This is a genomic window from Aeromonas sp. QDB14 (assembly GCF_027707845.1).
Taxonomy (GTDB): Bacteria; Pseudomonadota; Gammaproteobacteria; order Enterobacterales; family Aeromonadaceae; genus Aeromonas; species Aeromonas caviae.
In genome coordinates this window covers 1-57,671 of sequence record NZ_JAPCJD010000026.1, presented here as the reverse complement: position 1 = coordinate 57,671, position 57,671 = coordinate 1, and the positions used below count along the sequence as shown (strand labels likewise).

The window sequence follows — 57,671 nt, the reverse complement described above, 5'->3', positions numbered from 1 at the left end:
GATCCGCGCCTGCCAGTGCTGCTGGTTCACCCCCGCAAAAGCAATGGCGAAGTGGCGCTCCTGCACCATGGCCTGGATCACCGGCATCCCCTGCAACGACTCGTTGAGACGGCTGTTGATGTCGGAGAGCAAGGATCGGGTCGCCCGCACCACGGGCACGCTCAGTTTCTGGTAGAGCCACATCACGGCCCCCACCGCCGGCAGCAGGGTGGCGCACACCAGCATCAGGTGAAAGTCCAGCAGCGCCATGGAGAGCAGGATGCCGCACAGGAGCACCACTTTTTGCACCAGGAGCCCTATCACCTGGACATAGAGGTTCATGATCGCCTCGGTGTCGTTGGTGATGCGGGAGATGAGGGAGCCCGAGCGGTGCTTGTCGAAATAGCGGGCAGGCAGGCGGATGGCGGTGGCGAACACCTGCTCGCGCAGACGCTGCACCACCGCCTGGGCGATGCGGTTGAAGCGCAGGGATTGCAGGTAGAAGCCGGCCGCCGACAACACCTGCAACCCCAGATAACCGGCGGCAAGGGCGGCGATGATGCCCCACTCCAGCCGGCGCGGCGCCAGGTAGTCATCGATGAAGAGCTTGATGAGCAAGGGACCCGCCACCTCGGCGCCGGTGGCGAGCAGCAGGCAGATGCCCGCCTGCACCAGCCAGCGGGGGTAGCTGGCGCAGTAGGCGAGCAGCCGTTTGATGGTTGGATTCACAGACTTGCCTCCAGCGCAACGTTCCACGGGAATTGACTCTCTTTGCTCCCCTCTCCGCTCGCGGGAGCCGGGCGGGGGGTGAAGGAAACCAGGGGCCTTGTCATCCTGTTCACAGGCTCTCCTCCACGTCCTGCTCCAGGCGCTGGTAGCGGACCATGTCCGCGTACCAGCCGTTCCTGGCCATCAGGGTCTCGTGACGGCCCCGCTCGCTGATCGCGCCCTGTTCCAGCACCAGGATCTCGTCCGCCTGCTCCACCGCCGTCATGCGGTGGCTCACCAGCACCAGGGTGCGCTTGTAGACCTTGAGGGCCAGCAGGATCTGCTGCTCGGTGTGGGCATCCACCGCCGAGAGGGCGTCATCCAGCACCAGGATAGGGGCATCCAGCAGCAGGGCGCGGGCGATGGCCAGACGCTGCTTCTGACCGCCGGAGAGGGTCACCCCCTTCTCTCCCACCTCGGTTTCATACCCTTTGGGGAAGCGACTGATGTCGTCGTGAACGCAGGCGATGCGCGCCACCCGCTCAATCTCCTCCCGGCTCGCCTCGGGGCGGCCCAGGGCGATGTTGGCCGCGATGGTGGTGGAGAACAGAAACGGCTCCTGGGGCACATAGGCAAACTGGCTGCGCAGCTCACCCAGCGACAGTTGCGAGATGGGCACCTCCCCCATGCGGATCTCCCCGGCCGTGGGGTTGGCCAGGCGCATCAGCAGCTTGAGCAGGGAGCTCTTGCCTGCCCCGGTGCGTCCCACTATCCCCAGCATGGCGCCAGCCTGCAGGGTGACATCCACCCCCTGCAACAGGGTGCGCTGCTCCAGCCGGTAGCCCAGCCCCAGCACCCGCAGGGGAAAGGCCGAGGCCAGCGCCATGGGATGGGCCGGCTCCTCGATGTCGCTGTGCTCCCCCAGCAGGCTTTCGATGCGCGAGTAGGCGGCGCTGCCCCGCTCGATGATGTTGAACAGCCAGGCGATGGCGAACATGGGCCAGATGAGCTGGCCGAGGTACATGGTGAAGCTGGTGAGCTCCCCCAGAGTCAGCTTGTCTTGCAGCACCAGGGCGCTGCCCCCTGCGACAGCCAGAAAATAGGAGCAGCCGATGCACAGGTAAATCACGGGGTCGAACTTGGCGTCGATGCGGGCCACCGCCATGTTGCGCTCCCCCGCCTGACGGGTCAGCTCGGCAAAGCCCTCGTCCTCTAGGGATTCGACCGCGTAGGATTTGAGCACCCGCACCCCGGAGAGGGCCTCCTGGGTCTTGTTGTTGAGGCGGGAGAAGGCCCCCTGAGCCGCCTTGAACTCCTTGTAGATCTGGGTCCCGAAGCGGTTCATGAAGAAGGCCATCACCGGCAGGGGCAGCAGGGAGAGCAGGGTCAGCTGCCAGGAGTACTGGCTGCACATGATGGAGAGCACCAGGATGCCGACGATGAAGGAGTCCACCAGGGTCAGTACCCCTTCCCCTGCGGTCATCTCCACCGCCTGGATGTCGTTGGTGGCGTGGGCCATCAGATCACCGGTGCGGTGGCGCTGGTAGAAATCCGGGCTCATGCGGGTGAAGTGGCTGAACAGCCGGTTGCGCAGCACGTAGGCGAGCCGGTAGGAGGCACCGAACAGCATGACCCGCCACACGTAGCGCAGCAGGTAGATAAGCAGTCCCAGGCCAAAAAGCCCCGCCAGATAGCCGGTCAGGGTGCCGCTGTCCAGGTCACCCTTGGCGATGCCATCCACCACCCAGCCCACCACCTTGGGGGGGATCACGGTAAACAGGGCCACCAGCATCAGCAGGGAGATGGCCACCAGATAACGCCGCCACTGATCCTTGAAAAACCAGCAAAGCCGCAAAAATACGCTCACAGAGAAGTCCTTGGTCGCGGCGCGCTGCCGCGTGATCATGAAGAGAAGCTCAATACAATCGCCCCCTGGCGGGGGCGAACGAGTGGGTCATCATAGCCTGAAGCGGGTGACTTGAGAACGATTACTATCTTGCCCTCCCTCAGAGCCGCTTGTCGGGGGGCGAAAACGGGAAAGCGACCGACTCCTGCTGCTCCCCGGTGAGCAGGAAGTGGGAGACCTCCTCCCGGGTCTGGGTAAAGACCTGCTGCAACTGGTTGAGCTCCCCCTCGCTCAGCTCCTCCTGCAGCCGCAGCCGCCACTCCAGTTCCCCGGCCAGCAGTTGCAGGCGGGAAGCGGAGATGTTGGCCGAGACCCCCTTCAGGGTATGCAGCAAGCGGCACGCCACTTCGGGCTGCTGGCGACGCAGGGCGGTGCGGATGTCCCACAGATCGTCCTTGTGCTCGGAGAGGAACAGCTTGAAGAGGATCTGCAGCGCCTCCCTGTCATGCTCCAGCCGGCGCAGGGCATCCTCCAGATCCAGCACGCCCATGAGGGCCGGCGGCTTGACCTCGATGGGCACCTTGGGCTCCCCGCCGCTGCTCTTCACCCATTGCAGCAGGTTGTTGTAGAGATCGAGCTTGCTCACCGGCTTGGTGACATAGCCGTTCATGCCGACGCCAAGGCAGCGCTCCCTGTCCCCCGGCATGGCGCTGGCGGTGAGGGCGATGATGGGCACATCATGCTTGTCCACCATCTTGCGGATCTGGCGGGTGGCATCCAGCCCGTCCAGCACCGGCATCTGCAGATCCATCAGGATGACGTCGAACGGCTGCTCCGCCACCTGCTCCACCGCCTCGCGGCCGTTGTCCACCACGGTGACCTTGGCCTCCACCCGGCGCAGGTACTCCAGAATGAGCTGCTGGTTGACCCGGTTGTCCTCGGCCAGCAGCACCCGGGTACCACGCAGCAGCTCCCGGAACTGCTGCTGATCCCCCTGTGCCTCCGCCTGGCGGACCTTGCTGTCATGGGAGCTGCCGTTGAGCAGTTCGTCCACCTTGGCCAGCAAGGCGTTTTCGGTCATGGGCTTGGCCAGGAAGTGGGTCAGTCCCATGCTTTCCATCCGCCCGTGCAGCCCCTCCCTGGACCAGGCGCTGGTCATCAGGACAGGCAGGCGCCGCCACTGGCTGTGCTGATACATCTCGAGGGCCAAGTCCAGGCCATCCTCCTGACCCATGCGCCAGTCGAGGATGGCGAGGCGGATGTGATGCCCCTCTTCACGCAGCACCTGACGGGCGCGGGAGAGGCTGTTGACCGTGATGACGGACGCCCCCGCCCGCCCCAGGATGTCCTTGGCCAGTTCCAGCACCAGCTCATTGTCATCCATCATCAGGATCAGGGGCTGGTGATCGAAGAAGACCCGCCGCCCCGAGACCCCGTACACCGCTTGGGAGATGGGGATCTCGAACAGGAAGGTGGAGCCCACCCCGGGTTTGCTCTGCACGGTGATCTCCCCGCCCATCAGCCCCACCAGGCGCTGGGAGATGTTGAGGCCAAGCCCGGAGCCGCCATATTTGCGGGTATTGCCCGCCTCCAGCTGGGTAAAGGGCTGGAACAGCTGGGCCTGCTTCTCCGGGGCGATGCCGATGCCGGTATCCCGCACGCTGAAACAGACCCGCATGGGATGCTGGCTGGTGAGGGTGATGGCCACCTCCACCTCGCCCCGCTCGGTGAACTTGATGGCATTGTTCACCAGGTTGACCAGTACCTGACCGAGGCGCAGCGGATCCCCGCGCAGAAAGTCGGGCACGGCGGGAGACTTGTTGATGATGACCTCGATGTGCTTGCGCTCCGCCAGATCCGCGAACATGGCGGCGAGGGAGTCGAGCTGCTCGCTGAGATCGAAGTCGATCTCCTCCAAGGTCAACTTGCCGGACTCCACCTTGGTGAGATCCAGAATGTCGTTGATGAGCAGCAGCAAGGTGTCCGACGAGGATCTGATCTTGTTGAGATAGTCCCGCTGCTGGGGATCCAGACTGGTTTGCAGTGCCAGGGCGCTGAAGCCGATGATGGCATTCATGGGGGTGCGGATCTCGTGGCTCATGTTGGCCAGGAAGTCGCTCTTGGCCTGGGCCAGCAGCGCGGCATGGCGAGAGAGCTCGCTCAGCTTCTGGTTGCGACGCCACAGGGTCGCGGCCACCAGCGAGAAGCAGAGCAGCGCCCCCCCCAGCACCATCAGGTAGAAGCGGCTCTTGAGGGAGGAGGCCCGCTCCAGCTTGCTCTGCTTCCAGGCGGGCAGTGAGCTCAGCCCCTTCATCTCCACCACCTGATTGCGCAGGCGATGGTACTCCATCACCTGCTGATTGAACTCCTGGCCCAGCCGGACGAGGGCCGTGACCCTCGGCTGCTCGCCATAGCGGTCAAGCAGGTGCTGCTGGAGTTGCAACAGTTGCCGCTGCTCGTTCTGATCCCAGCTGCGTCGGAGGTAGTGGTGCAGGCGCATGAGTTCGGTAAGGTCGCGGTACTGCGCCTCACCGACCGGCAGGGTGCCTTGCAACGCCTTGAGCTGGCCCTGGAAGCGGGGAGCCAGATACTCGATGGTCATCTCCATGGTGTAAAGCCTGGCGAGATCCAGCAGATAACCGTCGATGTCCCGCTGCAACGCCTGGGAGCCGGGGTCGTCCACCGACTCCGGATCCTCGTGCACCAGCCTGACGAACCTGTCCAGGTGACTGGAAAGCAGGCTCAGACGTTGCTGTACGCTGCCATCGCTGGCCTTCTCGCGCCCCAGCAGATAGACGGTATCGGTATTGACCCGATTGAGCACCATCTCAGCCGCCACGCTCAAATCGAAGGCACGCTGCTGCTGGCTGAGCAACTGCCAGCAATAGGCAGAAAAGCCCACCAGCGATACGATGATAAGGCCAAAGACAACACGATTGCCCCGTGCAACACTCTTCATCCCGTCTCGATTCTCATGTCATGGTCGGCCATCCGGTGACATCAGGTCACGGCCGGAGGCCAACTGTGAAAAACCACTGAGTGCTATGTTACCGTTAGTCGGCGCTCTGATTGCAATAAAGATGTTGCCGGGCCATGAAATAAGGAAGCAATTATGTCACTTGTCACCACCTATTGTAGCCAATGCTTTACCCGCAACCGCCTGCCTGTCGAAAAAGCAGACTCAAACGCGAAGTGTGGCCGCTGCCGTCACGCCCTCTTCGAACAAACCCCGGTGGCGGGGCGTCAGGCCAGCTTCGATGCCCTGATCCAGTCCGACATCCCGGTGGTGGTGGACTTTTGGGCAAGCTGGTGTGGCCCCTGCCTGCAGTTTGCCCCCGTCTTTCAGGAGGTCGCCCGGGAGCTTGAGCCCCGCCTTCGCTTCGTGAAACTCGATACCGAGCAGGAGGCCGCCATCGCAGGTCGCTATGGCATTCGCAGCATTCCTACCCTGATGGTCTTCCAGCGGGGGGAGATCCTGGCACAGCGCAGCGGCTCCCTGCCCAAGAGCCTGTTCAAGGAGTGGCTGCTCTCCTTCACCTCCCCTGTCAAATGAAAATAAAATGTTTCATTTCTGTTTGATTAAAGATCCATCTTCACTTGACTCTGTGAGTCGCCACATGATTTGACCATATCCCCCTGTTTCAAACAGGGGGATATATGTAACCTCGGCATCACAACAACAACCATAAATTAACCGAGAGAACGTTATGCACACATCGGCTGTACCTCCGACTCCCCCCTCACGCTGGCTGGACATCAAGTCCGGGATCGTCATCCTGGATCTGCTCCTGCTCTGCGCCATGCTGGCATGGCTCCCGTTTGACCCCATGGTCAACAAGGGGCTGGCCATCCTAATCTTCATCGCCATCCTCTGGCTGACCGAGGCGGTGAACATCACCATCACTGCCATCTCCATCCCGGTGCTCGCCACCCTGCTCGGGGTGTTCGACATGAGCAAGTCGCTGACCGACTTTGCCAACCCCGTCCTGTTCCTCTTCTTTGGCGGCTTTGCCCTCGCTGCAGCCCTCTCCAAGCAGGGACTCGACACCCAGATCGCCGGCAAGGTGATGCAGCTCGCCAAGGGACACCTGGGCTGGGCTTCCATCGTGCTCTTCACCATCACGGCCGCCCTCTCCATGTGGATCAGCAACACCGCAACCGCGGCCATGATGATGCCGCTGGCCCTCGGCATGCTGAAAGGGCTGGACGTTCACAAGGAGCGCCGCACCCTTGTCTTCGTGCTGCTTGGCGTCGCCTATAGCGCCAGCATCGGTGGCATCGGCACACTGGTGGGCAGCCCCCCCAATGCCATCGCCGCCGCCCAGATGGGCTTGGGCTTCACCGACTGGCTGGAGTTCGGCATCCCCGTGGTGATCATCTTCATGCCGGTAGGCATCGGCCTGCTCTACTGGGTGACCCGTCCCAATCTCTCCCACCAGGTCAGCACCGAGCAGGTCACCATCGAGTGGACAGGTCAGCGCAAAGTGACCCTGGCCATCTTCCTGACCACGGTGCTGCTGTGGATTGGATCCCAGCCTCTTGCCAAGGCGCTGGGCGGCATTCCCCAGTTCGATACCCTGATCGCCATGGGCGCCATCCTGGCCATCGCCGTCAGCCGCGTCGCCAGCTGGGATGACATCAACCAGAACACCGACTGGGGCGTGCTGCTGCTGTTCGGGGGTGGTCTCACCTTGAGCGCCATCCTCAAGCAGACCGGGGCCAACGCCTTCCTGGCGGAGCACCTCTCCAGCGGCCTCTCCTCCATGCCCATCTTCGTGATCCTGCTCTGCCTGGCCGCCTTCGTGGTGTTCCTGACCGAGCTGGTCTCCAACACCGCCACTGCCGCGCTGCTGGTGCCGCTGTTCGCCGGGGTGGCCGAGGCACTGGGGGTCTCCCCCATCGTGGTCTCCGTGCTGATCGCCGTCGGCGCCTCCTGTGCCTTCATGCTGCCGGTGGCAACGCCTCCCAACGCCATCGTCTTCGCCAGCGGCCATATCCAGCAGCGGGAGATGATGCGGGCCGGCCTGGTACTGAACCTGGTGTTCACCGTCATCCTGACCATGCTGGCCTATTTCATGGGGGATATCCTCCACTGAGGTTCGCCCCCTAATGCCCCTCCAAGCCCCGCATCGCCGGGGCTTTTTCTCGCCCCGAAACCACCGCACTCCCTACCCGCGACATCACGGCGACATTAACTTGCACTTAAGAAATCGCCTCCATGATGCTGACAACGGCCATCACGCAGCCATGGCTGACGATGGCGATGATCATGGACATCACGACAAGGGGATCACCTCATGGGTAAGACGATGCAGAACAACCGTGAAATCAAGGTATGGGATCCGGTGGTCAGGGTATTTCACTGGGCCACTGTGCTGTTGTGCGTGCTGAATCTCTTCATCCTTGAAGAGGGGGCGCGCAACCACCGCTATGCGGGATATGCGCTGGCCGGACTGCTGGCACTGCGCATCGTATGGGGATTCATCGGCTCCTATCATGCCCGCTTCGCCCAGTGGCTGCCGACACCGACCGGCGTCATCACCTATCTCAAGGAAACGATCAAGGGGCGCCACCCCTACTACGCCGGTCAAAATCCTTTGGGGTCCTTGATGATACTGCTGCTGTTGACCTGCCTTGTCGGCACCGCCGCCAGCGGGATCATGACCGAATACGGGCCGCTCTCCGGCACCCATCGCATGGAAGAGATCCACGAGTTCTTTGCCAAGGGGCTGCAGGTGGCCATCTTCGTCCATGTACTGGCCGTCATCGCCCTGGATCGTCTGGTACGGGGTGATCTCGTCAGGGCGATGATCACCGGCAAGAAACGGGTGCCGGCGGACACCCGGGTGGTCGACAGGCCCTGAGCCTCCCTCAGCCCGACAGATGAAAAAAAACCCCGCATCGCGGGGTTTTTCACAGGAGCAGACATCAGCCGACGCTGCAGCTCGTCAGTTTCCAGATACGGTCTACGTAATCCTGGATGGAGCGGTCGGAGTTGAACTTGCCCATGGTGGCAGAGTTGATGATGGCTTTCTTCGCCCACAGGGCCGGATCCCGGTACCAGGCATCGATCAGCTTGTGCGCCTCGGAGTAGGACTCGAAATCCGCCAGTGTCAGGTAAGGGTCTCCCCCTTCCAGCAAGGAGCGCTTGATGGAGGCCAGCTCACCCGGACGACCCGGCGTGAAGTAGTCGGTATCAAACCAGTCCAGCACGGCTTTCAGCTCGGAGTTGGCGTAGTAGAAGTCATACGGGTTGTAGCCGCGCACCTTCAGGGACTTCACCTCGTCCACATTCAGACCGAAGATGGCGCAGTTCTCGGCACCCGCCTCTTCGGCGATCTCGATGTTGGCTCCATCCAGCGTCCCGATGGTGATGGCACCGTTCAGCGCCATCTTCATGTTGCCGGTACCGGATGCTTCGTAACCTGCGGTGGAGATCTGCTCGGAGACATCCGCCGCCGGGATCAGCTTCTCGGCAAGGCTCACGCGGTAGTTCGGCATGAACACCACTTTCAGCTTGCCCTGAATACGGGCGTCGTTGTTGACCCGCTCCGCCAGCTTGTTGATGGCGTAGATGATGTCCTTGGCCAGCTTGTAGCCGGGCGCCGCCTTGGAGCCGAAGATGAACACCCGCGGATGCATGTCATAGTCCGGGTTCGCCAGCAGGCGACGGTAGAGCGCCATGATGTGGATTAGGTTCAGTTGCTGGCGCTTGTACTCGTGCAGACGCTTGATCTGGACGTCGAAGATCGCCTCCGCGCTCACGTCGATGCCGGTTTCCGCCTTGATGACCTTGACCAGCTTCTCCTTGTTGTGGCGCTTGATGGTCATGAACTGCTGCTGGAACGCCTTGTCGTCGGCAAACTTCACCACGCTGCGCAGCTTGTCCAGTTGCAGCGGCCACTCCTTGCCCACCACCTCGTTGTAGAGTTCGGCCAGTTCCGGGTTGCAGGCCAGCAGCCAGCGACGGGGAGTCACACCATTGGTGACGTTGCACATCTTCTCGGGCCACAGCTCGGCATACTCGGGGAAGAGATCTTCCTTCACCAGCTTGGAGTGGATCTCGGCCACGCCGTTCACCTTGGAGGAGCCGATGACGCACAGGTTGCCCATACGCACCTTGCGCACGTCACCCTCTTCGATGATGGAGAGCTTGGCCTTGATGGCATCGTTGCCCGGCCACTTGGGCTCCACCAGCTCGTTCAGGAAGCGGGCGTTGATTTCATAAATGATCTCGAGGTGACGGGGCAGTACCTTCTCGAACAGGCTGACGGACCACTTCTCCAGCGCTTCCGGCAGCAGGGTGTGGTTGGTGTAGGAGAAGACCTGATAGCAGATGCCCCAGGCGGTATCCCAGTTCAGCCCCTCTTCGTCCACCAGCACGCGCATCAGCTCGGGGATGGCCACGGTGGGGTGGGTATCGTTGAGCTGGATGGCGATTTGCGCGGCAAAGTTGCTGAAGTCACTGCCATGCACCCGCTTGTAGCGACGCATGATGTCCTTGATGGAGCAGGCGCAGAAGAAGTACTGCTGGATCAGGCGCAGCTCCTTGCCGGCGTCGGTCTCATCGTTCGGGTAGAGCACCTTGGAGATGGTCTCGGCCTGGGCCTTCTCGGCCTGGGAGTCGATATAACCACCGGCGTTGAACACGTCCCAGTCGAAGAACTCGGAGGCGCGGGATTCCCACAGACGCAGGATGTTGACGGTGTGACCACCGAAGCCGACCACCGGAATGTCCCAGGGCACCCCTTTGATCTTGCGACCGGCGTGCCACACCTTCTTCAGGCCACCCTTGTCACCAAAGACGGTCTCCACGTAGCCGTAGAGCGGGATCTCCTGCACCGATTCCGGGCGGCAGATCTCCCAGGGGTTGCCATATTCGCGCCAGGAGTCCGGACGCTCGATCTGACGGCCATCCTGAATTTCCTGACGGAACAGGCCGTGCTCGTAGTGGATGCCATAGCCCACCGCCGGGTAGTTCAGAGTGGCCAGGGAATCGATGAAGCAGGCAGCCAGACGACCCAGGCCGCCGTTGCCAAGGGCCATGTCAGGCTCTTGTTCACACAGATCGGTCAGTTCCAGACCAAGTTCACCCAGCGCCTCTTCACAGACTTTGTAGAGGGAGAGGTTGTGCAGGTTGTTGGAGGTCAAACGCCCCATCAAAAATTCAGCAGAGAGATAGTGAATCGCACGAGTATCTTTCTTGAAGTGAGCCTGCTGAGTACGGGTCAGGCGCTCGTACACCTGTTCATTGACGGCGGCAGCGGTCGCTTTCCACCAGGCATCCGGAGAGGCTTTCTGTTCGCTTGTACCCAAGGTAGAACGCAGGTGACGCACGATACTCGCCTTGAGCTGATCTTTATCCAGTTGGAGATCCTGGTCTGTCTTCTTCTTGGTAGCCATAAACCATTTTCCTTCGTTACAAATAAAAAATGTCATCCCATCGGGTGGACCGGCGCTGTTGTTATCTCAGAATATGCTCCGGCGGGGGCATACTAGCTAAAGCCAAGGGTTTAAAAGTTAACGTGAGTCACACTTTAACGCATAAAAATGACAGTTTCACCATGAAAACCCTTTCCTTTAGCCAGCCTGAATGAAATATAAATTTCGTTTTAAATCATAGTGATATAAGAAAACAAAAAAGATAGTTTCATGAATAGGTTTTCAATGATTGCCTGTGACTGAAAATACGTGAAAATAACCGCCGACTAGGGAGAAATTGAAAGCGCTTTCAATTCACACCCCCTCGTCAGGTAATAAAAAGGATGCCCCAATCGGAGCACCCTTTGATTTCAATTAACCATGTGCCTTGAACTGATTGCTCATAGGGTCGTAGTGATACCCGATCTGTTGCAGACGGGTAGCCAGCTGATCTTCTGTCATGTCGTAGTAAGCCAGCAGCTCTTCCAGACCATCACACTCCAGCCGCAGCTTCTCGTTGATGATCCCGAGCAGAATGTTCGCATCCAGTCGTTGCAAGGTACTAACGTCCATCTCGCTCCCTCCTCTCCCTATACAGGACTGTATAACCATGAGCGCCGACCCGAAGTTTGTCTACAGGTTAAAAAACACCCTGTATAAGGAAGATATAAATATCCTTTTTAATCATGTAGTTAAAGTCATCTCCTGTTAATCGGCTCACACTTTTAGCCACAAATGACTTGTCACTCCTTGCGAACAGAAATACTGTATGTGCATACAGCATGGTTATTCATACAGGAACGACATATGAGCCAGCCCCTGAATCTTTGCCCCCCCTCCTCCTCTGCCGGTCTGATCACCACCTGGCCCACTCGCCATCAGAGCAAGATGGGACAAGAGCAGCGGCGCGGCCCTCTCCATCAGGAAGCGCCGCTGCTGGATGCCCTGGGGCAACTGAGTCAGTCTGACAGTGGCTGGATCCTGCTCGTCGCCCCGCCCGGTCTGCCCGCCGCCGCGCAATTGCAGGCCAGAGGGATCAATCCTGCCAGGGTGCTTGTCGTGCACGCCCCCAAGATCAAGAATTGGCAGCGCCTGCTGGAGCAGAGCCTGATCAATGGTCACTGCGCCGCCGTGCTGACCTGGCTGCCCGAACAGGTCGCCCTGGACCGGAGCACATTGAGCACCCTGGGCCAGCGTGCCGGTGTCCTGACCCGCTTCTTCGAGCCCGCAACCCCTCTGGGTGGGGCACTGAACTACGGCGGCCAGGATATCTACCTGAACCACTGATCGCCCCTTCGGCGTGACAGCCAATGCGCCGGCATTGCCCACCGGGTTATCCAGGCTTCCGACCCGGGATGCCATGGCGACAAAGACAAAGCAGCACAGCAGCACAGCAGCACAGCAGCACAGCAGCACAGCAGCACAGCAGCACAGCAGCACAGCAGCACAGCAGCACAGCAGCACAGCAGCACAGCAGCACAGCAGCACAGCAGCACAGCAGCACAGCAGCACAGCAGCACAGCAGCACAGCAGCACAGCAGCAGTAAATTTGCTCAGGCCCAGACCGTCAAATGGGGCCCGCAAAAAAAGGCGACCCGAGGGTCGCCTTTCAACATGCTGCTGTACGGGGGCTAATCGCCCTCCGTTTGCATCGAAGTCCGATTGATCAAGCCAGCTTGGTCTCCAGCTCGGCAATTTTGGCGGACCAGTAGGCCGGGCCGGTCTCGTGGATGTTGTTGCCCTGGGAGTCGACCGCCACGGTGACCGGCATGTCTTCCACCTCGAACTCGTAGATGGCCTCCATCCCCAGATCGGCAAAGGCCACCACGCGCGCCTTCTTGATGGCTTTCGCTACCAGATAGGCGGCGCCGCCCACCGCCATCAGGTAGACAGCCTGGTGCTGCTTGATGCTCTCGACCGTCTTGGGGCCGCGCTCGGACTTGCCGATCATGCCGATAAGGCCGGTTTCTCCCAGCATCATGTCGGTGAATTTGTCCATCCGGGTGGACGTGGTGGGGCCAGCCGGGCCGACCACCTCGTCACGCACCGCATCGACCGGGCCCACGTAATAGATGAAGCGGTTGGTGAAATCGACCCCTTCCGGCAGTCCTTCACCTTTTTTCAGCATGTCGGCGATGCGCTTGTGGGCGGCGTCGCGGCCGGTCAGGATCTTGCCGGAGAGCAGCACGGTATCACCGCTCTTCCAGCTGGCAAGCTCTGCCTTGGTGATGCCATCCACGTTGACCCGGCGCACATTGCCACCGGACTCACGGGTGATCTCCGGCCAGTCTTCCAGCCTGGGGGGTGTCAGCTCCGCCGGGCCGGAGCCATCGAGTTCGAAATGCACGTGACGGGTGGCGGCGCAGTTGGGGATCATCACCACGGGCTTGGAGGCGGCGTGGGTCGGTGCGGATTTCACCTTCACATCCAGCACCGTGGTCAGGCCGCCCAGCCCCTGGGCACCGATCCCGAGCTTGTTGACCTTGTCATAGAGCTCGACCCTCAGCTTCTCTTCGGTGGTCTCGGGACCACGGGCAATCAGCTCCTGGATGTCTATGTGCTCCATCAGAGCTTCCTTGGCGAGCACCGCCGCCTTCTCGGCGGTGCCGCCGATGCCGATGCCGAGCATGCCGGGCGGGCACCAGCCAGCCCCCATGGTCGGCACCGTCTTGAGCACCCACTCCACGATGTCGTCGGAGGGATTGAGCATCACCATCTTCGATTTGTTTTCGGAGCCGCCGCCCTTGGCCGCGATACTCACTTCCACCTTGTTGCCCGGGATCATGTCGATGTGCACGACAGCGGGGGCATTGTCTTTGGTGTTCTTGCGGCTGCCGGCCGGATCCGCCAGCACGGAGGCGCGCAGCGGGTTGTCCGGATTGGTATAGGCGCGGCGGGTGCCCTCATCCACCATCTCCTGGACCGTCATGTCGCTGTCCCACTGTACCTGCATGCCGATCTTGACGAAGCAGGTGACGATACCGGTGTCCTGACAGAGCGGGCGATGACCTTCGGCAGACATGCGGGAGTTGATCAGAATCTGGGCCAGGGCATCTTTGGCGGCCGGGTTGATCTCGCGGTCATAGGCGGCCTTGGCGGCCTGCACGAAATCGAGGGGGTGGTAGAAGGAGATGTACTGCAGGGCGTCAGCAATGGAATCGATAAAGTCCTGTTTTCTAATGATGCTCATATCATCCTCACTGGTCCTTGTTATCGCTTGCGCGAGCAAGGGCTTCCATATGAGCCGGGCCTTCGGCAGGTGGCAAATGCACCTGGAGCCGGCAGACTGCGGCGTGTTTTTATAACGGTGTTTTTCTTAAAAATGCCGGCGGCCATGATACGCTTGACCACCCGAACCGGCTAGGGAGCCGGGCGCAAACTGTTGCCTATGTAACAAAAAATGAAACCAAGACTGCATATCCACCATTTCGACCCGCAGGCCTCGCTCCACACCTGGTTTGCCTGCCTGCAACACCAACCCTGGGCCATCCTGCTGGAGTCCGCCGGCCCCCTGGGGGCTGACAACGGTTTTGACATCATCAGCGCCGATCCGCTTGCCACCCTGGAAACCCGGGGTACCAGCACCTGCCTCACCCAGGATAACCACCAGCACCATCATGACGGCGATCCCCTCGCCCTGCTCGCCAAGACCCAGCAAGCCCTGCTTGGGGAGCGCGTTGAGGATGACTCGGGATTGCCGTTTATCGGGGGAGCCCTGGGACTCTTTGGCTACGATCTGGGCCGACGATTCGAGCGTCTGCCCGCAGTGGCGCAACAGGACATCCAAGTGCCCGACATGGCGGTCGGGATCTACGACTGGGCGCTGCTGCGAAATGTCGCGACGGGACACTGGCAACTGGCCCACTGGGGTGATGAAGCCGGCCTCGCCCGCAGGCTCGACTGGCTGATGGCGCAGCGCGAACGAACCACCCTCCCCCTTCGCCTGACCGGCCCCTGGCAGAGCAACATGACGCGGGCCGAATACGGGGACAAGTTTGCCCGTATCCAGGCCTATCTGGCGGCGGGGGATTGTTACCAGATCAACCTGACCCAGCGCTTCAGCGCCCCTTATCAGGGAGATGAATGGTCCGCCTATCTCGCCCTGAGCGCCGCCAACAAGGCGCCGTTCTCCGCCTTTGTCCGCCTGCCGCACAGCGCCATTCTGAGCCTCTCCCCGGAGCGTTTCCTGCTGCTCGACAAGCGCCATATCGAGACCAAGCCCATCAAGGGCACCCGGCCTCGCCACCCTGATCCCGCCCAGGATGCCAGGGTGGCCGAGTCGCTCGCCAGCGCCGACAAGGACAGATCGGAGAACCTGATGATCGTCGATCTGCTGCGCAACGACATCGGCCGGGTGAGCCGGCCGGGGTCGGTCACGGTCCCGCACCTCTTTGCCGTGGAATCCTTCCCGGCGGTGCATCATCTGGTTTCCACCATTCACGGAGAACTGGATGCGCGCTGGCAAGAAGTGGATCTGCTGCGGGCCTGCTTCCCCGGCGGCTCCATCACAGGGGCTCCCAAGATCCGGGCGATGGAGATCATCGAGGAGCTGGAACCGGTGCGGCGCAATGCCTACTGCGGCAGCATCGGTTATCTGAGTCAGCACGGAAGGATGGATACCAGCATCTGCATCCGTACCCTGATCGCCGAAGCCGGTCAGCTGCACTGCTGGGCGGGGGGCGGCATCATCGCCGACTCCGATCCCGACGCCGAATATCAGGAGACCTACGACAAGGTGGCCCGCATCCTGCCACTGCTCGATGCCCTTTGACCCCATCCGGCCCTGCGGGGCCGACACAAGGAGACCCATGGAGATGACGAGTGCCGAGCTGCTGACCCGCTTTTTGCTGCAGCGCCCCGCCCCCGCCCATCGCCTGGCACTGGCCGGGCTCAAACCTGCCGCCGTGTTGATCCCCCTGGTGGAGCGCCCCGAGGGCCTGCACCTGCTGCTGACGCGCCGCAGCGCCGCCCTGCGCCACCACCCGGGGCAGATCAGCTTTCCCGGCGGGCGCCAGGACCCGGAAGACCGGGACCTCATTCACACCGCGCTCAGGGAAACCGAGGAGGAGCTTGGCATTCCCCCCTCCCAGATCCGGATCATCGGCAGCCTCACCCCTCTCAATACCGTCTCACGCTACGATGTGCTGCCGGTCCTCGCCATGCTCGACCCAGGCTACGGGCTGACCCTGAGCCAGGACGAGGTGGCCCAGGCCTTCGAAGTCCCCCTCGCCCACGTGCTGGATCCGGGGCAGCACATAGCCCTGAGCCTGCCAAGGGCGGACGGACGTCACACCATCTATTGGATCCCTTGGGAGCAATCTTTCATCTGGGGGGCCACTGCCAGCATGATCCGCCAGCTTGCCCAACACATCTCGACATAACATTTCGACAACATGATGAGGTGGGAAATTATCCAGTTAACATTCAAATAACACTGCATTTGATAAATAAATTTTGATTTTTTATTCTTTTGATCACATTTCTACAAGAAAGTACGGGTTTTAGCCGCACAAAGGTGAATTTGATCAACATTTTTGATTAAAAAGAAAGTATTCTTGCGCCGACTAATTAAAACCACACATTCGGGGTGAGACACATGTCCAATACTGTCACTGGCGCACAGGATGTTACAGCCGCACAGGAGCAAGGAATCAGCTCGGTCCAATCTCGCGGTTGGAGTAAACAAGACACCACCTGGGTGATCAGCCTGTTCGGTACCGCCGTCGGTGCAGGTATCCTGTTCCTGCCCATCAACGCCGGCATGGGTGGCTTCTGGCCGCTGGTAGTGATGGCGCTGCTGGTCGGCCCCATGACCTACCTGGCACACCGTGGTCTGGCGCGCTTCGTGCTCTCCTCCAAGCAGCCCAATGCCGACATCACCCAGGTGGTGGAAGAGCACTTCGGCGTGGGTGCCGGTAAATTGATCACCCTGCTCTACTTCTTTGCCATCTACCCCATCGTGCTGATCTACGGCGTGGGCATCACCAACACGGTGGAAAGCTTCCTGGTCAACCAGTTGCAGATGACGCCGCCCCCGCGCTGGATCCTCTCCATCGTGCTCATCATGGCCATGATGTCCGTGATGCTGGCTGGCGAGAAGCTGATGCTGAAAGTGACCGAGTTCCTGGTCTATCCGCTCATCGCCATTCTGGCGGGCATCTCCCTGTACCTGATCCCGGACTGGACCGGTGCGGCCCTGAATGAAATGCCGAGCACCAAGGATTTCGCCACCACCCTGTGGCTGACCATCCCGGTGCTGGTGTTCTCCTTCAACCACAGCCCGGCCATCTCCAGCTTCGCCCTGGCTCAGCGCCGTGATCACGGTGAGCATGCCGTCGCCAAGTCCGACGCCATCCTCAAGCGCACCGCCATCATTCTGCTGGGCTTCGTGATGTTCTTCGTCTTCTCCTGCGTGATGAGCCTGACGCCGGCCCAGCTGGCAGAAGCCAAGTCCCAGAACATCGCCGTGCTCTCCTACCTGGCCAACCAGCATGCGAGCCCCATCATCTCCTACTTCGGTCCGCTGGTTGCCTTCGTGGCCATCGTCTCCTCCTTCTTCGGCCACTATCTGGGTGCCCGTGAAGGTCTGAAAGGGATGATCGTCCAGAACATGCGCAGCTCCGGCAAGGCACCGAACCACAAGAAAGTGGAGCTGTTCATCATCGCCTTCTTCATCCTGACCCTGTGGGGCGTGGCCGTGATCAACCCCTCCATCCTCGGGATGATCGAATCCCTGGGTGGCCCCATCATCGCCACCATCCTGTTCCTCATGCCCATGTACGCCATCAAGCGCGTTCCGGCCATGGCGAAATACCAGGGTCAGATCAGCAACGTCTTCGTGGCGACCATGGGCCTTATCGCCATCTCCGCCATCCTTTATCAACTGGTCGGCTAAGCCTTCCTGCGATACCGTCGGGCCAGCATCTGGCCCGGCGCCTCCCACAGCCCGGCAGATCTCCTCTGCCGGGCTGTGTTCGTTGTGATCATAAGGTACTGGGCTCAGATGATCAGAGCCCCCTGCCCTCAAATCAGAGACAGCCCTTTCACCCACTCTCTTTCCCCTTGGTGACAGCTTGCCGCTCATATTCCTTCCCCAATGACACACGACCAAGACGTACTGTGTTATCCCGTCATCTGCTGCGCGCCATCGGCCTTGCCAGACAGAACACCAGAGCCCTTGTCCTTACCAGGAACGCCCGCTCTTCGGGGTTTAGCCCAGAGAGCCGACACCCCCACCCAATGGAGCCTTTCTTCAAGGTACTCAGGGAAAGTACCGGCTACAGGGCGCAGGCAAACCGCCGAGAGGGCCTTGACCGGGCTTCCCGTACAGCGTCCGAAGAGCAGATGACCCCTTCGGTCACCAGAGGGGATGTCACACGCCGCCATGCTGACAGCACAATCAGCCCGATATGCCCGGCGAATGCAGCGCCGGGCACGTTTGTACAGGGAATGGCTTGTTGGCGGTGGCGAGAACACGTAAGGCAGCCAACGGGCCCCTCCCGAGAAATCACACAGGGGGATCCGAGCACTGTCAGTGCCATGACACGGCGAGAAGGTGCAGGGCGCCTGACGCGCGCGCAAATAAAAAGCGCCCTCCGAAGAGGGCGCCTGTGCAGAGCGGAAAGTCTGAGGGGATCAAGCTTCGCGGCTGGGGACCGGGGCGGCATCCAGCAGGCTCTCATCCTCGGCCATGCAGGCCGCCGCAGTGAACAGCACGTCGGTGGAGCTGTTGAGGGCCGTTTCGGCGGAATCCTGCAACACCCCGATGATGAAGCCAACGGCCACCACCTGCATGGCGATGTCGTTGCTGATACCGAACAGGCTGCACGCCAGCGGGATCAGCAGCAGGGAGCCGCCCGCCACACCGGAAGCGCCACAGGCACTGATGGTGGCGACGACGGAGAGCAGAATGGCGGTTGCCATGTCCACTTCCATCCCCAGGGTATGCACCGCCGCCATGGAGAGCACGGTAATGGTGATGGCGGCGCCGGCCATGTTGATGGTGGCGCCCAGCGGGATGGAGACCGCATAGGTGTCTTCCGGCAGGCGCAGCCTCTCGGCCAGGGCCATGTTGACCGGAATGTTGGCGGCGGAGCTGCGGGTGAAGAAGGCGGTCACACCGCTCTCTTTCAGGCAGGTCAGCACCAGGGGATAGGGGTTGCGCTTGATCTTCCAGAAGACGATGAGCGGATTGACCACGAAGGCGATGAACAGCATGCAGCCGATCAGTACCACCAGCAGCTGGGCATAGCCAAACAGCGCATCGAAGCCGGTTTCAGCCAGGGTGGAGGCAACCAGGCCCAGGATGCCGAGCGGAGCGCAACGGATCACGGCCTTGACGATGGCGGAAACCCCGTGAGACACATCGGAAATCAGTGATTTGGTGCTCTCATTGGCGTGACGCATGGCGATACCAAGGCCGATGGCCCAGGCCAGGATGCCGATATAGTTGGCTTCCAGCAGTGCTTTCACCGGGTTGGTCACCACGTTGAACAGCAGGGTCTGCAGCACTTCCGTGATGCCCCCCGGCGGCGTGATCTCGGTAGCGCCTGCCACCAGATGCAGGTTGGAGGGGAAGAGGAAGCTCGCCACCACTGCCACGGCAGCCGCCAGGAAGGTACCCAGCACATAGAGCAGCAGGATCGGTTTCATGTTGGTCTTCTGACCCTGCTTGTGGCCGATGATCGCCGACATCACCAGCACGAAGACCAGCAGCGGCGCCACGGCCTTCAGGGCGCCGACGAACAGGCTGCCGAGCAGACCCGCCGCCTTGGCCCACTCGGGCATGAACATCGCAAGAAGGATACCGAATACCAGACCGACTAGGATCTGGCTAACCAGACTGGTGCTGTTGACCAGTCGAATGAGGGGGTGTTGTTGTGTCATCAAGTAGTCCCTGTGCACTCATGGTGCGTGAATCATTAGTCCTGTTGGCAACCAGCCCCGCGCATTGGCACCGGTCCGTTGACGGTGACGCCGTGGGCAGCTCTTCTGGTGGATCTGTCCCGTTCGCGTGGGGTTGCGGACAAGAATATCCCATCTGCCATGGTTTTTTTCCACATAATCACTGAAAAATATCAGGGTTACCTCACAAAAAATCTACAACAATGTGATAACACAATATCAACCACGGTCAAAATGTCACCAAACCAGTCCGATCATCGGCCACCACTGGGCCAGAAGTGATATGATGACGCCCTTTTTCAGGGAGCCTTGCCATGATCACCTCTTTATTGACCCGACACTTCGGCTTTGATCGCTTGCGGCCCGGGCAGGAAGCGGTGATCAGTCGTCTGCTGGCCGGCAAGAGCGCCGCAGCCATCTTCCCGACTAGCGCGGGGAAATCCCTCTGTTATCAATTGCCCGCCCTCGCACTGCCCCACCTGACCCTGGTCATCTCTCCCCTGCTGGCCCTGATGCACGATCAGCTCGCCTTTTTGCGCAGCAAGGGGATCGCCGCCGCCACTCTGGACTCCAGCCAGACAGCGGAAGAGAGCCGGCGCGTGATGCAGCAGGCCAGCGATGGCCAGCTCAAGATCCTGATGATTTCGGTGGAGCGCCTCAAAAATGAGCGCTTTCGCCGCTTCATCGCCCACATCCCCCTGTCACTGCTGGTGGTGGACGAGGCCCACTGCATCTCGGAGTGGGGCCACAACTTTCGCCCCGACTACCTCAAGCTGCCGGATCATCGCCGTGAACTGGCCATTCCCCAGGTGCTGTTGCTGACCGCCACCGCCACCCCGGCCGTCATGGCGGACATGCAGGCAAAATTTGCCATCGACCGGGACGATCTGGTGGTCACCGGTTTCTACAGACCCAATCTGGATCTGGCCGTCCTCCCGCTGGCAGGCAGTGCCCGCGATACCTGGCTGCGCGAGGAGCTGCACCGGGATCCGGCCGCCCCCACCATCGTCTACGTGACTCTGCAACACAGCGCAGAGCAGTGCGCCGCGCAGCTACAGGCCAGCGGCATCCGGGCATGCGCCTACCATGCGGGGCTCGATCCCGCCCTGCGCAGCCAGATCCAGCATGACTTCATGGCTGGCAGACTCGACTGCATCGTGGCCACCATCGCCTTTGGCATGGGCATCGACAAGGCCGACATTCGCCGGGTCATTCACTACGACCTGCCCAAGTCCATCGAGAACTACAGTCAGGAGATAGGCCGCGCCGGACGTGACGGGCTTCCCTCCCGCTGCACCGTGCTGGCGAGCCGCGCCCAGTTGCCGGTACTGGAAAACTTCGTCTATGGGGATACGCCGGACAGGGACGCCATCGCGCACTTGCTCGATATCGTGCGCCAGAGCGGCGCCGAGTGGGAATTCAGCCTGCTGCGCCTCTCCAACGAGACCAACATTCGCCAACTGCCCCTCAAGACCCTGCTGGTCTATCTGGAGATGGCGGGGGTCATTGCACCGGCCTACAGCTACTTTGCCGAGTACCGCTTCAGGTTCGTACTGGAAAAACAGGCGATCCTCGCTCGTTTCAATTCCGAACGCCGCCAGTTCCTGGAGCAGGTCTTTGCCTGCGCACCCCAGGCGCGCACCTGGTGCACCATGGACTTCGAAGCGCTGTGGCAGGGATACCAGGGGGAACGCCAGCGCGCCGCGACGGCGCTGGACTACCTGCAGCAGCAGGGTTGGATCGAGCTTGAAAGCAAGCAGATGACCGAGGTCTATCGGGTGCTGAGCCAGCAAATCGATACCGCGACCCTGGCCGAAGAGCTGCATGGATTGTTTGAAAAGAAAGAGCAGAGCGAGCTGGCCCGCCTTCAGGCACTGCTGGCCTTTTTCACCTCGACCACCTGCCTCAGCCATGAGCTTGCCCGCTATTTTGCCGACGACGCCGCCCCCGAGCGCTGCGGGCACTGTTCCGTCTGCCGGGGAGAGATCGCCGTGTTGCCGCCGTTGCCATCACCGGGCTTGCCCAACGAGCACGGTTTGCGCGCCTGGTGCGATCCGCTGATCGCCCTGTGCCATCAGCGCCATCCCAGGATCCTGACCCGTTTCCTGTGTGGCATCGCCACCCCGCTGACGACCCGTCTCAAGGCCAGGGATCTGGCCGGTTTTGGCCAGTTGGCGGACCATCCCTTCGCCGAGGTGCTGGCGGTGGTGTCAGCCCTCTATCCCGCCGAATCCTGAGCTTGCAGGTTTGGCGCCGTTCAGGCGCTGAAAAAATAAGACCCTCGCGGATGCGAGGGTCAAGCCAACGGAAACGTGCTTAAACAGAGCTTAGTATCTGCACAATCACCCACTCTCTTGCTAAAGCGATGACTGCTCGACACAGGGCCAATCTAGAGCAGCCAGAATGTAGCGTCAATGTAAAAATTAGAGCAAAAGCATCAAACAAATAACGTTACGTTGACGTAAGCGACACGTCTTTTTACCCTCTATTCCCTGCCGCCCTTGCCCTTGCTGGCACCGCCCCCTGACAAAACAGAGCGTCACCATTTTCTCCCTCTGGCACACAAAGATTTATTTTTTATGTCTTTGACATTTGCATCACTGTCGTGGCAAAAATAATTTAACAGTCAGTAACATAGGTATGTCACTTACTGCTTCTTCCCGCACGAGGATCGGGAAGCTCCCGCACAAACTTAAACCAATGATGGCGATGGATTACTGGGGGCTGTTGACTAGGCTTAAGAGGTAAACAGAACAAAAGTAGTGATCCACTCTTTTTCAGGGCAAGCGACTATAACGAGGGCTAAGTTATGGGCATCTTCGAGCACTATCAACAGCGGTATGAGAAGGCCAGAGAGGAGGAGTACAGCATCCAGGAGTTTCTGGATATGTGCAAACAGGACAAATCCTGCTACGCCTCTGCCGCCGAACGTCTGCTGACCGCCATCGGCGAGCCGGAAATGATCGACACCTCGACCAATCCACGTCTCAGCCGTCTCTTTTCCAACCGCGTCGTCGCACGTTATCCCGCTTTCAAAGACTTCTATGGCATGGAAGAAGCCATCGAACAGATTGTCTCCTATCTCAAACATTCCGCTCAGGGTCTGGAAGAGAAGAAACAGATCCTCTATCTGCTCGGACCAGTTGGCGGCGGTAAATCCTCGCTGGCAGAGAAACTCAAATCCCTGATGCAAAAAGTGCCCATCTATCGCATCAAGGGCTCACCAGTGAATGATCACCCCTTCTGCCTGTTTGACATCGACGAAGATGGCGAAATCCTCGAGAAGGAGTACGGCATCCCTCGCCGTTATCTGCGCCCCATCATGTCTCCCTGGGTCGCCAAGCGCCTTCACGAGTTTGGCGGCGACATCACCAAGTTCAAGGTGGAGAAGGTGAACCCCTCCATCCTCGATCAGATCGCCATCGCCAAAACCGAACCGGGGGACGACAACAACCAGGACATCTCCTCCCTGGTCGGCAAGGTCGATATCCGCATGCTGGAACACTTCGCCCAGGATGATGCCGATGCTTACTCCTACTCCGGTGCGCTATGCAAGGCAAACCAGGGGATGATGGAGTTCGTCGAGATGTTCAAGGCCCCCATCAAGGTGCTGCACCCGCTGCTGACGGCGACGCAAGAGGGGAACTACAACGGTACCGAAGGGCTCTCCGCCCTCCCCTTCGACGGCATCCTGCTGGCCCACTCCAACGAATCCGAGTGGCAGCAGTTCCGCAACAACAAGAACAACGAAGCCTTCCTCGACCGTGTTTACATCGTCAAGGTGCCCTACTGCCTGCGCGTCTCGGAAGAGGTGAAGATCTATGAAAAACTGCTGTTCAACAGCGAGCTGACCGAGGCCAAATGCGCACCGGGTACTCTGGAGTTGCTGGGCCAGTTCTCGGTGCTGTCGCGGCTCAAGGAGCCGGAAAACTCCAGCCTCTATTCCAAGATGCGAGTCTATGACGGCGAGAGTCTCAAAGACACGGATCCCAAAGCGAAAAGCTATCAGGAGTACCGGGATTATGCGGGGGTTGACGAGGGCATGAACGGCCTTTCCACCCGTTTCGCGTTCAAGATCCTCTCCCGTGTCTTCAACTTCGACCACGCGGAAGTGGCAGCCAACCCGGTGCACCTCTTCTATGTGCTGGAGCAGCAGATAGAGCGCGAGCAGTTCCCGCAAGAGCTGCACGATCGCTATCTGGAGTTCATCAAGGGTTACCTGACTCCGCGCTACGTCGAGTTCATCGGCAAGGAGATCCAGACCGCCTACCTCGAGTCGTATTCAGAGTACGGTCAGAACATCTTCGATCGCTACGTCACCTACGCCGACTTCTGGATCCAGGATCAGGAGTATCGTGACCCAGAAACCGGCCAGCTGTTTGACAGAGCGTCTCTCAACAGCGAGCTGGAGAAAATTGAAAAACCTGCCGGGATCAGCAACCCGAAAGATTTCCGCAACGAAATCGTCAACTTCGTGCTGCGTGCCCGGGCCAACAATGCAGGCCGTAACCCCAACTGGACCAGTTACGAGAAGCTGCGCACCGTGATCGAGAAGAAGATGTTCTCCAACACGGAAGAGCTGCTGCCGGTTATCTCCTTCAACAGCAAAACCTCGGCTGAGGAGCAGAAGAAGCACGATAACTTTGTCGAACGGATGATGGAGAAAGGCTACACACGTAAACAGGTGCGGCTGCTCTCCGAGTGGTATCTCAGGGTACGCAAGTCATCCTGACCCTGCCGTGTTCAAGGGGGAGTTATGGCGCATTTTATCGACCGCAGGCTCAACGGCAAAAACAAAAGCGCTGTCAATCGGCAGCGCTTCATCCGCCGCTACAAGAAGCAGATAAAACAAGCGGTCTCGGATGCTGTCTCCAAGCGCAGCATTCAGGACGTGGACAAGGGTGAGAGCATCAGCATCCCGACCAAGGACATCGGGGAACCCCATTTTCATCAGGGTCATGGCGGCAAACGGGAGATGGTGCATCCAGGCAACGACCAGTTCGTATCTGGTGACAAGATTGACCGGCCCAAAGGGGGTGGCGGCGGCCAAGGGAGTGGCGAGGGCCAGGCTTCGGATCAAGGAGAGGGAGTCGATGATTTCGTCTTCCAGATCTCCAAGGACGAGTACCTGGACTTGCTGTTCGAGGATCTGGAGCTGCCGCGGCTGCAAAAGACCCAGCTCAACCAGCTGATGGAGATGAAGACCTATCGGGCCGGCTACACCTCCAACGGGGTGCCTGCCAACATCAACGTGGTGCGCTCCCTGCAAAATTCGCTGGCGCGGCGCATGGCGCTGCAGGCAGGCAAGAAACGTCAGTTGCGTGAACTGGAGGAGCGCCTGGCCCAGCTGGCTTGCGAGCCCAACGACCATTTCGCCGAAATGGCGCAACTTGAAAAAGAGATCAGGGAGCTGAAACGACGGATCGATGCGGTCCCCTTTATCGACACCTTCGACCTCAAATTCAACAACTTTGTCAAACGGCCCGTCCCCTCGAGCCAGGCGGTGATGTTCTGCCTGATGGACGTCTCCGGTTCCATGGATCAGGCTACCAAGGAGATGGCCAAGCGTTTCTATATCCTGCTTTATCTATTCCTGAGCCGGACTTACAAGAATGTCGAGGTGGTCTACATCCGCCACCACACCCAGGCCAAGGAGGTGGACGAGCACGAGTTCTTCTACTCCCAGGAGACCGGCGGCACCATCGTCTCCAGTGCGCTCAAGATGATGAACGACATCATCAACGAACGTTATCCCGCCAACCAGTGGAACATCTATGCGGCGCAGGCCTCTGATGGTGACAACTGGGCCGATGACTCACCCCAGTGCAGGGAGATCCTGATGCGCGACATCATGCCGCGGGTGCGTTACTACTCCTACATCGAGATCACTACCCGCGCCCACCAGACCCTGTGGCACGAATATGAGGCGGTGGCAGAGCAATACGCCCACTTCGCCATGGAGCACATTCGCAAGGTCGAGGACATTTATCCGGTGTTCCGGGAATTGTTCAAGAAGCAAGCGGCTTGAGGGATCACATATGGTAGAAACCGCAAGAAAGATAGCGCCGCTGGACGATGGTCCTGACTGGAACTTCGATCTGCTGGAGCTTTATCACCAGGAGATAGCCCGGGTCGCCAAATTCTATCGGCTCGACACCTATCCCAACCAGATCGAGGTGATCACTGCAGAGCAGATGATGGATGCCTACTCCAGTGTCGGCATGCCCATCGGTTATCAACACTGGTCATTCGGCAAGCGCTTTATCCACACCGAACGCAACTACAAGCGCGGCCAGATGGGACTCGCCTACGAGATCGTCATCAACTCGGACCCCTGCATCGCCTATCTGATGGAAGAGAACACCATGCCGATGCAGGCGCTGGTCATGGCCCACGCCTGCTATGGTCACAACTCCTTCTTCAAGAACAACTATCTGTTCAAGGCCTGGACCGATGCCTCCTCCATCATCGACTACCTGTTGTTTGCCAAGAACTACATCACCGAGTGCGAGGAAAAACACGGCATCGATGCGGTGGAGAAACTGCTTGACTCCTGCCATGCCCTGATGAACTTCGGGGTGGATCGTTACAAGCGGCCCCAGAAGATTTCTCTGGCCGAGGAGAAACGGCGCCAGAAGGCGCGGGAAGATTATCTGCAAACCCAGGTCAATGAGCTGTGGCGTACCCTGCCCAAGCAGCACAAGATTGCCGGGGTGGAAGACAGGCGCTATCCTGCCGAGCCTCAGGAGAACATCCTCTATTTCATCGAAAAGAATGCCCCCCTGCTCGAGCCCTGGCAGCGCGAGGTGGTGCGTATCGTGCGCAAGATCAGTCAGTACTTCTACCCGCAGAAGCAGACGCAGGTGATGAACGAGGGCTGGGCCACCTTCTGGCACTACACCATTCTCAACCACCTCTATGACGAGGGAAAAATCAGCGATCGCTTCATGCTGGAGGTACTGCACAGCCACACCAACGTGGTCTATCAGCCCCCCTACAACAGCCGGTATTACTCGGGGATCAACCCCTACGCCCTTGGCTTTGCCATGTTCACGGACCTGCGTCACATCTGCGAACACCCGACCGAGGAGGACAGATACTGGTTCCCCGATTACGCTGGCACCAACTGGGTCGAGACATTGCATTTCGCCATGCAGAACTTCAAGGACGAAAGCTTCATCAGCCAGTTCCTCAGTCCCAAGGTGATGCGCGACATGAAGCTCTTTGCCATCGATGACGACGATCTGAAGAACTACCTCAAGGTGTCCGCCATTCACAATGAAGAGGGCTACCGACTGGTGCGTAGCACCCTGTCCGCTCAATACAACCTGAGCAACCTGGAGCCCAACATTCAGGTCTACAACGTGGCAGTGAAAGGCGATCGCTCCCTGACCCTGCGCTATGTTCCCCACAACCGCATCCCCCTTGGCGAGTCACGCCACGAGGTGCTCAAGCATCTGCATCAGCTGTGGGGCTTCGATGTGGTGCTGGAGCAGGACAATGGCGAGCTATCCGCAGATATCATCGGCCGTTGTCCGGACCGCAAGAGCATGACCTGACGTCAGTGCCGGGCATAAAAAAACGCGCCATCAGGCGCGTTTTTCTTGGATCAGGGCAATCAGTTGTCACACAGGTTGCTTGGCATGTCCTGACGCAGACGGGTCCAAAGCTTGCCAGACTCGATGCCGTACTGGCGTACCGTCATGAACACGGCTTCGTGATCCTTAGTTTCGGCCAGCTTGCGCAGCGTCTTGTAGTAGGCATCTGCGGTTTCCCGCGCCTGTTTGTCCGAGAAGTAGTAGCGGCCAACCCGGCTATATAAGCCCTTGAAACCGTTGAGAATCAAGGCATAGATGGGGTTGCCCGAGGCAAATGAAAGCTGGTGATGCAAACGGTAGTCGAAGTCCGCATAGGCCTCGGCCGTGTTCTCCACATCATCGGCACCCCGCAAGATCTCGGCGGCCTGTTCCGGGTTGTTGCGAATGGCGCCACGGATGAAGATGGTGCAGATGTTGGTCCGGGCGGAGAGCAGCTGTGCCACCAGATCCGGCACCTTGTCCTGATCGAGACGTGCCAGTGTCTCCAGAATGTTGAGACCGGAGGTTTCCCAGAAATTGTTGACCTTGGTCGGTTTGCCATGCTGGATGGTGAGCCAGCCATCACGGGCAAGGCGCTGCAACACTTCACGCAAGGTAGTGCGAGTCACGCCGATCAATTCGGACAGCTCGCGCTCCGCCGGTAGAATGGATCCAGGAGGAAAGCGATTGTTCCAGATGGACTCGATGATGTATTCCTCGGCAAACCCGGCAGGGCTTTGCGCTTTAATGACCATGTAATGACTCTGTTGTAGTGCGTAAAAAGGCCCCCGAATAATAGCAAAGCCGGTCATGCTGGCAAGCAGAAGGTCGGTCCTCTGCTCACATTACCCCGATCTTTTTGTTAAAAATATGTATGCGGCGACAAGTGAGGAGTCAACCAACACCAAATGATGGGAATATAAGCGTTTGCTCGCTGGGCAAGTTCAGCGACCTTATTTATAGTTATCGCTCCCTTGATTAAAATCATGTGCAATCAATCTGATACAGGTGAATATCCGGATGTTCGGCTCGGGTCGGGCTCGACTGCATAGACGCAGATATCAACAACAGAACAGAGAACCATCATTATGCCAATCAGCCTAGGGCGCGCGTTTACAAAGAACTTTTTGGGCAATGCTCCGCGATGGTACAAAATTGCCATCGTTCTATTCCTGCTGATCAACCCGATCATTTTCTACGTTGATCCCTTCCTGGCCGGCTGGCTGCTGGTTGTCGAGTTTATTTTCACCCTGGCCATGGCCCTCAAGTGCTATCCGCTGCAACCGGGCGGACTCCTGGCCATCGAAGCCGTGCTCATCGGCATGACCTCCGCCAACCAGATAAAACATGAGCTGGTGGCCAATATCGAAGTGCTTCTGCTGCTGGTCTTCATGGTGGCCGGCATCTACTTCATGAAGCAGTTGCTGCTCTACGTCTTTACCAAGATGCTGGTGCGCATCCACTCCAAAACGTTGCTTTCTCTCGCCTTCTGCCTGGTGTCTGCATTCCTCTCCGCGTTCCTTGATGCCCTGACCGTGATCGCCGTGGTCATCAGCGTCGCAACCGGCTTCTACGCTATCTACCACAAGGTGGCCTCCCGGGATGAGTCCGGCAATCTGCATCATGATGACGAAGAGATTGACGAGCTCTCCCGCCAGCATCTGAACGAATTTCGTGCCTTCCTGCGCAGCCTGATGATGCACGCCGCCATCGGTACCGCCCTGGGGGGCGTCTGCACCCTGGTCGGCGAACCCCAGAACCTCATCATCGGTGAACAGGCGGGGTGGCACTTCGGTGAATTTGCCATTCGCATGGCGCCAGTCACCATCCCGGTCTTCATCTGTGGCCTGCTGACCTGCATCCTGGTCGAAAAATTCCGCTGGTTCGGTTATGGCGCCCGCTTGCCCGAGCCCGTGCGTCACATCATGGAATCCTACGAGCGAGACGAAGACGCACAACGTACCCCGCAGGACAAGGCCAAGCTGATCGTCCAGGCGCTGATTGCCACCTGGCTTATCACGGGTCTTGCCCTCCATCTGGCTGCAGTTGGGCTGATCGGCCTGACGGTCATCGTGCTCGCGACGGCGTTCACCGGCGTGACTGAAGAACACGCGCTTGGCAAGGCATTCCAGGAGGCTTTGCCGTTCACCGCCCTGCTCACCGTCTTTTTCAGCGTGGTGGCGGTCATCATCGATCAACAGCTGTTCAAGCCGGTGATCCAGTGGGTACTGGCGGCCAAGCCGGAGGATCAGCTTGCCCTCTTCTACCTGGCAAACGGTCTGCTCTCCATGGTCAGTGACAACGTCTTCGTCGGCACCGTCTACATCAACGAGGTGAAGACCGCCCTGATCAACGGCGCCATCAGCCGCGAGCATTTTGATCTGCTGGCCGTGGCCATCAACACCGGCACCAACCTGCCGTCGGTCGCCACCCCCAATGGCCAGGCCGCATTCCTGTTCATGCTCACCTCGGCCCTCGCTCCCCTGCTGCGCCTCTCTTATGGCCGCATGGTCTGGATGGCGCTGCCCTATACCCTGGTGCTGGGGCTTGTCGGCTTCTTCTCCGTGGAACTGCTCCTCGGTCCTGCAACCGAATGGTTCTATCAGGCAGGGTGGTTGCTGGATCATGGGGCACTGCCACTGCCCACCCCGTCCACACACTGATCATGAAAGGGGCTGTTCGGCCCCTTTCTTTTCAGATGGGGCTCTGCTCTAATTCAGCCACTATTTTTCTCTGAGAGATCAATCAGATGATCGAGTATCTTCGCCGCATTGCCAGTCATCGTCTGGCCTGGGGATTGCTGGCAGCCTCCGCTTTCGCGCTGGAACTCTGCGCCCTCTTCTTCCAGCACGTGTTGGGTTTGCACCCTTGCGTGATGTGCATTTATGAACGTATCGCCCTCCTCGGCGTACTCACGGCCGGCCTCCTCGGCATGGTCGCGCCAGAGCGCTGGTACCTGCGCTGGAGTGCCATGCTCCTGTGGGGTTACAGCGCCTTCTGGGGCCTGAAACTGGCGCTCAAGCATGTGGATTACCAGATGAACCCCTCCCCCTTCAACGTATGCGAGGGATTTGTTGACTTCCCTGCCTGGGCACCACTGGATAAGTGGGTTCCCTGGATGTTCTACCCGGACGGCGACTGCAGCGAGATCAGCTGGCAGTTCCTCGGTTTCTCCATGCCGCAGTGGCTCGTGGTCATCTTTGCCGCCTATCTGCTGGTGTTCGTCATCGTGGCTGCTGGCAACCTGATAAAAGGGCGCTGCTGCAACTAGTTCGTCACTCGACCCTAAGAAGGGAGCCCATGGCTCCCTTTTTATTTCCTCTTTATCGCCTCACGACCCCATGCCCAGAGGGCCGGATCTCCTTCTCCCTGTTCTGCCAATGAAGTGGCTGCCTGCGGGTGTGCATCATCGTAACAGGCCACAAGCGGGTCAAAGGGCGCAGCAGCGACCTGCCACTCGGCCTACCAACAAGAAGGGAGCCATCGGCTCCCTTCTTTCATGTCGTGCACGGCGATGTCACGCGCCTTCGGAGGTAGCCTTGCTGGCACTTCTCCTGGCCTTCACCATGCCGATCACCATGGGCAACAAGGAGACCGCGATGATGCCGAAGATGAGCAGGGTAAAGTTGTGGCGCACTACCGGCAGATTGCCAAAGAAGTGGCCGGCATAGACGAAGGAGAGCACCCACAAGAGCCCCCCCACCAGGTTGAACGCCAGGAAGCGGGGATAGGTCATGGCCCCCATGCCCGCCACGAAGGGGGCGAAGGTGCGCACTATGGGCAGGAAGCGGGTGATGATGATGGTCTTGCCGCCATGCTTGGCATAGAAGGCATGGGTCTTGACCAGATAGTCCCGGCGAAAGATTTTGGAATCGGGGTTGCGAAACAGCTGCTCACCGAAGAAGTGGCCTATGGTGTAGTTCACCACGTTGCCGAGCACCGCGGCGATGATCAGCACGGCGGCTAGGGTGTGCACGTCCAACACGCTGCCCACGGTGAGGGCACCTGCAGCAAACAACAGGGAGTCCCCCGGCAGGAAGGGAGTCACCACCAGCCCGGTTTCACAGAAGATGATGAGAAACAGGATGGCGTATACCCAGACGCCATAGTTCTCGAACAGCTCTTTCAGATGCACGTCAACGTGCAGAATAAAGTCGATGGCAAAGAGGATCAGATCCATTTTTTGGTACCCATGAAGTGAACGGCGTGGAGTCTACGCCAATGAGACCTGGCTCACAATCTCCCCATGGTCCCCTTTTTCGAATCCCATGAAGGGAGTCATTCAGCCCCCCCCCCCCCCCCTTCTTTTCCCCTCTCCCTGAACGTAGGCTTCTGCTCACTCGGCCTTGTCCAGAGCGGCAAGCACCTCGCCGGGCAAGCATTTCTCCCAGCCCCACAAGAGGAGCAGCAACAAGGTAGCGTCGTCGAGCCAGCCAAGGAGAGGCACCACATCGGGGACAACGTCCACCGGGCTGATGCCATAGAGCAGAATAAGGATCACCAGCCCCTTCGCCCACCAGGGCGTGCCTGGGTGGCGAAAGCCTTGATAGAGGCGGCGCAAACGCCGCCAGATGAGCCAGCGTCTGGTGCTCATGACTCGATCAGCTCGCCGCGCAGCCGCTGGATCTGATCCCGCAGCGCCGCCGCCTGTTCGAACTCCAGATCCCGCGCATGCTGGAACATCTGCTCTTCCATCCGCTTGATCTCCTTGCTGATCTCGCTGGCAGAGCGGGCATGGTACTCCCCTTGCGGTTCGGCAGCCTTGCGACTCCCCTTGCCCGCCTTGCCCGCCGTGCGGCTGCCCCCCATGTCCATCACATCGCCGATGGCCTTGTTGAGCCCCTTCGGCACGATGCCGTGTTCCAGGTTGTGGGCGTGTTGCAGGGCGCGGCGCCGCTCGGTCTCTTCGATCGCAACCTTCATGGAGTTGGTGATGGTATCCCCGTAAAGGATCACCTTGCCGTTGAGGTTGCGCGCTGCCCGGCCGATGGTCTGGATGAGGGAGCGGGTGGAACGCAGGAAGCCCTCTTTATCCGCATCCAGAATGGCCACCAGGGAGACTTCCGGCATGTCGAGTCCTTCGCGCAGCAGGTTGATGCCCACCAAGACGTCGAACTTGCCAAGGCGCAGGTCGCGGATGATTTCCACCCGCTCCACGGTATCAATATCCGAGTGCAGATAGCGCACCCGTACCTCGTGATCCGCCAGGTATTCGGTCAAGTCCTCCGCCATCCGCTTGGTCAGTGTCGTGACCAGCACCCGCTCCTCCACCGCCACCCGCTTGCGGATCTCGGAGAGCAGATCGTCCACCTGGGTGCTGACCGGCCGCACTTCCACCTCAGGATCGAGCAGGCCGGTGGGACGCACCACCTGCTGCACCACGTCACCGCCTGACTTCTCCAGCTCGTAGGGGCCGGGGGTCGCCGAGACGAACACCGTCTGGGGCATCAGCGCCTCGAACTCGTCGAACTTGAGGGGCCGGTTGTCCAGCGCCGAGGGAAGGCGGAAGCCGTACTCCACCAGGGTCTCCTTGCGGGATCTGTCCCCTTTGAACATGGCGCCGATCTGCGGCACCGTGACGTGGGATTCGTCGATGATGAGCAGGCCGTCCCCCGGCAGGTAGTCAAACAGGGTGGGCGGCGGCTCACCCGGTGCGCGGCCGGAGAGGTAGCGGCTGTAGTTCTCTATACCGGAGCAGTAACCCAGCTCCTGCATCATCTCCATGTCGAACTGGGTGCGTTGGCTGATGCGCTGCTCCTCCACCAGCTTGTTGAGGTTCATCAGCTGCTCGCGCCGCCCCTTGAGCTCCTCCTTGATGTGCTCGATGGCACCCAGAATGGTCTCCCGCGGGGTGGCGTAGTGGGTCTTGGGGTAGATGGTGTAACGCACCACCGTCTGCTCGATGGCGCCGGTCAAGGGATCGAACAGGGAGAGGCGTTCTACCTCTTCATCAAACAGCTCCACCCGCAGGGCCAGCTTGTCCGATTCGGCGGGGTAGATGTCGATCACCTCCCCCCGCACCCGGAAGGTGCCGCGCTGGAAGGCCATGTCGTTGCGGGTGTACTGCAGTTCGGCGAGGCGGCGCAGGATATCCCGCTGATTGATCACGTCCCCCACTTTGAGGTGCAGCATCATGCTGAGGTAGGCCTGGGGGTCCCCCAGACCATAGATGGCCGATACCGAGGCGACGATCACCACGTCGCGCCGCTCCAGCAGCGCCTTGGTGGCTGACAGCCGCATCTGCTCGATGTGATCGTTGATGGAGGCATCCTTCTCGATGAAGGTGTCCGTGGTCGGCACATAGGCTTCGGGCTGGTAGTAATCGTAATAAGAGACGAAATACTCCACCGCGTTGTCGGGGAAGAACTCCTTCATCTCCCCATAGAGCTGGGCCGCCAGGGTCTTGTTGGGGGCCAGGATCATGGTGGGACGATTAAGAGTCGCGATGACGTTGGCCATGGTAAAGGTCTTGCCCGAACCGGTCACCCCGAGCAGGGTCTGGTGGGCCAGTCCCGACTCGATGCCATCGAGCAGCTGGGCGATGGCCCTCGGCTGATCCCCGGCGGGTTGAAACTGGCTGGCCAACTGGAATAACTTGCTCATGACGACTCCCGGCAAAAAACGGCAAGGGAGCAGTGTACCCCGAGTTGAAGGAGCTGGGTATCCGCTCACCCTCCCTGATGGCTATTGACCCTGAAATACGACCTCTGTATGATGCACCTCCTTGCCTGATGTTCCCCCGTAGTTCAGTCGGTAGAACGGCGGACTGTTAATCCGTATGTCACTGGTTCAAGTCCAGTCGGGGGAGCCAATTCCTCACCATCTCGGTGCAAGTTATCCACTTTAGTGCTTTCCTCTTCCAATTTTAATGCACAAGCCCTCCCCTGCGGCCTGACTCCCTTTTGATCTCCCGTTACTGACCAGCAGCGTTTTGTTCTGCTGCGTATAACTATTTGATTTTTATAGAAACAATTTATTGCAGGTATTTTTTGAACAGTCCTTGCAGCCCAGTATTGGCGCGGCTTTCAGCCTGATCGCCAAGTTTCATAAACAGGGTTATCCACAGTTTCTGTGGGTAACTTGACCAAAGCCACGGTTCATCTGGGCTGGCAGCCATTGTCCCCGGTTTGCGATGGCTGCCCCCGCTCTTCCCCATTTTCTGCTGTTTTTCCCTTCCCCCCTAAATGGGATGAATCGACTCGCGGTGCTGCCTGTGGGGGATTTTTTTTCGCTATGCCGCGTCCTGCGGGTCAGCCCTCGCCGGATGAGTCATGAGTCTCTTTTGTTACCCTTCAATTTCCTCAGTGGAAAATGCTGAAAAACATGCCCGTTTGCTCCCCATGCAGCAGGTAATAAATTGTCCACAGGAGCGTCATCCCCTCTCTGCTCGACAGCATATTTCACTCATTGACAGCGGGCCTTGCAGCGTAAAATAGAGGTGTTTTCCCCAGCCCCCCCTCGCATCCCTATCTTCATCGAAGAGACCAGCACTTAACTGGCTGTTAATCCGCTTTGGCGCTTCTTTCTTGATACAGGATCCGGCACAATATCGGCCTCACTTTTATCCTCGGTTTTTCCGGGCATGACCATAGATTTCGTGACACTGCTACATCAAAGCGACTCCCTGCTGCTGTTCGTGGTACTAGCCTTCGGGCTGCTGCTGGGCAAGGTACGCATCGGCAACTTCCAGATAGGCAACACCATAGGCGTGCTCTTCACCGCCCTGCTGTTTGGCCAGATGGGATTCCAGTTTTCCACCTCCACTGAAAACGTCGGCTTCATGCTGTTCATCTTCTGTGTGGGAATTGAAGCGGGGCCGCACTTTTTCAGCGTCTTCCTTCGCGACGGCATCCACTACATCACCCTGACCCTGGTGATCCTGCTGTCGGCCCTGCTGCTGACCGTGGGGCTCGCCAAGTTCTTTAATCTGGGGCCCGGCATGGCCGCCGGCATTCTGGCAGGTTCCCTCACCTCCACGCCGGCCCTGGTGGGGGCGCAGGACGCCCTGCGAAGCGGATTGCTCAACCTGCCCCACCAGACCGACATGCAGTCGGTGCTGGACAACATGGGCATCGGCTACGCCCTGACCTACCTGGTGGGGCTGGTGGGGCTGATGCTGGTGGTGCGCTACCTCCCCTCCCTGGCCAGGCTGGATCTCAATACCGAAGCGCAGAAGATTGCGCGCGAGCGGGGGCTGTCCGACAGCGAGAGCCGCAAGACCTATCTGCCCATCATCCGCGCCTATCGGGTCGGCCCAGAGCTCGCCGCCTGGATCGGGGGGCGTACCCTGCGGGAGACCGGCATCTATCCCCACACCGGCTGCTATGTGGAGCGCATTCGCCGCAACGGCATCCTGGCGAGCCCCGACGGTGATGCCGTCATTCAGGAAGGGGACGAGATAGCTCTGGTGGGCTACCCCGAGAGCCACGAGAAGCTCGACGTCAACTACCGCAACGGCAAAGAGGTGTTCGATCGCAACCTGCTTGACCTCCAGATCGTCACCGAAGAGATCGTGGTGAAGAACGATGCCGTGGTGGGTCGCCACCTGGTGGAGCTCAACCTCACCGAGAAGGGGTGCTTCCTGAACCGGGTGGTGCGCTCCCAGATCGAGATGCCGTTCGATCGCAATATCATGCTGCAAAAGGGTGACGTGCTGCAGATCAGCGGCGAGAAGCAGCGGGTCAAGCTGCTGGCCAACAAGATCGGCTTCATCAGCATCCACAGCCAGACCACGGATCTGGTGGCCTTTGCCACCTTCTTCGTGCTGGGGCTGCTCATCGGCTCCGTCTCCCTGGTGTTCGGCCAGATCGAGTTCGGCCTCGGCAACGCCGTCGGCCTGCTGCTGGCGGGGATCCTGATGGGCTACCTGCGGGCCAACCACCCGACGGTAGGCTATGTGCCGCCTGGCGCCCTGCGTCTGGCCAAGGATCTCGGCCTTGCCGTCTTCATGGTGAGCACCGGCCTCAAGGCGGGGGGGGGCATCCTGGATCACCTGAGCGAGGTGGGGATGGTGGTGCTCTTCTCCGGCATGCTGGTCACCACCTTGCCGGTGCTGGTCGGCTACCTGTTCGGGGTCTGGGTGCTCAAAATGAACCCCGCCCTGCTGCTCGGCGCCATCACCGGCGCCCGAACCTGCGCCCCGGCCATGGACGTGGTGAACGAGGCCGCCAACAGCTCCATCCCGGCGCTCGGTTACGCCGGCACCTATGCGGTGGCCAACGTGATGCTGACCCTGGCGGGCTCCTTCATCATCGGCTTCTGGTTCTAGCCAGGCGGGCCCGCAACACGCAGAAAAAGAGGAGCCTCGGGGCTCCTTTTTTCATGGGTAGACGGCCAGGGGGTTGAATAGTGGAAATCGTGCTATGGGGCCTTCTCTATCAAACCCAATAAGCTAAATCACCCGCAAGGCGCCACTTACACTCAATAAAACGAGTGAGGTGTACGTTATGAAATGCTTATGGATTGTCGTGATCTGGCTGTTCTGCTCCCTGACGCCAGCCTGGGGGGCCGAATCCGACAAGCAGGCGGCCACCGATGAGGAAACGGAAAAAAGCGCCCTGAGCTTCGAGGGCAACGAGCTTGCCAAACCCATGCTGGGCGACCTTGACGCCATGCTGGAGCGCCGCTCCATCCGGGTACTGACGACCTACAACAAGACCGGCTACTTCATCAACAAGGGCGTGCAACGGGGTGTCACCTACGACGCCTTCGTCTAGGTCGAGAAGCGGCTCAACGAGCAACTGCGCAAGGACAAGGCCATCAAGCGCCACCTCAAGGTGCACTTCGTCTTCATTCCCGTGGCCCGGGAAGCCCTGCTGAGCGCCCTCATCGCCGGCAAGGGGGACATCGCCGCCGCCAATCTCACCATCACGGACAAGCGCAAGGAGCAGGGCGTGACCTTCACCGATCCCCTGCTGCAAGACGTGCGGGAGCTGCTCGTCTCCGGCCCCTACTCGCCCAAGGTGGAGAGTGCCGCCGATCTGGGGGGAAAACGCATCTACGTGCGCCCCTCCTCGAGCTATTTCGAGAGCCTCATGGCTTACAACCAGGCGCGCAAGGCGGCGGGAGAGCCCCTCATCGACATCCAGCCCGCCTCCGAAGTGCTGGAAGATGAAGATCTGGTGGAGATGGTCAATGCAGGCCTCCTGCCCTTCATCGTCATGGACGAGCACAAGGCCCGTTTCTGGCAGAAGATCTTCCCCAAGATCACCATCCACGACGACCCCGTGTTCCGGGAGGGGGGCATCATCGCCTGGGCGGTGCGCAAGGAGAGTACCCAGCTGCTCACCATGCTCAACGAGCAGATCAAGGCGCTGCGTGGCAAGGCGACCGGGGGCGAGCTCCTCGCCCGCTATCTCAAGCAGAACAAGTACGTCAGGAGTGCCGCCGCCGAGTCCGACCGCAAGAAATTCCTGCAGGTGGTGGAGCTGTTTCGTGAATACGGCGAGAAATACGACGTGGACTGGCTGCTGATGGCGGCCCAGGGCTACCAGGAGTCCGCCCTCAACCAGAAAGCGCGCAGCCACGTCGGCGCCATCGGCGTCATGCAGATCATGCCCGCCACCGGCAAGGGGCTCAAGGTGGGCGACATCCGCCAGCTCGAGCCCAACATCCACGGCGGCGTCAAATACATGCGCTGGATGATCGATCACTACTATGCGGACGAGCCCATGACCGCCCTCGACAAGGCGCTCTTCACCTTCGCCTCCTACAATGCCGGCCCCGCGCGGGTGGCCAGGCTCCGTGCCGAGACCAGGAAGCGAGGGCTGGATCCCAACGTCTGGTTCCACAACGTCGAGTACGTGGTGGCCGAGAAGATAGGGCCAGAGACCGTCACCTACGTGGGCAACATCTACAAGTACTACATCGCCTACAAGCTGGTGGTGGAGCAGATGAAGCTGCGCCAGCAGGCCAGCGAGGCCCTGAAGCAGGAGGCGAAGGAAGACGTCAGCACATCGGCGGCGAAACCGACCCAGTGATCCTTAGCGGACGAGGCGCTCACGGGCGCCTCGTTTCTATGCGCGTCCCTTCTCTTCGTGCCGTGACCAGAATGAACACAATGGCCACAACAGCCTTAATAGCCATTACGGTCAGATTGTTTTCCAGTCAGACATGATTAATTAACCTTCCTGCAACAATCACAAGGAGAGCACCATGTTGCAAGGAACCTTCAAGCGCACCCTGATAGGCGGCCTGCTCGCACTGAGCTTTGGCGCCCACGCCCAGATCGACGAGATCCACTTCCTCATCCCGGGCGGTGCCGGCGGCGGCTGGGACAACACAGCCCGCGGCACCGGCGAGGCTCTGACCAAGTCCGGCCTGATCCAGACCGCCTCCTACCAGAACATCTCGGCCGGTGGCGGCGCCAAGGCCATCGCACATCTCATCGAGACCTCGGCCCAGTCCGACAAGACCCTGATGGTCAACTCCACCCCCATCATCGTCAAATCCCTCTCCAAGGAACTGCCGCAATCGTTCCGGGATCTCACCCCGGTCGCGGCCATCATCGCCGACTACCAGGCACTGGCTGTGCCGCTGGACTCTCCCTACCAGAGCTGGCCCCAGCTGCTGGCCGCCTATGAGGCCAACCCCGCCAAGGTGAAGATAGCCGGGGGCTCCGCCCGCGGCAGCCTGGATCACCTGGTGGCCGCCATGACCTTCAAGAACGCCGGTGCCGACGCCAGCAAGCTGCGTTACGTGGCCTATGATGCCGGCGGCAGTGCCATGGCCGCAGTGCTCGCGGGAGAGACCCAGGTGCTCTCTACTGGTTTTGGCGAGGCGATGGAAGCGGTCAAGTCCGGCCAGATGCGGATCCTCGGCATGACAGCCTCCGAACGCATGCCGGATGCGAAAGACATCCCCACCTTCAGCGAACAGGGCAACCCCACGGTGTTTGCCAACTGGCGCGGCTATTTCGCCTCCCCCAGCGTGAGCGCCGAGAAGTCGGCCGAATTCGCCGCCCTGCTCAAGCAGATGTATGACAAGCCGGAGTGGGAGACGGTTCGTGCCCGCAACAGCTGGACCAATCGCTATCAGGCCGGTCCCGAGTTCACCGCCTTCCTCAACAGCCAGGAGCAAGAGATCGGCGGCCTGATGCGCGAGCTCGGCTTCATCAAGTAATCCCACAACCCCGTGGCGGGCCCGGCCCGCCCCATTGGAGTCATTCCTATGCACCTGACCAAGGAGCGGTTCGGGGGGCTGCTGTTTTTGCTGCTCTCCCTCGCCTATGGCTACCATGCCACCCAAATCCCGGGCTACCCGGGGGACGAATATGAACCCTTTACCGCCAGCACCCTGCCCTATGCCCTGGCAGGGATCGGGGCGCTGCTCTCCCTGCTGCTGGTGATCTTCCCCGGGGGCGAGCCCCTGCGCCGGGAAGAGGGGGACTGGCGCCGGGTCTTCATCCTGCTCGGGCTCATGGTCATCTACGGACTGGGGCTCACCTGGTTTGGCTTCGTGCTCTCGACCATCGCCTTCCTAAGCGTGGGCATCCGGGTGCTCGGTGAGCCCAGCCTGCGCTACGGCCTGATGATCAGCGTCCCCTTCTCCATCGGCTTCTGGGCCCTGCTCACCAAGGGGCTCAACGTCTATCTGGAGCCGGGTCGCCTGTTCACCCTGCTCGGTTTCTAAGGAGTCACCATGTTAGACGGAATCTTGCAAGGACTCGGCACCGCACTGCTGCCGGTCAACCTGATGATGGTGGTGCTTGGCTGCTTCATCGGCACCTTTATCGGCATGTTGCCGGGCCTTGGCCCGGTCACCGCCATCGCCTTGATGATCCCCATCACCTATGGCCTGGATCCGGCCTCCGGCATCATCTTGATGGCGGGGGTCTATTACGGCGCCATCTTCGGGGGTTCCACCTCCTCCATCCTGATCAACGCCCCCGGCTGCTCCGCCACCGTGGTCACCGCCTTCGACGGCTATCCCCTGGCCTGCAAGGGACAGGCGGGCAAGGCGCTGGCCATCGCCGCCTACGCCTCCTTCACCGGCGGCACCCTCTCCGCCATCATGCTGATGGTGGCGGCGCCCCTGCTCGCCAAGGTCTCCCTCTCCTTCCAGTCGGCGGACTACTTCGCCCTCATGGTGCTGGGCCTCTCCGCCGTGGCGGCCTTTGCCGGCAAGGGGCAGGTGCTCAAGGCGCTGATCATGGCGCTGTTCGGCATCATGATCTCCACCATCGGCATCGACCGCAGCGTCGGGGTGGACAGGTTCACCTTCGGGCTGCCGGATCTGCGTGACGGCTTCTCCTTCCTGCTGCTGGCCATGGCCACCTTTGCCCTCGCAGAGATCCTGATGGCGGTGCTGCGCCCCGGCAAGGACAACAGCGAGGAAGAGGCCAGGCAGATGCAGCAGCTCGGCAGCCTCAAGCTGAGCAAGGAAGAGGTCAGGGAAATCGCGCCTCCCATCGCCCGCTCCTCGGTGCTGGGCTTTCTCATCGGCGTGCTGCCGGGAGCCGGTGCCACCATCGCCGCCTTCATGGCCTATGGGGCCGAGCGCAACATCGCCGGCAAGCAGCGCCAGGAGCAGTTCGGCAAGGGCAGCCTGCGCGGCCTGGCCGCCCCGGAAGCGGCCAACAACGCCGCCTCCACCGGCTCCTTCGTGCCCCTGCTGACCCTGGGGATCCCGGGCTCCGGCACCACGGCCCTCATCCTGGGCGCTCTGGTGGCCTACGGCATCCAGCCGGGCCCGCGTCTGTTCATGGAGCATCCGGATGTCTTCTGGTCGGTGATCATCTCCATGTATCTGGGCAACGTGGTGCTGTTGATCCTGAACCTTCCCCTCATCCCCTACCTGGCCCGGGTACTGGCGGTGCCGCGCCCCGTGCTCATCCCCATGGTGCTGCTGTTCTCCCTGACCGGGGTCTATCTGGTCTCCTTCAACACCATGGACATCCATGTGATGGCCATCGTTGCACTGATCGCCATCGGCCTGCGCCTGCTCACCTTCCCCATGGCCCCCATGCTGCTCGGCTTCATCCTGGGAGGCATGCTGGAGGACAACCTGCGCCGGGCCCTGGTGATCAACGACGGCAGCCTGAGCTTCCTGTGGGAGCGCCCCATCACCCTCGCCTTCACGGTGATCACCCTGACCATGTTGCTGCTGCCCGTCTGGCAGTGGTGGCAGGCTCGCCGGGCCCCCAAGGGGGAGCCTGCCACCAGCCACTGAATCGATGAGCCTCTGCCACCTCTGAACCCTGACCATCACGCGCAGAGACCTTGATGCCCACGGGAAGCAAACCCTGATAAAAAGAGCGCCGAAAGGCGCTCTTTTCTTGTCTGGACCACAGGTTCCGGGCGACCGGATCACGGCTTGCGGTAACGCCGCTCCGGCCGCCCGACGGTACCATATTCGAGCTCGGGGCTCGCCAGTTGCTGCCCCACCAGAAATTCCAGATAGCGGCGTGCCGTGGTCCGGCTCACCCCTATCCGGCTGCCTATCTCCTCGGCACTGGCGGCCTCCGGAGTCAGGGCCGTCAGCACCCGCTGCAGGGTGAGAGCATCGATGCCCTTGGGCAGTCCCTCTGCCGCCACCTGCTGCAACGGCGTACCGAACAGGGTGTCCACCGCCTGCTGGTCGATGTCGGCCAACGCCGCCAGGGCGGCGATGCTCTGACGGTACTTCTCCAGGGTGTCGCGCAGGCGCTCGAACACCACGGGCTTCAAGATGAAATCCACCACCCCGAGGCGCATCGCCTCCTGCAGGGCAGCGGCTTCCCGCGCCGCGGTGAGCAGGATCACATCCAGACTCGCCCCCGCCTGGCGCAGCTCTCTCAATAGCGAGAACCCCTCTCCATCGGGCAACCAGACATCCAGCAGCACCAGATCGGGCCGGAGGATCCCTATCTGCTCCCTGGCATCGAACAGGGTCAACGCCACCCCCAGTACCTCAAAACCGGCGAGGCGCTGCACGAAGCGGCGGTGGATCTCGGCAATGGCGGGATCATCCTCGACGATCAGGATCTTGATCACTCACACCTCCTTGGGAATGTAACAGACGACGCAACTTCCCTGCGTCGTGGCTTCGATGGTGATGGTCCCCTGCAGGGCATCCAGGGTCTTGCGCACCAGGGAGAGCCCGATACCGTGTCCTGGCTCGGGCTTGCTGCTGACCCCCTGTTCGAACAACCTGTCCGCCAACTGCGGGTCGATGCCGCCAGCCCCATCCTCCACCTCCAGCACCAGATCCTGCCCCAGATCGCTCAGGGAAACCCGGATGGGCTGATAGGGCGCACCGTGGCGGCGGGTCGCCTCGAAGGCGTTGTCGATGAGGTTGCCCAGCACCGTTACCAGCTGGGAACCGCTGACACGGGCAGGAATGTCGTGCAGACGGGCATCGGGATCGATCACGAGCTCAAGACCGAGTTCGTGGGCCCTGTGGTATTTGCCGAGCAGCAGCCCCGCCACCTTGGGTTTGGCGATGGCTCCCATCAGGAAGCCGAGCAGGGTCTGCTCGGTGGCCGCCTCCCGCCCGATGAAGGCGAGCGCCTCCCGGGTGGCCCCGAGCTCGATGAGACCGGCGATGGTCCCGAGCTGGTTGTTGTGCTCGTGGGTCTGTACCCGCAGCAGATCGCTGTAGGCCTGCACCTGAGAGAGCTGGGCACTGAGTTCCGCCAGCTCGTCCTTGCGCCGAAAACTCGACACGGCGCCGATCAGCTTGCCCTCGCGTACCAGCGGCAGCCGATTGACGATGAGGGACTGGCCGTTGAGCACTATCTCCTCGTCAAACTGGGGGGTCTGCTCTTGCAGGATGGAGAGCATGCGACTGCCCGGCAGCAGGTGACCAATGGGCTGGCCGATGGCGCTCCTGGCGGTGGTGTCGTCCAGGCGCAGCAACTTGATGCCGTTGGGGTTCAGGGAGGTGAGGCGCCCTTGCTCGTCGATGGTGAGGATCCCCTCGCGCACCGTGCGCAGGGTACAGTCGAGCTCCGCATAGAGTCGCCCCATCTGCTCGGGTTCAAAGCCGAATATCGCCTTCTTGTAGCGCCGGGCCAGCCAGGCGGCTGCGACACTGTTGAGTACCACAATGAGCAATGTCATGGCCAGGCCAAAGCGCAAATAGCCCTGCAGGTCCGCATCGATGTCCCGCACCAGATAGCCGACCGACACCACCCCGATGATCTTGCCCATCTCGTCCCGGATGGGCCCCTTGCCGCGCACCGAGACCCCAAGGGACCCTTGGGCCCTGGAGATATAGGCTTCTCCCTGCAGGGCACGCTCGGGATCATCCCCCACCATGGCTTTGCCAATCCGGTCCGCATTGGGGTGCACCAGGCGGCGTGCCTGCCTGTCCCCGATGACGATGTAGCTGGCCCCGACCTCGGCGCGGATCCGCTCCACCAGGGCATTGAGGCGCACCGTATCCGCCCGCTTCACCCCGGCGATGACGCCGGACTCCCGCGCCACCAGCCGTGCCACATCCAGGGCCTGATCCCCCACCTCACGGTAGCGCTGCTCGGCGACATAGTAGTAGCTGGCACCGCTCAGCAACACCAGTTGCAACAGACTGACCAGACAGAGAATGAGCAGGAAGCGTCCTTGCAACCCGAGCCTCATGCCTCCTTGTCGCCTCGCAACAAGTCGAGCAGCAGACTGCCATCGCGCAGGGCCTTGTGCACCTGCACCGAGGTGGGTTTGGTGGGATCTTCGTAGAAGTGGGTGGATTCAATCTGCAGGCGCACCAGGTACTCGGCGGGCAACTGGCTTGCCAGGGACTGGTGCAACATGGGGAAGAGCAGTCGATCGGCCCGGGTGATCTCCCCCCCGAGCAGCAGCTTGCCCGGATTGAGCAGGCAGATGAGGTTCGCCAGCACCCGGGAGAGGCGGCCTGCTGCCTGGTGCAGGATATCCTGACACAGGCTGTTGCCAGCCAGCGCCAGCTCGCACAGCTCGCGGATGGTGACGCTTTCGGGCAGATCGAACTCCTGCATCCGTTCGCGCAGCTCCCGATATTGCGCCTCCAGCGCCTGATTGGTCACGAGGGTGCAGGCGCAGCCGAAGCCACCGCAGTAGCAGCGCTGGCCATAGGGTTCGAGCTGCAGGTGGCTGAGATCCCCGAGCAGAGCCGACTCGCTCTCGATGAGCTGGCCATTGACCACCATGCCGACCCCGATGTCGTTGTGCACGAACACCAGCACCGCATCCGAGCAGTTCCTGGCGGCGCCCCACTCCCGCTCGGCCTGGATCCAGGTGCGCACGTCACCGCTCACCAGCACGGGTACCGAGAAGGCCTCCTGCAGGGTGGGACCGAGGGGCCAATTGCGCAGATCGTAATAGGGAAAATGCTTGACCATGCCGGAGTGGCGCTCCACCTGGCCGGGCAGGCAGAGGGCGATGCAGGCCAGACGCAGCGCCTTCTTGGGCAAAAAGCCCTCGATGGCCCGCACCAGGCTGGCCAGCAGCTCGGCACGCTCCGCCTCGTTGAAGACATGGCGATGGCGCGCCAGGGAGTGGCCCGCGAGATCGAACAGGGCCATGTCCACATAGCCGCGCCCCAGGCGCATGGAGAGAAACTGGAAGCGGCGCTCGTTGATGCGCAGCAGGGTTTGGCGACGGCCACGCCCCACCGAGCTCTCGCCGCAGGTGACCACCAGGCCGCCGTCCAGCAGCTCGCGGGTGATCTTGGTGATGCTGGCCGGTGACAGGCCGGTCAGACGGGACAGATCGGTACGGGACAGCTCCTTGTGCTCCTCCAGGCTGGCATAGACCAGGCCGTAGTTGAGCTGACGGATCAAATCGATACTGCCTTTCACGATCTCATTCATAGGGTTGGGGCTAACGAAAGGAACGAATGGCGCGATTTTCACACATTCTGCGCCGATCCCCAAATTTGCCGTCTGGAAATCCTGTCCAGACGGCAAAAATGTGATTAGTAACGGAAGCGGGAGACGAGTTGGCGCAATTTGTCACCCGTGCCTGCCAGGGCGCGGGTGGTGGTGCTGGACTCCCCGGACGCCTCGGTCAGCTCGCTGACGATCTGCTGGATGGCCACCAGGTTCTTGTTGATCTCCTCGGAGACCGCGTGCTGCTCCTCGGCGGCCGTGGCGATCTGGATGTTCATGTCGTTGATGGTGCCGACCGCCGCCACCATGCTGTCCAGGGAGCTGGCGATGTGGCTCGCCTCCTGCACCGTCTCCTGGCTGCGTGCCTCGCTGGCCTGCATCACCTCCACCGCCTGTTTCACTCCGCCCTGCAGGCGCTGGAGCATCTCGTTGATCTCCTTGGTGCTCTGCTGGGTACGGCCCGCGAGGGATCGCACCTCGTCCGCCACCACCGCAAAGCCGCGCCCCTGCTCGCCCGCCCGGGCCGCCTCGATGGCGGCGTTGAGGGCCAGCAGGTTGGTCTGATCGGCGATGCCGCGAATGACCTCCACCACGGAGCCTATCTTGCCGGTCTCGTGGGCGAGCTGCTCGATGACCCCGGCCGCCACATGCACTTCGCCCACCAGCCGGTTGATGCTGCCGATGGCGCTGTTCACCACGCCGCGGGCCGCATCGGACTCGCGGGCCGCATCGCTGGTGGCGCTGGCGGCGTTGGAAGCGCTCGCCGCCACCTCCTGGGCGGTGGAGCTCATCTCGGTCACCGCTGTCACCACCTGATCCGTCTCCTTGCCGTGGCCCTGCATCTGTCTGTCCGCATGTTCGCTCAGGCTATGCAGCCGATCCACGGCCCCCAGCAACTGGTGACTGGTCTCCCCCACCTGGCTCACCACCGACTGGATCCGCTCGACGAAGCGGTTGAAGGCGGCGGCCAGCTGCCCCACCTCGTCCTTGCTCTGCACCTTGAGGCGCTGGGTCAGATCCCCGTCCCCGTCGGCGATGTCGTTGAGTGCGGCGACCGCATCCGCCAGCGGGCGGGTGACCCGGTTGCCGATCACCACCGTGGCCGCCAGGGTCACCCCCAAGATCACCAGGATGAACAGCACCCCGGTTTTCAGGGAGCCATACATGGTCTCCTCCCGCTCGCTGCGCAGGGTGGCCAGCTCATTGTCGATGTCGTCGATGTAGAAGCCCGTGCCCACGACCCACTGATATTTGTCGAGCACCAGGTTGAAGGAGAGCTTGGGGGCATCCCGCCCGACAGAGGGCTTGTTGGTCCAGTACTCCGAGAAACCATCTCCTTCCCGCGCCGACTTGATGATCCCCTGAATGAGGAAGGCACCCTTGGTATCCTTGTCCTGCCAGCGGTTCTTCCCCTCCATCTCGGGCCGGGTCGGCAGCAGCACGGTATTGCCCTGATAGTCATAGACGAAGAAGTAGCCGTCGCTGCCATAGCGCAGCGGCCGCAATATCTCCTTCACCTGCTGGCGCACTTCGGGACTGTCAGGCTTGCCGTAGCTGCCCTCGATGGCCGTCTTGGCCAGCATCAGATAACTGCTGAGCAGCGCCTTGCGCTCCTTGATTGCCCTCTCCCGCGCCACCACCAGATCCGACTCCAGATCGCTCCTGGCCACCAGATAGTTGCTGAGATTGACCACCAGGGCCATCAGCAGCACGGGGATGGCCCCCAGTAACAGGATCTTCTGCTTAAGTGTCATTGTGTCACCCTTTGTGCTGTGTTCATTGCTGCATGATGTCTGCCTAAACGGCATGGGAAGCTGGCCGAAAGGGAAGTGCGTTCGCTACAATCCCGCCACCTTTAATTATCGACCAGATGAGCTGACTCATGAACCTATGTCCTTGCGGTTCCTCTCTTTTTCTTGCCAAGTGCTGCGGTGTACTCCACGCAGGTCAGCCCGCCGCCACCCCGGAGCAGCTGATGCGATCCCGCTACAGCGCCTTCGTGCTGGGATTGGGAGAATATCTGGTACACAGCTGGCACCCGGACTATCTGAACGGGCTGACCGCGGCCGACCTCTCATCGACCGACACCCGCTGGGATGGCCTCGAGATCCTCGCCAGCCAGGGCGGCCCCGATGACATCCTCGGCATGGTGGAATTCAAGGCCTGGTTCCTGGAGGGGGACGAACGTCACTGCCTTCATGAGCGCTCCCGCTTCGTGCGCCATCAGGGGCGCTGGGTCTACACCGACGGCGAGCAGGATCCGGCGCCGCTGCGGGTCGGGCGAAACGACCCCTGCCCCTGTGGCAGCGGCAAGAAGTTCAAGAAGTGCTGCGGCTGAGGTTTCCCCCACGCCGCCCTCTGGCCAGCCCCCGGGCTGGCCTTCTCCCCTCCCGTCATGCTTTCCCCTGCCTGCCTCGACGGTGACGTGAGGTTCATCACATTTCGCTCATCACCTCACACTTAATGAGCGCTTACGAACATTAATTTGGCCCATATCAAACATTTTACGTCGTGGAGGCGCCACACTGGCCTCATCTGGAAGAGATGAGACGGGCACGAATGAAAAGAATCACCACACAAGTCGTCATCATAGGGGGGGGCGCCACCGGCGCCGGCATCATGCGCGATTGCGCGCTGCGCGGCATCGACTGCATCCTACTTGAGCGGGACGACATCGCCGCCGGCACCACGGGCCGCAACCATGGCCTGCTCCACTCCGGCGCCCGCTACGCGGTGACGGATCAGGAGTCCGCCCGCGAATGCATTCAGGAGAACCGCATCCTCAAGCGGATCGCCAGCCACTGCGTCGAGGACACCGGCGGCCTCTTCATCACCCTGCCGGAAGATGACATCCATTTTCAAAATACCTTCATGGACGCCTGCGCCCTGGCAGGCATCGACGCCCGCCAGCTGGATCCCGCCGAGGCGCTGCGCCTTGAACCCAACGTCAACCCGGCGCTGATCGGTGCCATCCAGGTGCCGGACGGCACGGTCGACCCCTTCCGTCTGGCTGCCGCCAACGTGCTGGACGCCAAGGAGCACGGCGCCCGCATCTTCACTCACAGCAAGGTGCTGGGGCTGCTGCGCACCCAGGATAGGGTGCACGGGGTCAAGGCCATCAACACCCGCACCGGCGAAGCGTTCGAGGTGGAGTGCCAGGAGGTGATCAACGCCGCCGGCATCTGGGGCCAGCAGATCTGCGAGTATGCCGACCTCGGCATCCGCATGTTCCCCGCCAAGGGCTCATTGCTCATCATGGATTACCGCCTCAACCAGCTGGTGCTCAACCGCTGCCGCAAACCGGCGGACGCGGACATTCTGGTGCCGGGCGATACCATCTCCCTCATCGGCACCACGTCGAGTCGCATCGATTACCACAAGATTGACCAGCTCACCGTCGAGCCCGAAGAGGTGGAGGTGCTGCTGCGCGAGGGGATAAAACTGGCCCCCATCATGGCCCGCACCCGATTGCTGCGCGCCTACGCCGGCGTTCGCCCTCTGGTGGCAGTGGATGGCGACGAGTCCGGCCGCAACATCAGCCGTGGCATCGTGCTGCTGGATCACGCCGAACGAGATGGCCTCCAGGGTTTCAACACCATCACAGGCGGCAAGCTGATGACCTACCGGCTGATGGCCGAATGGGCCACCGACTTGCTTGCCAAAAAGCTTGGCAACAGCAAGCCCTGCCGCACCGCCGAGCTGAGCCTGCCCGGCTCGCGGGATCCGGAGAAGGTCTCCGCCCCCGGTCTCTCGGTACCCGCCGAAGGCTCGGCCCAGTACCGCCACGGCGAGCGGGTCATCGCCTTTTTCCGCGACAACCCCAAGGCCAACGCCCTCATCTGCGAGTGCGAGATGGTGACCGCGGGCGAGATTGAATACGCCCTGCGGGAGCTCGACGTGGACAACCTGGTGGACTTGCGCCGCCGCACCCGCCTCGGCATGGGCCCCTGTCAGGGGGAGCTGTGCGCCTATCGCGCCGCCGGTCTGATGCAGGAGTACGGCAAGGCGGACGGTCGTCAGGCCTGCGTCATGCTGCGCCAGTTCCTGGAGGAGCGCTACAAGGGCACCCGGCCGGTGCTGTGGGGCGATGCCCTGCGGGAAGCGGAATTTACCTACTGGATCTACGAAGGGCTGTTCGGCCTTGGCGAGTGGACGGCCCCCCACCTGGTGAGCGAGCCCCCCTTCCCGCTCGATGCCAGCACCGCCAATTCCACCAAGGAGCGCAGCCATGAAATTTGACAGCATCGTGATCGGCGGCGGCATGGCGGGCCTCTCGGCGGCCCTGCGCCTGGCCGAGGCCGGCCAGAAGACCCTGCTGATGGCCTCCGGCCAGAGCGCCCTGCACTTCTCCTCCGGCTCGGTGGATCTGCTGGAGAGCGACGGGGATCCCCGCGCCGCCCTGCCCGCCTTCATGGCGGCCCATCCGGATCACCCCTACAGCAAAGTAGGCATACAGAATATCGAGGGGAGTCTGGCCGATCTGCAACGCCACTGCGCAGAAGAGGGGCTGCCCCTGATGCGCCAGGAGCACAACCACCATCGCCTGACCCCCATCGGCACCCTGAAATCCACCTGGATCTCCCCCGACACTTGTGCCTGCGTGACTGATGCCCCCGCTCCCGACGCCATCCTGCTCGCCACCCTGGAAGGGTTTCGCGATTTTCACCCGGCGCTCGCGGCGGCGAATCTCGCGACCCACGCCCGCTTTGCCCACAGCCGCATCCTGACCGGGGAAATTCGCCTGCCCCAGCTCGCCCAGTTCAGCCGCAATCCCCACGAGTTTCGCTCCGCCGACATCGCCCGCCTGTTCGACAAGCAGGGGCCTGGCCAGCAGGACCTGCTGGCGGATCTGGCCCGCGAGATCAGCCGCGTGATGCAGGGATGCGGCGTGCCCGGCTGTCGCCATATCGTGCTGCCCGCCTGCCTGTCGCTGGGGCTGGTCGGCCCGCGTCTGAGCGAGCTGGAACGGCGCACCGGCTGCACCATCAAGGAGGTGGCCACCATGCCGCCATCCCTCATCGGCATGCGGATGCAGGAGGCCCTCAAGCGCCGCTTCATGGCCCTTGGCGGCACCTTCCTCACCAGCGAGCGGGTGCTGGGCGCTCGCTATGACGGCGACAAGGTGATCGGGGTGCACAGCCAGCACGGGGAGGATCAGCTGTTCGAGGCGGACCACTTCGTGCTCGCCTCCGGCAGCTTCTTCAGCCGAGGACTGGAGTCGCGCCTCGGGGGCATTCGTGAACCCATCTTCGATGCCGACGTACTGAGCCTTGCCGAGCGCGACGCCTGGGCCGGCCGCCGCCTGTTCGACCACCACCCCTTCATGGGCTTCGGGGTCAAGACCGACGAGCGGCTGCGGGTGCTGCGCGGCGGCAGGCCCCTCACCAACCTTTACGGCGCCGGCAGCGTGCTCGCGCACTATGACCCCATTAAAGAAGGTTCCGGCTCCGGCGTGGCCGTTGCCACCGGCTGGCAAGCCGCTGGCCATATTCTGGCGGAGGGCTGAGATGAATCACATATTCCCACCCCAACGACACGGCGTGCTGGCCCACGACGATGCCCAATCCAAGGAGGGCTCTGGCTCAGGTGTCGCGATCGCCACCGGCTGGCAGGTCGCCGGTCACATTTTGAGTTCAGCCCAATGATGATTTCGCCCCATATCCCGTGCCTTCACACCCAACGGGAGGAGAACTGACATGCTACTGGATCATGCCAACCAGACTTTCGATCAGTGCATCAAATGCACCGTCTGTACCGCCTACTGCCCGGTGGCCAAGGCCAACCCGGCCTACCCCGGCCCCAAGCAGGCGGGCCCGGATGGGGAGCGGCTGCGCATCAAGAGCCCGGAGCTCTTTGACAGCGCCCTCAAATACTGCACCAACTGCAAGCGCTGTGAAGTAGCCTGCCCGAGCGGGGTGCGCATCGGCGACATCATCGCCAAGGCCAAGCACCAGTACAGCGGCTTCAAGCCGGGGATCCGCGAGTTCGTGCTCTCCCACACGGATCTGATGGGCAGCATGTCCACCCTGATGGCCCCGGTGGTCAACTTCACCACCGGCCTCAAGCCGATGAAGCAGGTGCTGGACAAGGCGCTGGGGGTCTCATCCCACCGGGACCTGCCCAAATATTCACAAGGCACCTTCCGCGGCTGGTACAAGAAGCAGAAAACGACTCAGGCCCTCTTTGCGCGCCAGATCGCCTACTTCCACGGCTGTTATGTGAACTACAACCATCCGCAGCTTGGCAAGGAGCTGGTGCAGGTGCTCAACGCCATGAACATCGGCGTCCAATTGCTTGCGCGGGAGAAGTGCTGCGGCGTGCCGCTGATTGCCAACGGCTTCATGGACAAGGCCAGGCAACAGGCGGCCTTCAACATCCAGCAGCTGGAGAACACCCTGCTCGGCAACGAGATGCCGCTCTTGGCCACCTCCTCCACCTGCGGCTTCACCCTGCGGGACGAATATCCCCACCTGCTGGAGCAGGACAACCACAAGGTGCGGGATCGCATCTCCCTGGTGACCCGCTTCCTGTGGAACGAGTTCGATCGGGGCAACAAACCGGCCATGAAGCCCCTCAATCTGCACATCGCCTACCACACCCCCTGCCACCTGGAGAAGATGGGGGGGGTCATCTACACCCTCGAACTGCTGCGGGCCATCCCCGGCGTCAAGGTGACGGTGCTGGACTCCCAGTGCTGCGGCATCGCCGGCACCTACGGCTTCAAGTCGGAAAACTACGACACCAGCCAGGCCATCGGTCAGGGGCTGTTCGATCAGATAAACCGGCTCAAACCCGATCTGGTCATCACCGACTGCGAGACCTGCAAGTGGCAGATCGAGATGAGCACGGCGTTTCGCTGCGAACACCCGGTGCACCTGCTGGCACGGGCGCTGGCCTGACCGCCATCCCTCCGGTCCGCCCATCATCACGGGCACCGGCTTGGAGGCGACACGCCCCGGTCAATGCCTGCGCCCCCTCTGGCCGGCATTGACCGGGATCGGCGCGGCAAGGCCCTGACGCCGCCCGGGCAGCCCCGATGGGAGGCTTGGGCGGCGAACCATTTTGGTTGTTTGAACCGCTAGCACAGTGAAAAGCAGCAACAACACCCACTCTGTTAAAAACCACATCCCATTGCCACCACCATAAAACATCAAGCCAGCATATTCAGCCAAAAAAAAAGAGCCGGCATTCGCCGGCTCTTTGCATCATCTCACCCCATCAGGGGTGCTGGATGATCAGGCTGTGCTGATCCAGCATGGATTGCAGGATGTCGTGAGAGGAGGAGCCGCTCAGGTTCCAGCCACTCAGATCCACGTCCTTCAGGGTGATCTGCTGGGTGACATTGCCATCCCCCGCCGGGGAGACCGACAGGCTCACGTCACTCAGGCCATTGCCGGTGCTGGTCACCGATGCATGGAGATGACCCAGCAGGCCATCCACGCTGTTGTCGGTCACCCCCTTGAGCAGGTCCGCCAGATCGATCCTGTCCCCCTCCTGGGGACGGAAGTCGGTGATGGTGTCTATCGCCGGAGAGGCCGTCGTCCCCTCGTCACCACTGCCCCACACGAAGAGATCGCTGCCGGCGCCACCGGTCAGGATGTCGTTGCCCTGACCGCCCCGCAGCACATCATCTCCCATGCCGCCCAGGAGGCGATCATTGCCGGAGGAGCCGAACAGCCAGTCCCCCTGATCCGAGCCCAGCAGATCGTGACCGCTCTGGCTGTGGATGGTGATGGTCTCCGTGGCCGAGCTCAGGGTGCTGCCACCCAGGCTGGATTCGGCACTCAGGGTGAGGGCATGATCCCCCGCCGGCAGATCCTTGAGGTAGATGGGCACGGACTGGTCCATCGGCAGCAACCAGTCGTTGCCATCCGCGTGGCCGACGCTCTGGCCGTGCTCGTCCACCACCTGGGCGCTGCCGAGGTTCTGGATCCGCACCGACAGCTCACCCGGGGCCGGATTGACCACGCTGGCGCTGAGGTTGAGCGGCACCCAGGCCCCTTGCAACGCAAGGATATCGTGGGTGCCGACCCCCAGTTGGGGATCGTCCGGCTCGGCCGTCACCTGGATGGCAATCTGGGCGCTGTCGGTCAGGACGCCACCGGCACCGGTATTGCCCTGATCCGAGGTGGTGATGCTCAGGTTGTCCTGACCCCAGAAGTCCCTGGCTGGCTCGTAGTGCAGGTTGCCTGCCAACAGACCGTTGAGATCATCGAGCGACCCGACCAGGGTCACCACGCTGGTCCCCGCCCCCTGCACCGAGACGGCCCCTGCCGCCCCCAGCAGGGTCAGCACACCGTGCTCCACCCGCAGCACCATGGACATGGGGGCGCTGCCCGCATCCACGTCCTTGACGCTGATGCCGGAAAGCGACAGCGAACCATCCTCCTTCACCGCCATGGCGTCCGGCACCTGGTTGATCGGGGTATCGTTGACCGGCTCGACCTCGATGGGCAGCACGTCGGTGTCGCTCAGGGGGCCACCGCTGCCGGTGTTGCCAAGATCATTGGTCACCATGGTCAGGGCATCCTGGCCATTGAAGTCCTGCTCGCCCTGATAGGTCACGCCCCCTGCGAGCAAGGCATTGATGGCATCCTGGGAACCGCTCAGCACCAGGGTGTTGCTGCCGCTGCCGCTCACCGTCACGCCACTGCCCGCCGCCAGTTCCAGGGTACCGTGCAGCACGGAGAGGGTGACAGAGAGGGGGCTGTTGCCCGCATCCACATCGCTCACCTGCAGCCCGTGAATGGTGAAGGGCTGATCTTCCTGCGCCACCTGGGGCGTCGTCGGCAGCTGGTTGACGGGGGCATCGTTGACCGGTTGTACCAGGATGGGCAGCACATCGGTGTCACTTAGGGCGCCACCGCTGCCGGTATTGTCCCTATCGTCCGTCACCATGGTCAAGGCGTCATTGCCATGGAAATCCGGGTCGCCCTGATAGGTGACGCCGCCCGAGAGCAGGGCATTGAGATCCGCCAGCGTGCCGGTCAGCACCACATCGCCGGTACCGTTGCCGGTCAGGGTCACGCCGCTCCCGGCCGGCAGGGTCAGGGTGCCGTGCTCCACCGAGAGGCGCACTTCCATGATGCCGTTGCCCGCATCCACGTCCTTGACCTGCAGACCCTGGATGACGGACGGCTCGTCCTCCTGTGCCACCTGGGGATCATCGGGCAGCACGTTGACGGGGGCGTCGTTGACCGGGCTCACATCGAGATGGATGGTGCCGTTCACTTCGGGGCCGAGGGCGCCGTTGTCCAGGCTCTGGGCCGTCACCTTGATCGCCATGGCGCCGTTGGCGTCATGGGTCACGAGCTCCACCGCGTCGAGCTTGCCGCCGTCCGTGGTGACCTGCCAGCGGCCACCGCCGAGATCCACTACGGTGCCGCTCACCCCGCTCGGCAGGCGGATTTCTGCCCCGTCCGGCACCCCTTCCAGGGTGACGCGCACCTGCTTGGGCCCGTTCTCGTACACATTGCCGGCATTGCCGCCGGTGGCCTGGGTATCCCGGGTCTCCACCCCCAGGTTCAGGGTGATCACATCCCCTTCGGTGCCGCTCGCCTGCTCCTGCATGTCAGTGATGACCGCATCCCCCACCGGATTGACGGTGACGGTGAAGCCCGCACTGGTTTCAAGGGGCAGGGTCAGCCCCTTGTCCAGGGTGAAGGCGCTCAGGGTCAGATCCACGGTGCCGCTGAAGTCCGCAGGCGGGATCAGGGTCAGCTTGGAGAAGTCGGTGCCCACAGGCACCTGCCACACCCCGCCGCCGTTGTTGACCGCCGGGGCGGACAGGGTGAAGCCGTCCGGTACCCCCTTGATCTGCAGCCCGACGATCTGCTCGGAGCCATCGTTGTCGATGAGGCTGGCCCCCAGCCCCCCCAGGCTCACGCTGCCATCTTCCTGGCCCGTGACGTTCTGGACCGTGAGGTTGGCCGGATCGTTCACCGGCAGCACCTCGAAGCTCACGTTGCCGCTCCAGCTCCCCCGATCCGTGCCCGTGGTGGCGGTATCGAGAATATCCACCGTCACCGCCAGCGGCACCTTGCCGCTGAAGTGTTCTTTGGGCACGAACACCAGATCCTTGAGATCCGCCGGGTTGTTCACCGTGAGGGTGGAGACCGGCTGGCCGTTCTTGTCGAGGAAGTGACCATATTGGGGATCCACGGTCACGACCACCTGCTCCACGGTCTCGAGACCGCCATCGGCCACCGAGGGGCTGATGTCGGCGAGCTTGACCGAGAGATCGAGATGAATGTCGGTGTCTTCCAGGTTGTCAGGCTGGCCGTCGCCGTTTACGTCCTTCACGTTCAGTTGTAGCTCGGGCAGGCCGTCCGCCCCGCCGTTGATGTCCACCTCCGGGGTGATGGAGAGGGTGACGTCCTTCTCCACCATCTTGGTGTCACCGCTCACGGTGTCGGTGTTGACCAGGCGCACATTGAAGTGCAGGCCGTCACCGGCATAGTCTTGCGGCAGGGTCAGGGTCAGGGTCAGGCGGTCGAGATCATCGAGGCCGCCCGGCAACTTGATGAGGTACTCGCCGTTGACGAAGTCATAGGTGAGCCCCTGTACGTTGACGCCCGGAGGGAGACCAGTGATGACGATGCTGAGCTCGTCGTCCCCGATGTCCGCCGTGCCCAGGGTCACCATCTGCTTGAGCTGGCTGCCGAAGTTGACGCCGTGATCCTCCACCCCGGTGATAGGGGTACTGTTGTCAAAATCGACATCGGCGGCCACCTGACCCGAGTGGGTCGCGCCATGGAAGTCGGCGCTTGCGGTGATCTCCCGATAGGCCGGGACGCTCACATCCCCCTCGTTGCTGTCACCAAGGTCGACCACCCTGGCGCTCACCTTGAAGGTGACGGTGCCGGTGAAGCCATCCGGCGAGCGCAAGGCGTAGCTGCCGAGGGCGTCGTGGGGCACCGTCCAGTTGCCCTTGCCATCGTTGATGCCGCCCACCACCACGAAGCCGGGGGGCAGATCGCTGATCACCAGGTAGTCGATGACCTCATCGCTGCTGGGGTCCAGATCCTCGAACACGAAGACGCCGTCCAGCGGGATGTCGTGCCCGTCCGGGCTCTCTAGCTGACCGGTCTGCACCAGGTTGCCATCGGGCTCCACCACCGCCTGGATATCCACATGCAGGGTGCCGTCGATCACCTTCTGGGCAGTGGCGCTGGAGTCCACATCCACTTGTGTCACCGTGACATGGCTCTGGAGGGTGGTGTCCCTGTCGCTGTCCTCGGGCCCTCTCACCAGCAGCTGGCCACCGCCGAGCAGGCTTTGCAGCTCGGCGTCGCTCAAGTCCACGGCGCCGCCGCTCACGGTCAGCTGGGTCTCGACCCCGCCCACGCGGATCCAGACTTCATACCCGGGTTCGATACCGGAGAGGCTGAGGTGGGTCACCTTCTCGGCGCCGTCGGTCAGGTCTGGCTGCCAGTCGAGGACGGTGAACTGATCCTCCAGGCCATGGCTGGTCTTGGCGTAGTCGGTAGCGTCGATGGCCGGCTCCACCTTGATGGTGAGGGGCACGTCGAAGCTCTTGTGATCGCCGTCATTCTCGGTCACCACCACGTGGCCAACCAGGTGCAGATCGGCGGTGCTGTTGGGGGGCGGCTGGATCTGCAGGTTGCCAAGGCTGGTCACATCCACCTGATAGAGAGGATTGCCCTTGCCATCGAGCCCGGCGAAGGTCAGGGTCAGCTCCTTGCCACTGCCGTCGAATACCTTGGCCCCTTCCGGCAGCCCTTCCAGCACCAGGTTGAGGGTTTCCGAGTGATCGAGCGGGGTATCCGTCCACTCCCCCGAGGTGAGCTTGAAGTCAAGGGGCGCCCGGCCATCCTCCTGGATGGTGATGCTGTAGCCGTTGCCATCCTGGGTCCAGTCGGTGGTATTGAGATCGAAATGGGGTTCATCCACCACCCCCACCAGATCCACGTGCAGGCTCTGGCTGCCGGTCTCCTTCTCGTTCACCACGGTGTGGGTCTGGCCGCTGGCATCGGTCAGGATGGCGGTGTCCTTCACCACCCCCTTGATGGTGAGATCGAAATCGACGTTGCTGTTTTTGGGCGGCTGCAACTTGAGGTCATTGATGCGGCCATAGGGCGCCTCGTAATAGCCGTTGGCATCCAGGGTGACCGCCACCCCGCCCAGCAGCAGGGTGGCACCGGCGGGCAGGCCGCTGATGCGCACGAACAGCTGCTCGGAGCCATCCGTGGTGTCTCCCAGATGGGCGAGCCCAATCTTGCTGCCCAGATCGATCAGGGTATCTTCCTTGCCCTGGATCTCGCGCACCGTCAGCTTGGCGTCGTCCGCCAGCGGGTTCACGTTGACAATCACCTTCAGCGGATCGCCGAGGGCCGTCTCCTTGCCGGTCACCACCGCAATGCTGTTCACTTAAGCGGAGCCGCATTGCGATTTACCGGAAAACGGGTCTTTGATATCTTCACCGCCCTGGGTC

The 57,671-nt window shown here is 61.4% G+C and carries 38 protein-coding genes, 1 tRNA gene and 2 pseudogenes (1 of these 41 running past the window's edge); 25 read left to right on the top strand and 16 right to left on the bottom strand.

The features are described 5' to 3' along the window. The 3 genes from PG887_RS10810 to PG887_RS10800 form a co-directional block, all read right to left on the bottom strand. Positions 1-708, bottom strand: the beginning of a protein-coding gene (locus PG887_RS10810; protein ID WP_049636011.1) for an ABC transporter transmembrane domain-containing protein. 1,044 nt of this gene lie to the left of the window's left edge; the window shows 708 of its 1,752 coding nt (coding positions 1-708); its start codon is at positions 706-708; its stop codon lies off the left edge, out of view. Between the two features lie 109 nt (positions 709-817). Beyond that, entirely contained in the window at positions 818-2,554 is a 1,737-nt protein-coding gene (locus tag PG887_RS10805; RefSeq protein ID WP_270821666.1) for an ABC transporter transmembrane domain-containing protein, read from the bottom strand. Positions 2,555-2,693: 139 nt separating this feature from the next. Beyond that, positions 2,694-5,492: a hybrid sensor histidine kinase/response regulator gene (locus PG887_RS10800; protein WP_049636010.1), complete on the bottom strand. Its 2,799-nt coding sequence runs from the start codon at positions 5,490-5,492 to the stop codon at positions 2,694-2,696. A 153-nt stretch (positions 5,493-5,645) separates the two neighbouring features. Between PG887_RS10800 and trxC the strand changes: the two genes are divergently transcribed. The 3 genes from trxC (at position 5,646) to PG887_RS10785 (ending at position 8,397) form a co-directional block, all read left to right on the top strand. Continuing rightward, on the top strand, positions 5,646-6,086 hold the full coding sequence (trxC, locus tag PG887_RS10795) for a thioredoxin TrxC (protein WP_010674892.1): 441 nt from the start codon (positions 5,646-5,648) through the stop codon (positions 6,084-6,086). 154 nt (positions 6,087-6,240) lie between these two features. Beyond that, positions 6,241-7,629 (top strand): SLC13 family permease, encoded by a 1,389-nt coding sequence (locus tag PG887_RS10790; protein WP_010674893.1) that lies wholly within the window; start codon positions 6,241-6,243, stop codon positions 7,627-7,629. A gap of 201 nt (positions 7,630-7,830) precedes the next feature. Beyond that, complete coding sequence (locus PG887_RS10785; RefSeq protein ID WP_010674894.1) at positions 7,831-8,397, top strand: cytochrome b/b6 domain-containing protein; 567 nt, start codon at positions 7,831-7,833, stop codon at positions 8,395-8,397. 64 nt (positions 8,398-8,461) lie between these two features. On the opposite strand, the gene PG887_RS10780 is transcribed toward PG887_RS10785, so the two are convergent. Then, positions 8,462-10,936 carry a glycogen/starch/alpha-glucan phosphorylase gene (locus PG887_RS10780; protein WP_010674895.1) on the bottom strand — a complete coding sequence of 825 codons (2,475 nt, stop codon included), beginning with the start codon at positions 10,934-10,936 and terminating at the stop codon, positions 8,462-8,464. Positions 10,937-11,329: 393 nt separating this feature from the next. Continuing rightward, on the bottom strand, positions 11,330-11,527 hold the full coding sequence (locus tag PG887_RS10775) for a DUF4250 domain-containing protein (RefSeq protein ID WP_005323525.1): 198 nt from the start codon (positions 11,525-11,527) through the stop codon (positions 11,330-11,332). 234 nt (positions 11,528-11,761) lie between these two features. Between PG887_RS10775 and PG887_RS10770 the strand changes: the two genes are divergently transcribed. Both PG887_RS10770 and PG887_RS10765 read left to right on the top strand, forming a co-directional pair. Further along, entirely contained in the window at positions 11,762-12,241 is a 480-nt protein-coding gene (locus PG887_RS10770; protein WP_270821664.1) for a cell division inhibitor, read from the top strand. Positions 12,242-12,309: 68 nt separating this feature from the next. Further along, positions 12,310-12,501 carry a hypothetical protein gene (locus PG887_RS10765; protein ID WP_128272815.1) on the top strand — a complete coding sequence of 64 codons (192 nt, stop codon included), beginning with the start codon at positions 12,310-12,312 and terminating at the stop codon, positions 12,499-12,501. 119 nt (positions 12,502-12,620) lie between these two features. Here the strand turns inward: PG887_RS10765 and PG887_RS10760 are convergent, their stop codons facing one another. Further along, positions 12,621-14,144, bottom strand: coding sequence for a fumarate hydratase (locus tag PG887_RS10760; RefSeq protein ID WP_010674897.1), 1,524 nt, complete (start codon positions 14,142-14,144; stop codon positions 12,621-12,623). Between the two features lie 210 nt (positions 14,145-14,354). Between PG887_RS10760 and pabB the strand changes: the two genes are divergently transcribed. From pabB to PG887_RS10745, 3 genes are all read left to right on the top strand, one after another. Then, a complete protein-coding gene (pabB, locus tag PG887_RS10755) occupies positions 14,355-15,725 on the top strand; it encodes an aminodeoxychorismate synthase component I (protein WP_050498229.1) in 1,371 nt (456 codons plus the stop codon). A gap of 43 nt (positions 15,726-15,768) precedes the next feature. Continuing rightward, a complete protein-coding gene (locus PG887_RS10750; RefSeq protein ID WP_029314598.1) occupies positions 15,769-16,335 on the top strand; it encodes a CoA pyrophosphatase in 567 nt (188 codons plus the stop codon). Positions 16,336-16,550: 215 nt separating this feature from the next. After that, positions 16,551-17,849 carry a serine/threonine transporter gene (locus PG887_RS10745; RefSeq protein WP_270821662.1) on the top strand — a complete coding sequence of 433 codons (1,299 nt, stop codon included), beginning with the start codon at positions 16,551-16,553 and terminating at the stop codon, positions 17,847-17,849. A 740-nt stretch (positions 17,850-18,589) separates the two neighbouring features. Here PG887_RS10745 and sstT read toward each other — a convergent pair. Beyond that, positions 18,590-19,840 (bottom strand): serine/threonine transporter SstT, encoded by a 1,251-nt coding sequence (gene sstT / locus PG887_RS10740; protein WP_010674901.1) that lies wholly within the window; start codon positions 19,838-19,840, stop codon positions 18,590-18,592. Between the two features lie 332 nt (positions 19,841-20,172). On the opposite strand from sstT, the gene PG887_RS10735 reads away from it, so the two are divergent. The 4 genes from PG887_RS10735 to PG887_RS10720 all read left to right on the top strand — a co-directional run bounded on the left by PG887_RS10735 (position 20,173) and on the right by PG887_RS10720 (position 27,417). Then, positions 20,173-22,095: a RecQ family ATP-dependent DNA helicase gene (locus tag PG887_RS10735; RefSeq protein WP_270821661.1), complete on the top strand. Its 1,923-nt coding sequence runs from the start codon at positions 20,173-20,175 to the stop codon at positions 22,093-22,095. 572 nt (positions 22,096-22,667) lie between these two features. After that, positions 22,668-24,590 carry a PrkA family serine protein kinase gene (locus PG887_RS10730; protein WP_010674903.1) on the top strand — a complete coding sequence of 641 codons (1,923 nt, stop codon included), beginning with the start codon at positions 22,668-22,670 and terminating at the stop codon, positions 24,588-24,590. A gap of 24 nt (positions 24,591-24,614) precedes the next feature. Then, positions 24,615-25,886 carry a YeaH/YhbH family protein gene (locus PG887_RS10725; RefSeq protein ID WP_010674904.1) on the top strand — a complete coding sequence of 424 codons (1,272 nt, stop codon included), beginning with the start codon at positions 24,615-24,617 and terminating at the stop codon, positions 25,884-25,886. Positions 25,887-25,896: 10 nt separating this feature from the next. Beyond that, entirely contained in the window at positions 25,897-27,417 is a 1,521-nt protein-coding gene (locus tag PG887_RS10720; protein ID WP_270821659.1) for a SpoVR family protein, read from the top strand. A gap of 59 nt (positions 27,418-27,476) precedes the next feature. On the opposite strand, the gene fadR is transcribed toward PG887_RS10720, so the two are convergent. Then, entirely contained in the window at positions 27,477-28,190 is a 714-nt protein-coding gene (fadR, locus tag PG887_RS10715) for a fatty acid metabolism transcriptional regulator FadR (RefSeq protein ID WP_010674906.1), read from the bottom strand. A gap of 333 nt (positions 28,191-28,523) precedes the next feature. Between fadR and nhaB the strand changes: the two genes are divergently transcribed. Beyond that, entirely contained in the window at positions 28,524-30,098 is a 1,575-nt protein-coding gene (gene nhaB / locus PG887_RS10710) for a Na(+)/H(+) antiporter NhaB (RefSeq protein ID WP_010674907.1), read from the top strand. Between the two features lie 86 nt (positions 30,099-30,184). Beyond that, positions 30,185-30,706 (top strand): disulfide bond formation protein DsbB, encoded by a 522-nt coding sequence (gene dsbB / locus PG887_RS10705; RefSeq protein WP_010674908.1) that lies wholly within the window; start codon positions 30,185-30,187, stop codon positions 30,704-30,706. A 246-nt stretch (positions 30,707-30,952) separates the two neighbouring features. Here dsbB and PG887_RS10700 read toward each other — a convergent pair whose 3' ends face one another. From PG887_RS10700 to uvrB, 3 genes are all read right to left on the bottom strand, one after another. Beyond that, the gene (locus PG887_RS10700) at positions 30,953-31,615 is read right to left on the bottom strand and encodes a DedA family protein (protein ID WP_010674909.1); all 663 of its coding nucleotides are present in this window, start codon (positions 31,613-31,615) and stop codon (positions 30,953-30,955) included. 156 nt (positions 31,616-31,771) lie between these two features. After that, entirely contained in the window at positions 31,772-32,029 is a 258-nt protein-coding gene (locus tag PG887_RS10695; protein WP_041215068.1) for a DUF1232 domain-containing protein, read from the bottom strand. Then, positions 32,026-34,038, bottom strand: coding sequence for an excinuclease ABC subunit UvrB (gene uvrB / locus PG887_RS10690; RefSeq protein ID WP_052814371.1), 2,013 nt, complete (start codon positions 34,036-34,038; stop codon positions 32,026-32,028). The genes PG887_RS10695 and uvrB overlap by 4 nt, the downstream gene beginning before the upstream one ends. 132 nt (positions 34,039-34,170) lie before the next feature. On the opposite strand from uvrB, the gene PG887_RS10685 reads away from it, so the two are divergent. The 6 genes and pseudogenes from PG887_RS10685 (at position 34,171) to PG887_RS10660 (ending at position 41,604) form a co-directional block, all read left to right on the top strand. After that, positions 34,171-34,246: transfer RNA gene (locus PG887_RS10685), tRNA-Asn, on the top strand. A 771-nt stretch (positions 34,247-35,017) separates the two neighbouring features. After that, the gene (locus PG887_RS10680; protein ID WP_029314601.1) at positions 35,018-36,703 is read left to right on the top strand and encodes an aspartate:alanine antiporter; all 1,686 of its coding nucleotides are present in this window, start codon (positions 35,018-35,020) and stop codon (positions 36,701-36,703) included. 178 nt (positions 36,704-36,881) lie between these two features. After that, positions 36,882-38,414, top strand: a pseudogene (locus PG887_RS10675) (transglycosylase SLT domain-containing protein). Between the two features lie 175 nt (positions 38,415-38,589). Next, positions 38,590-39,555: a tripartite tricarboxylate transporter substrate binding protein gene (locus tag PG887_RS10670; RefSeq protein WP_043760105.1), complete on the top strand. Its 966-nt coding sequence runs from the start codon at positions 38,590-38,592 to the stop codon at positions 39,553-39,555. 48 nt (positions 39,556-39,603) lie between these two features. Further along, on the top strand, positions 39,604-40,065 hold the full coding sequence (locus tag PG887_RS10665; RefSeq protein WP_201921906.1) for a tripartite tricarboxylate transporter TctB family protein: 462 nt from the start codon (positions 39,604-39,606) through the stop codon (positions 40,063-40,065). Between the two features lie 9 nt (positions 40,066-40,074). Beyond that, a complete protein-coding gene (locus PG887_RS10660) occupies positions 40,075-41,604 on the top strand; it encodes a tripartite tricarboxylate transporter permease (protein ID WP_045524545.1) in 1,530 nt (509 codons plus the stop codon). Positions 41,605-41,741: 137 nt separating this feature from the next. On the opposite strand, the gene PG887_RS10655 is transcribed toward PG887_RS10660, so the two are convergent. The 4 genes from PG887_RS10655 to PG887_RS10640 form a co-directional block, all read right to left on the bottom strand. Then, a complete protein-coding gene (locus tag PG887_RS10655) occupies positions 41,742-42,407 on the bottom strand; it encodes a response regulator (RefSeq protein WP_010674918.1) in 666 nt (221 codons plus the stop codon). Further along, entirely contained in the window at positions 42,408-43,991 is a 1,584-nt protein-coding gene (locus PG887_RS10650) for an ATP-binding protein (RefSeq protein WP_270821655.1), read from the bottom strand. Next, the gene (locus tag PG887_RS10645) at positions 43,988-45,199 is read right to left on the bottom strand and encodes an ROK family transcriptional regulator (RefSeq protein ID WP_029314606.1); all 1,212 of its coding nucleotides are present in this window, start codon (positions 45,197-45,199) and stop codon (positions 43,988-43,990) included. Before PG887_RS10645 ends, PG887_RS10650 begins: the two co-directional genes overlap by 4 nt. A 104-nt stretch (positions 45,200-45,303) precedes the next feature. Continuing rightward, on the bottom strand, positions 45,304-46,971 hold the full coding sequence (locus PG887_RS10640; RefSeq protein WP_201890054.1) for a methyl-accepting chemotaxis protein: 1,668 nt from the start codon (positions 46,969-46,971) through the stop codon (positions 45,304-45,306). A gap of 128 nt (positions 46,972-47,099) precedes the next feature. On the opposite strand from PG887_RS10640, the gene PG887_RS10635 reads away from it, so the two are divergent. The 5 genes from PG887_RS10635 (at position 47,100) to glpC (ending at position 52,116) form a co-directional block, all read left to right on the top strand. Beyond that, positions 47,100-47,555, top strand: a complete 456-nt coding sequence (locus tag PG887_RS10635) for a YchJ family protein (RefSeq protein WP_109111836.1) — start codon at positions 47,100-47,102, stop codon at positions 47,553-47,555. Positions 47,556-47,776: 221 nt separating this feature from the next. Continuing rightward, positions 47,777-49,456 carry an anaerobic glycerol-3-phosphate dehydrogenase subunit A gene (glpA, locus tag PG887_RS10630; protein ID WP_041215061.1) on the top strand — a complete coding sequence of 560 codons (1,680 nt, stop codon included), beginning with the start codon at positions 47,777-47,779 and terminating at the stop codon, positions 49,454-49,456. After that, complete coding sequence (gene glpB, locus PG887_RS10625) at positions 49,446-50,723, top strand: glycerol-3-phosphate dehydrogenase subunit GlpB (protein ID WP_270821653.1); 1,278 nt, start codon at positions 49,446-49,448, stop codon at positions 50,721-50,723. The genes glpA and glpB overlap by 11 nt, the downstream gene beginning before the upstream one ends. 1 nt (position 50,724) lies before the next feature. After that, the gene (locus PG887_RS10620) at positions 50,725-50,862 is read left to right on the top strand and encodes a hypothetical protein (protein WP_185975437.1); all 138 of its coding nucleotides are present in this window, start codon (positions 50,725-50,727) and stop codon (positions 50,860-50,862) included. A 51-nt stretch (positions 50,863-50,913) separates the two neighbouring features. Then, positions 50,914-52,116, top strand: a complete 1,203-nt coding sequence (glpC, locus tag PG887_RS10615) for an anaerobic glycerol-3-phosphate dehydrogenase subunit GlpC (RefSeq protein WP_270821651.1) — start codon at positions 50,914-50,916, stop codon at positions 52,114-52,116. Between the two features lie 319 nt (positions 52,117-52,435). Here glpC and PG887_RS10610 read toward each other — a convergent pair. Continuing rightward, positions 52,436-56,476 (bottom strand): annotated as a pseudogene (locus tag PG887_RS10610) (type I secretion C-terminal target domain-containing protein); the annotation flags it as partial. Positions 56,477-57,671: the final 1,195 nt, after the last annotated feature.

What these genes read in the sequence shown, in the direction of transcription:
- glpC (WP_270821651.1), top strand. Translation starts at nt 50,914, where the DNA reads ATGCTACTGGATCATGCCAACCAGACTTTCGATCAGTGCATCAAATGC.
- PG887_RS10665 (WP_201921906.1), top strand. Translation starts at nt 39,604, where the DNA reads ATGCACCTGACCAAGGAGCGGTTCGGGGGGCTGCTGTTTTTGCTGCTC.
- PG887_RS10785 (WP_010674894.1), top strand. Translation starts at nt 7,831, where the DNA reads ATGGGTAAGACGATGCAGAACAACCGTGAAATCAAGGTATGGGATCCG.
- PG887_RS10650 (WP_270821655.1), bottom strand. Translation starts at nt 43,991, where the DNA reads ATGAGGCTCGGGTTGCAAGGACGCTTCCTGCTCATTCTCTGTCTGGTC.
- PG887_RS10660 (WP_045524545.1), top strand. Translation starts at nt 40,075, where the DNA reads ATGTTAGACGGAATCTTGCAAGGACTCGGCACCGCACTGCTGCCGGTC.
- PG887_RS10725 (WP_010674904.1), top strand. Translation starts at nt 24,615, where the DNA reads ATGGCGCATTTTATCGACCGCAGGCTCAACGGCAAAAACAAAAGCGCT.
- nhaB (WP_010674907.1), top strand. Translation starts at nt 28,524, where the DNA reads ATGCCAATCAGCCTAGGGCGCGCGTTTACAAAGAACTTTTTGGGCAAT.
- PG887_RS10780 (WP_010674895.1), bottom strand. Translation starts at nt 10,936, where the DNA reads ATGGCTACCAAGAAGAAGACAGACCAGGATCTCCAACTGGATAAAGAT.
- PG887_RS10635 (WP_109111836.1), top strand. Translation starts at nt 47,100, where the DNA reads ATGAACCTATGTCCTTGCGGTTCCTCTCTTTTTCTTGCCAAGTGCTGC.
- PG887_RS10720 (WP_270821659.1), top strand. Translation starts at nt 25,897, where the DNA reads ATGGTAGAAACCGCAAGAAAGATAGCGCCGCTGGACGATGGTCCTGAC.
- PG887_RS10750 (WP_029314598.1), top strand. Translation starts at nt 15,769, where the DNA reads ATGACGAGTGCCGAGCTGCTGACCCGCTTTTTGCTGCAGCGCCCCGCC.
- PG887_RS10645 (WP_029314606.1), bottom strand. Translation starts at nt 45,199, where the DNA reads ATGAATGAGATCGTGAAAGGCAGTATCGATTTGATCCGTCAGCTCAAC.
- PG887_RS10770 (WP_270821664.1), top strand. Translation starts at nt 11,762, where the DNA reads ATGAGCCAGCCCCTGAATCTTTGCCCCCCCTCCTCCTCTGCCGGTCTG.
- PG887_RS10700 (WP_010674909.1), bottom strand. Translation starts at nt 31,615, where the DNA reads ATGGATCTGATCCTCTTTGCCATCGACTTTATTCTGCACGTTGACGTG.
- pabB (WP_050498229.1), top strand. Translation starts at nt 14,355, where the DNA reads ATGAAACCAAGACTGCATATCCACCATTTCGACCCGCAGGCCTCGCTC.
- glpA (WP_041215061.1), top strand. Translation starts at nt 47,777, where the DNA reads ATGAAAAGAATCACCACACAAGTCGTCATCATAGGGGGGGGCGCCACC.
- PG887_RS10620 (WP_185975437.1), top strand. Translation starts at nt 50,725, where the DNA reads ATGAATCACATATTCCCACCCCAACGACACGGCGTGCTGGCCCACGAC.
- PG887_RS10640 (WP_201890054.1), bottom strand. Translation starts at nt 46,971, where the DNA reads ATGACACTTAAGCAGAAGATCCTGTTACTGGGGGCCATCCCCGTGCTG.
- PG887_RS10800 (WP_049636010.1), bottom strand. Translation starts at nt 5,492, where the DNA reads ATGAAGAGTGTTGCACGGGGCAATCGTGTTGTCTTTGGCCTTATCATC.
- PG887_RS10760 (WP_010674897.1), bottom strand. Translation starts at nt 14,144, where the DNA reads ATGAGCATCATTAGAAAACAGGACTTTATCGATTCCATTGCTGACGCC.
- trxC (WP_010674892.1), top strand. Translation starts at nt 5,646, where the DNA reads ATGTCACTTGTCACCACCTATTGTAGCCAATGCTTTACCCGCAACCGC.
- PG887_RS10680 (WP_029314601.1), top strand. Translation starts at nt 35,018, where the DNA reads ATGACCATAGATTTCGTGACACTGCTACATCAAAGCGACTCCCTGCTG.
- PG887_RS10670 (WP_043760105.1), top strand. Translation starts at nt 38,590, where the DNA reads ATGTTGCAAGGAACCTTCAAGCGCACCCTGATAGGCGGCCTGCTCGCA.
- PG887_RS10790 (WP_010674893.1), top strand. Translation starts at nt 6,241, where the DNA reads ATGCACACATCGGCTGTACCTCCGACTCCCCCCTCACGCTGGCTGGAC.
- PG887_RS10775 (WP_005323525.1), bottom strand. Translation starts at nt 11,527, where the DNA reads ATGGACGTTAGTACCTTGCAACGACTGGATGCGAACATTCTGCTCGGG.
- PG887_RS10730 (WP_010674903.1), top strand. Translation starts at nt 22,668, where the DNA reads ATGGGCATCTTCGAGCACTATCAACAGCGGTATGAGAAGGCCAGAGAG.
- fadR (WP_010674906.1), bottom strand. Translation starts at nt 28,190, where the DNA reads ATGGTCATTAAAGCGCAAAGCCCTGCCGGGTTTGCCGAGGAATACATC.
- PG887_RS10765 (WP_128272815.1), top strand. Translation starts at nt 12,310, where the DNA reads ATGCCATGGCGACAAAGACAAAGCAGCACAGCAGCACAGCAGCACAGC.
- uvrB (WP_052814371.1), bottom strand. Translation starts at nt 34,038, where the DNA reads ATGAGCAAGTTATTCCAGTTGGCCAGCCAGTTTCAACCCGCCGGGGAT.
- dsbB (WP_010674908.1), top strand. Translation starts at nt 30,185, where the DNA reads ATGATCGAGTATCTTCGCCGCATTGCCAGTCATCGTCTGGCCTGGGGA.
- PG887_RS10745 (WP_270821662.1), top strand. Translation starts at nt 16,551, where the DNA reads ATGTCCAATACTGTCACTGGCGCACAGGATGTTACAGCCGCACAGGAG.
- sstT (WP_010674901.1), bottom strand. Translation starts at nt 19,840, where the DNA reads ATGACACAACAACACCCCCTCATTCGACTGGTCAACAGCACCAGTCTG.
- PG887_RS10695 (WP_041215068.1), bottom strand. Translation starts at nt 32,029, where the DNA reads ATGAGCACCAGACGCTGGCTCATCTGGCGGCGTTTGCGCCGCCTCTAT.
- PG887_RS10735 (WP_270821661.1), top strand. Translation starts at nt 20,173, where the DNA reads ATGATCACCTCTTTATTGACCCGACACTTCGGCTTTGATCGCTTGCGG.
- glpB (WP_270821653.1), top strand. Translation starts at nt 49,446, where the DNA reads ATGAAATTTGACAGCATCGTGATCGGCGGCGGCATGGCGGGCCTCTCG.